The sequence below is a fragment of the Paenibacillus sp. FSL R5-0475 genome (genome assembly GCF_038004585.1).
Classification (GTDB): domain Bacteria; phylum Bacillota; class Bacilli; order Paenibacillales; family Paenibacillaceae; genus Paenibacillus_AQ.
In genome coordinates this window covers 4,323,501-4,381,171 of the sequence record NZ_JBBORK010000001.1, presented here as the reverse complement: position 1 = coordinate 4,381,171, position 57,671 = coordinate 4,323,501, and the positions used below count along the sequence as shown (strand labels likewise).

The following is a 57,671-nucleotide window of genomic DNA, read 5'->3' as shown; positions in this document are numbered from 1 at the left end:
TTTATCTTTATAGTCTGGCATTTGTTCCAAACCCGGGTTCAGGTGGCAGTTGGTAGTGTAGAGCATGAAGAGCTGGGCGGTCTGATGCATGATATCGTGACTCAACCACTGATGTTGACACTGTACATTATCGGTATCGTTGCAGCATGCTTTCACTTCTCAAACGGCCTATGGTCTTTCTTGATCAGCTGGGGAATCACGGTAGGACCTCGTTCACAGCGGGTATCCTCTTACCTTTGTCTCGGTATATTTGTTCTTGTAACGTTTATGTTCCTCATTTCGCTAGTCACTTTCCGCGATGCTGAATTTCAAACCGCAGCTTCCGTAGCTCAGTCCATAAAGACTTTCATCTAAGTAATTATCCTCTCAGGACTAGATTCCAGAATCCTTTCTGATATTTTCAATAAAGGGAGTGAACTATCATGGCAACAGCAAATATCATTATCGTGGGTGGCGGTCTGGCCGGCCTGATGGCTACCATCAAGGCGGCGGAGTCCGGTGCGCATGTTCAATTATTCTCATTAGTGCCTGTAAAAAGATCACACTCCGTTTGTGCGCAAGGCGGCATTAACGGCGCGGTAAATACGAAAGGGGAGGGCGACTCCCCTTGGGAGCACTTCGACGATACCGTTTACGGCGGTGACTTCCTGGCGAATCAGCCACCGGTCAAGGCGATGTGTGAAGCAGCACCGGGTATCATCCACCTTATGGACCGGATGGGCGTAATGTTCAACCGCACACCTGAGGGATTACTCGACTTCCGTCGTTTCGGCGGAACGAAGCGTCACCGCACTGCATTTGCTGGCGCAACGACAGGCCAACAGCTTTTGTATGCGCTGGATGAGCAGGTGCGCCGCTGGGAGTCCGAAGGTCTTGTAACGAAACGTGAGAACTGGGAGTTCCTCTCGGCCATCATCGACGACGAAGGCGTATGCCGCGGCATAAGTGCCCAGAATCTCAAGACGATGGAGATTGAGACTTTTCCTGCAGACGCTGTTATTTTGGCTAGCGGCGGGCCGGGTATTATTTTTGGTAAAACAACGAACTCCGTAATTAATACGGGTACAGCAGCAAGTGCAGTGTACCAACAGGGCGTACATTATGCCAACGGAGAATTTATCCAGATTCACCCAACGGCTATTCCGGGAGATGACAAGCTCCGCTTAATGTCGGAATCAGCACGTGGTGAAGGCGGCCGCATCTGGACTTATAAAGATGGAAAGCCGTGGTATTTCCTTGAAGAGAAATATCCAGCCTACGGTAACTTGGTGCCGCGCGATATTGCTACACGTGAGATTTTTAATGTGTGTGTGGATCAAGGGCTGGGCATTAACGGTGAGAACATGGTGTATTTGGATCTCTCTCACAAGGACCCGAAAGAGCTGGACGTGAAGCTTGGCGGGATTATTGAAATTTACGAAAAATTCATGGGGGATGACCCTCGTAAAATACCGATGAAAATCTTCCCGGCTGTGCACTATTCCATGGGCGGTATGTGGGTTGATTACAACCAAATGACAAACATTCCTGGTCTGTTTGCGGCAGGCGAATGTGAATACCAATATCATGGAGCGAATCGTCTAGGCGCTAACTCTCTGGTATCTGCCATTTACGGTGGTATGGTTGCTGGACCAAAGGCTGTTGAATACATCAAAGGTCTGAAGAAATCGTCACAAGATATCTCTTCTTCTGTCTATGATAGCTTCCACAAAAAGCAGACGGACAAATATGAGTCTCTGCTAGCGATGTCAGGTACAGAGAATGCTTATGTGATTCACAAGGAACTGGGCGAATGGATGACCGCCAATATGACGGTTGTACGGCACAATCCGAAGCTGGAAGCGACCATTGGCAAAATCAAAGAGCTTAAAGAACGCTATCGCAATATCAATATGAACGATACGTCACGCTGGAATAACCAAGGTGTAGCTTTCACCCGTCAGCTATGGAACATGCTGGAGCTGTCCGAAGCGATGACACTGGGAGCGCTTATGCGCAATGAGAGCCGCGGCGCTCATTACAAGCCGGAATTCCCGGATCGTAATGATGAGGAATTCTTGAAGACCACGAAAGCAGCTTGGACTGCAGACGGTCCGCAAATCTCTTACGACGAAGTCGATGTCTCACTGATCCCTCCACGGGTCCGTGATTATTCGAAGGATTAATCTTTCCCAGCAGTGAAACAGCTTGCGAGGCAAGCTTAATGAAATAAAATTAGGCAATTTGAGGAGGGAACCATTATGGCGGAAACTGCTACAGCTCCCAAAAACGTAAAGTTTATCATCACCCGCCAGGACGATCCACAAAGCTCATCTTATGTTGAGGAATTTGAGCTCCCTTATCGTCCGGGTATGAATGTAATCAGTGCTTTGATGGAAATTCAGCGTAACCCTGTGAATGCCAAAGGTGACAGCACCGTTCCGGTATGCTGGGATTCCAACTGTCTAGAAGAAGTATGCGGAGCTTGCTCGATGGTGATCAACGGCAAACCTCGCCAAGCCTGCGCAGCGCTTATAGACAATCTGGAACAACCTGTACGCATTGAGCCAATGAAGACATTTCCGGTGGTGCGTGACTTAGTGATTGACCGTACCCGGATGTTCAACGCACTTAAACGAGTAAAGGCCTGGATTCCAATCGATGGTACGTATGACCTTGGGCCGGGACCACGTATGCCGGAGAAGAAACGGCAGTGGGCTTATGAATTATCTAAGTGTATGACTTGCGGCGTATGCTTGGAAGCTTGTCCGAATGTCAACGAGAAGACGGATTTCATCGGACCCGCAGCCATCTCTCAAGTACGCCTGTTCAATGCTCATCCTACGGGTGAAATGAATGCGGATGAAAGATTGGACGCATTGATGGAAGATGGCGGTATTGACGGTTGTGGTAACTCACAGAACTGTGTGCGCGCTTGTCCAAAAGGTATTCCTCTTACCACCTCCATTGCAGAAATTAATAAGCAGACGACAAAACATATGTTCAAACGCTGGTTAGGTGTGTAATAAGTAGTACCGCCGGATCTTTAATATTGAGCTATCCTCAATGGTGGATTTATATTCGCTGAGGATAGCTTTTTTGTTTATAATTGGTAGGGAATAGGAAATTCGTCTAGCTCAGAAGAATGAATAGCATATGCTATAATATCCATTGTTAACGTACGTTAGGTGTGGAACAACAGGGAGGAATAATCGTGATTTGTCGGGAGCATGATGGAGCAATTGTAATGGTTAAACAGCATGATCACGGGAAGTTAGCTGGAGAGCTTGCCATTTGGTTTAAGGAAGAGCATGTGCCAGAAGAAGGACGCCGGGATGAGGTGCTTTGGGCGGTAGCTGAACATGACCGGGGCTGGATTGATCTGGATGAGACGCCCTTTTGGAACGATGCGGAACACGCGCCTTACAGCTTTATTGATTTTCCTGTAGTGCCGAAGCTGACCTTTTATAAGCGAGGACTTGATGAGATCGAGGCGCGGACACCTTACGGAGCGCTTTTGTGCAGCTTGCATTTTGAACGACTCATTAAGATTTCGGGACTGGATTATCCAGAACTGACTTTATATCAAGAGCATGAAGAGGAACGTAGATCCCGTATTCACCGAGAACTGGAAGTATCTAAACCGATTGGTGAGGATGAGCTGTATTATGATGCCCGTCTTTTGGAATTCTGCGATGACTTATCTCTATATTTGGCTTTAAATGAACCGGGTAGCCCGAAATCTGAGGAGCATCCATGGTGGCGTGAAGGATTCTCTGGCAGTGAAGATTTCAGTTTTACGTCAGGTCGTACGATAACCGTGGAGTGGAAAGATAAGTCAACGTTAGTGCTGGATCCTTTTCCCTTTCAGAAGACGGTGGAAGTAGCCTTTATGCTGAAACGAGTCCAACAATCAGAAATTGCTAAGAGAGGCATCGCACCCGCATACCGTGATACGCCAGAGGAAGAATGTCGAATTGTACTGACGGCTCTAAACGAAAGCTGAAGGGAAGGAGAAACTCCGTATGAAGATACAATCGTCTGGGGCTTCTCCCAATAAGAAAAATAATCATTCAGGTAAAGACATCCACTCTAGCGCCTCTGGACGTCAATCTAAGGGCAAGACAACAATGACCCGCCGGCAATTCCTGGTTCGAGGTGCGGCTACTGTAATCGGCGCAGGCTTGCTCACAAGTGGTTACGCTTGGCAAGGGGAGCCCAACTGGATTCAGGTTACTAAGCTGAAGTTGTCCTTTAAAGATATTCCCTCTGCTTTTTCAGGCATGAAGGTTGTCCATTTCAGTGATACTCACCTTGGGTTTAATAAGGATGCCCGTGATCTGGCTCGACTTGCAGAGCGTATCGCTAAGGAGGAACCGGATCTTATATGCTTTACAGGCGACATCGTGGACAGCAACCCTGAGGATCTTGTAGATGCCATACCTGTATTGGCAGAGCTGAATGCTCCACTAGGAAAATATGCGGTGCTAGGCAACCATGATTTCAAGAATACGAAGCGGATTATCGAGTTGTTTACATCTGCTGGGTTCCGGGTGCTAAGGAATGAATCTTATCTTCTAAAAAGAGGCGGGACAGTTATGGCTGTGACCGGACTGGATGATCTGCTGCATGGCGAGCCTGACCCTGTGAAGGCACTCAAGGGTGTGCCTGCAGGAACCTTTACCGTTCTGATGATGCATGAACCGGATTATGCTGATATAGCAGAGGCTCATTCATTTCACCTACAGCTATCCGGGCACAGCCATGGAGGACAGATTCGCCTGCCGTTTGTAGGTGCGCCATTCACCCCTTATGGGTCTCAAAAGTACATAAATGGATTGTATTATACAGATACCAAGCGCATGCCAGTGTATGTGAATAGAGGTTTTGGCGAAACAGTCATGCCTTTTCGTTTTCTATGTAGGCCTGAATTAACGGTGCTGACATTGCACCATTCATCGGATGAATAGGCTGATATTTTAGCTGCATGGAGGAGAGAGTATGAGCACTTATGAGGCAGTATCGTTCCAGACGCAACAAGGTATGGCGGTTGACCTTAGGATGATTCCGCCCGAGGATGCTTGTCATTTGCAGCAACTGCTCTCCCACCCAGAAGTGCAGGCTCATATTCAAATACGCACCGGAGCTGGATCAGACCTTGCTCAGGTGGATAAGCTGGTGAACCGGATGTTATTCGCATTCGATCCTTGCGCGTTACATGCGGGTATCTATTTGAAGGAGCAGCAGAAGTTGATCGGTATTGTTGCTTTACAGCATTGGAACCGCCGTGAGGGCAAGGCCACTTTAGGATATATGCTAGACCCGGTGTACTGGGGAGGCGGATTGGCGACAGAGGCGGTTGGCTTATTTTTAAATTACAGTGTTCATACGCTTGGAATCACGCGGATCGAAGGGCGCTGCCGAGGAGATAATATTAGATCCGAACGTGTGATGCTTAAGAACGGCATGATGCTGGAGCGAGTGATGCCCAGAGTAGGCTCCTTGGACGATGTAATGAAAGTATTCACATTGTTACACAAATGAAATAATGCCGTTATGAAACTCTAACAGTGTCCGGTTAAACTAAGTACATGACCCCCTTTTAAAAATATACTGCTTTGGGACCCGATGATTCGGGTCCATTTTTTTTGTCAGACCTAATCCGATCGTTTATGATTAACAAACAGTCGAATGAATTGAGAAGGAGGCGTAATATTTTGAATGATGTAATACAGACGTTAATGAATCACCGTTCTTTCCGGCAGTATTCTGATCTACAAGTGGAGCCGGATAAGCTAAAGATAATGATCGAATCGGCCCAAGCAGCGCCCTCATGGGTTCATGGACAGCAGGTCTCCATTATAGCTATCAAGGATCCTGCACGTAAGCAGCAGCTTTCGGTCTTGTGCGGCAATCAGAAGCATGTAGCAGCAGCCCCCATCTTTCTGGTGTTCTGCATGGACTTCTATAGAGCGAAATTAGCAAGTAAAATGGAAGGCAAGTCTTTTGAAGCGGTAAAAGATGTAGATGCTCTGCTCGTTGGAGCTACAGATGTTGGTATCTCAGTGGCTAACGCGATTGCAGCGGCAGAATCCATGGGACTTGGGATCATCCCTATTGGGGGTGTCCGGCGCAATACAGCACGCGTTATTGATCTGTTGAAGCTGCCGGAGTACGTATTTCCTATCGTCGGGCTCTGTGTTGGATATCCAGCCGAAGAGACCGCACAGAAGCCGCGGCTGCCGCTGGAAGCGGTGTTTCATGAGGAACAATACAATCCGGATGTGGAAGGCCTCCTGGAGGCGTATAATCAAACCCACCATGAATATTTGCAGCAGCAGGGATTAACGGAGAGAGATTGGACGAGCACGATTGCTCATTTTTACGATATCAACCCGGAATATGGGGATGCGAAGCGCACACTGAAGCAGCAAGGGTTTACCTGCGACAACCTATAAATAAACGACAATGCACCAAGCGGAGATTGGTTTAACGGAGGGTAACCCTACCCCTAAACCAATAACGCTTGGTGCATTTGTTCGAAATATAAGAAATCTTTACAGTGAAACTTTAATTTTCTCGCGCTGCTTGTAATAAACCCAATGTGTAAAACCTATCGCTTTTAGCTGTGCAGCTACCGCATCTAGGTCTTCTGCGACTCGGGACGGCTTATGCGCATCCGAACCGAAAGTAACCTCAACGCCAAAATGATGTGCACGCTCCAGTATATCTTCTGAGGGATACCAACCGCCAACCAGCTTGGTTCCGCCTGAGGTATTAATTTCGATCGCCACGCCGCATTCACTAATTACTTGCAGACAGTCATCAATTGGCTTTGGAGCAGGGATTTCTGAAAAAGCAGGATAATTTCCCTTCATCGCATCAATGTGTCCGAGAATTTGAAACATGCCACTGCGGGCGGAATCAGCAATCAATCGATAATAATCAGACTTCACACGAATCTGTTCATTTTTGCTAAGCCCTTTCCAGCGACCCTTGTTAAAGATACTGACGCCACCAACACTATGTACCGATCCAATCACATAATCAAAAGGGTAGGCGGATAATGTTTTGCGGTAAAGCTCGGCATGCTCAGGGAAGTAGTCTGATTCAATACCTAGCAGAACGTCGATTACACCTTCGTATTCTTTTTTGAGGGAGAGGACTTCCTCAACATAGTTTGAGAATTCGGACTTACCCATAGCAATTAGAGGAAAAGCTTGCTCGGAAGGGCTTCCGAAATATGGGGTGTGATCAGAAATGCCTATTACCCCTAAACCTGCTGAAATTCCGGCTTCGATATAATCTCTAATCGTTCCATTAGCATGGCCACAGCGAAAATGATGTGTATGCAGGTCAAATTTCATCAAGATCAACTCCTTTAAACAAGGTTATGCAATTAGCTCAGAAGTATCGATTCCACTATTGGGTGTTTTTTATTCAGACCCAATAAATTGTGTCTCCGGCATACCTTTGAGATCACTGAGAAACTGTCTCATGGCTGAGTTCACGTATTTTCCAGACTTCGTTATGACGCCAACAGGATGTGTGACTTCCAATTCAATAATAGGCACAATTTTGAGGGAACCGGCTCGCACCTCAGCGGTCACTGACTGCTTGGAAATAATGGCTGCACCTAAATCGAGTTCTACCATCCGTTTCACTTCCTCGCTGCTGGTCAGTTCCATAATTACCTGTGGCTCTATGCCATGCTTGGAGAATACCTCGTCGGCAAATTTACGGCCCACTGTATCCGGTGAGAGCAGAATTAGCGGGGTTTTGTTTAGGGCTTCTATTCCTGCAGTCTTAACTTGAGCTAGGGGGTGTCTAGGTGAGACCACCAACTCGAATGTATCATAATAAAGAATGGAAGTAGTCATACTAGGACTTCGTCCGATCAAATAGCCAATGCCGACATCGACAATGCCATTCTCGACATGTTGATAAATTTGAGACGAGGACATAGAGGAAATAGATGTTTTGATATGAGGGAACTGGTCTTTAAAATAGGACAAAATACGCGGCAAAATTTGAATGGCGATAGAGGTAGTAGTGCCGAGAATAATATGTCCTTGGGGATTATCTTCAAGGTCCGCAAGTCTCTGTTTAAGCTCCTCGACAATCGTCACAATTTGTTCCGCATGCTCCAGAAATACAGTTCCTCGATCGGTTAACGTAACAGGCTGGTTCCGGTCAACCAGCTGTGTTTTGAACTCTTCTTCAAGGCTCTTGATTTGTGCTGAAACCGCTGGTTGGGTCAAGTTAAGCAGTTCTCCGGCCTTGCGAAAGCTCATCGTTTTGGAGATCGTTATTAGTGTCTCCAGCTGGCTGATGTTCATGGAATACCTCCTTTGGACAAGCAAATATGAAAGTGATGGGGTGTAAAATTACGTTCCATGTTGGCATTTGATTTAAATTATAGGAGATAATACCCGACAGAGCAATGTTGCGACATAAACAAACTTGGGTTCGAATTCGACATGTACATTAATTTTTGCTGAATTGTGCCGATATATAAAGTATAATAAATTCATATTACTTGGGACTTTTGGTATATGACTAAAGCACGATAAAGGGGGAGACAGGACTTTCATGAAAGCAGAAGTAATTAATCCGTTTTTAGAATCTGCACGGACAGTTATAGAACAAGTGATTCAGGTCTCGCCTTCCACTGGGAATTTAGGCATCAAAGAAATTGAACTGATCGATAATCATATATGGATTCAAGTGGGAATGACAGGCCAGCTGAGCGGAAATATTATATTTGGTATCGCAGAGCAGGTAGCCTTGCGAATGGTATCGATTATGATGGGCGGCTATGTGATTACGGAGATGGATGAGATGGGTCAGAGTGCAATTTCAGAGCTGGGCAATATGATCAGTGGAAATGCTAGTACGATTCTATATAATCAGGGGGTTTCAGTGGATATAAGTCCTCCCCAAATTATGAAGCTTGAGAGCATGTCCTTTTTGCCTCGCAGAGCACTTAGTATTCCATTGTTGATGGATGGGGTTGGAGAGATGGATATTCAGGTGATGATCTCTTAGGCAAGAGTTAGGAGCTGAAATACTTTTTATGGTACTTAAAGATAAGGTTGTTGTGATTACAGGAGCATCCAGCGGTATTGGTGCATTAACCGCACAAATGCTTAGTAAGCAAGGTGCGATTCCGATCCTTTTGGCACGTTCCGAAGCGAAGTTGAAAGAAACGGCGGCCGGTATTCCGGGCGTTTTTGGACTGTATACATGCGATGTAACAGATGCCGACGGTGTACAAGAGACCTTTGCTCAAATTTTGGCGACTTACGGCAGAATTGATATTTTGCTAAATAATGCTGGGTACGGTAAATTCGCCGCTTTTACAGAGATGGAGCCTCATGAGTTTGATGATATGATGGATGTTAACTATATGGGGATTGTTCGCTGTACGAAGGCTGTTGTTCCACATATGTTAGAGCGGGGAAGTGGCCAGATCGTAAATGTGGCTTCTATGGCAGGGAAGATCGGTACAGCCAAATCGGTAGCCTATACAGCCACCAAGCATGCTGTTCTCGGATTCACGAATGCACTTCGTCAAGAGCTGCGGAAGAGCGGAATCATCGTCTCGGCTGTGAACCCTGGTCCCATTGCCACTGATTTTTTCAAAACGGCTGACCCTTCCGGCAATTATGAAAAGAGCGTAGCTCGGATGATGATGACACCGGAACATGTCTCTTCCAAGATCGTAAAGGTCATGGAAACTGGCAAAGAAGAGATTGATCTTCCGGGTCTGGCAGGGTTTGGTATTCGGCTTTATGGTCTGTTTCCTCGCCTGGCGGACAAGCTTACTTATAATGCGATGAACAGAAAATAGAGCCTGCCGTCAGCATTATTGGCCTTCCATTTGGTGGAGAGGCCTTTTTGGCATATAATGAAGATATTATCTCAAGCGAAAAGGATGAATTACACTTATGAATAAAGCTTCTTTTGCGGCTATCGGCATTCAGGAAGACCTAGTTGCCCGATTGTCGGAATTCGGTATTAACGCTCCATCCCCTGTACAAGAGCAGACGATTCCACTTCTGCTGGAGGGAAGAGATGTTATTGCTGCTTCCCAGACTGGAACGGGTAAGACCTTGGCCTATCTGTTGCCTCTGCTTCAAACGATCAATCCGGAGCAGAAGGTGGTCCAAAAGCTGGTGCTCGCCCCTACACAGGAGCTGGCGATGCAAATCTTACGTGAGGCGGAACGTTATGGCGAACACCGTGGGATTCGAGTAATGGGTCTTATTGGCGGGGCAGCCATCAAACGCCAGATTGACAAACTGCGTGAGCATCCACAGCTTGTTGTGGGAACCCCTGGCCGGATTCGCGAATTGATTGGTCTTCGCAAGTTAAAGATGCATGAAGTCAGCACGATTGTTCTAGATGAAGCGGACCAAATGTTTCAGCTAAGCGGGGCCGGAGAGGTAACGAAAATTGTTAGCAGCGCACTGCGTTCACGCCAGCTCGTTATGCTGTCTGCAACCATTGGTCCAGAGACGAAAGCCTTGGCAAATCGTGAAATGAAGGACCCGGCAGAGGTTGGAATTGCTCCTGGTGTCATGACAGCAGAGAGTTTAGAGCATCACTACGTTGTTACTGAAGAACGCAACAAAATAGACATGCTGCGTCGGGTCATCCGTCATTACAATCCAGATAAGGCGATTGTGTTCGTGAATGCGACTGATGATATTGCAGAGGTAGAGGCTAAGCTAAACCATCTTGGACTGACCGCAGCCGCACTTTACGGTGATGCTGATAAAGTAACGCGCAGTAATGTATTGTCACGTTTCCGCGAAGGGAAATTCCGTGTGCTTGTTGCCAGTGATGTAGCTGCCAGAGGATTGGATATTGAGAATTTGTCACTGGTAGTTAGCTTTGATCCTGCCTTTGATTCCGAGCATTATGTACACCGTGCGGGTCGTACGGGTCGGATGGGAAAACGCGGATTATCCGTAACGATTGTGACAGAGCAGCAGACCTTTATTATGCGTAAATTTGCTCGTGAACTGGATATTGCCCTTGAAGAGCGGGAAATGGTCGGTGGCAAGGTGCTAGCAGCAGATGAAGCGCGCAACGCTTTGAATAGTGGACGGGGACGAAATGAGAGCAGCGGACAACGCCGCGATGCTTCTTCTCCGCGCAGCAGTAAGCCACAGGCGCGAACATCTGGGAATGCAGGAACTCAGCCGTCTACAACCAGCACAGAGCAGCAACCTGTTAAAAGACTGGCTACGATCCAGACAAGTGAGGCTAGCGTAGAACCACAGCGCGATTCTCAGCGCAGTGTGAATCCTTCTGCAGGCGCGCGTGGAGGTGCTACTCCTGCTCGAAGCAAACGCAGCAGCAATGCGGAACGTGAGAAGAACCGTAAGAATAAAGGAGCACCAAAGTGGTTGAAAGACAAAACTCCGAGAGGTGACGGTCAATGAATAATTCTCCCGTATTGCAAATTACGGGCCTCAGTGGTGGATACAGCCTGAATAAGCCGGTGCTGCATGATATTGCACTTCAGGTGCAGCCTGGCGAGATGGTTGGTTTAATTGGTTTAAATGGAGCAGGAAAAAGTACGACCATGAAGCATATTCTAGGATTGATGTCGCCCCATAAGGGCGATATCACAGTAAAGGGCAAGGCTCGTGCTGAAGATCCCATCGGATATCACAATGCTTTGAGTTTTGTACCTGAATCGCCTCTTCTGTATGATGAAATGACAGTACGTGAGCATGTTGAATTTACAGCAAGAGCGTATGGGGTAGAACAAAGTGACTACGAAACTCGCACCTTACATCTAGCCAAGCTGTTCCATATGGAAGATAAGATGGACACGTTGTCGACTCATCTATCCAAAGGGATGAAGCAGAAGGTCATGATCATGTGCGCTTTCGTGGCACGCCCTGCGTTATATGTGATCGATGAGCCCTTTTTAGGACTGGATCCGCTCGGGATTCGCTCTCTGCTTGATTTCATGATGGATCTGAAAAAATCAGGCTCCTCTATTCTGCTTAGCTCTCATATTCTTTCTACTATTGAGAATTATTGCGACCGCTTTATTGTGCTGCATAGAGGTAAGGTGATTGCTCAGGGAACGCTGGCAGAAATTGCGGCAACCACTGGACTACAGGGGCTGACTTTGGAGCAGCTGTTCTACGAGCTGGTTCAGGGAGGGAAATAATATGGATTTGAAAGAGCTGCGGCGCACGCGGCGAGGTCGATTCATGGGAAGTATGCTTCCTTATGTGGGATATATCATTCAAAGCGGCGTAGCTATGGTCTTCCTCTTTGTGTTGATTGTCTTCTCTGCTTGGTATACATCGTTGTTACAGAATGTGCCTGAAGGCATTCCCATCCGCTGGATTATGCTTGCAATACTGCTGCCTGCAGCAGTAAATAGCAGCTTCCGCACTTATTTGCAGACTCCGGATACGATCTTTCTATTGCCTCAAGGACATCGAATGAAGGAATATTTCGCACCTTCGTGGGTGAGTGGGAACGTATGGAAGATTGTTCGATTATTATTTGTACTCATTACCCTTTGGCCGTTGTACATACGTACAGATGACTCGCCTAAGCGGCTGTTATTTACAATATTGATTCTGATTGCTGTGAAGCTAATCGCGAGTTACGGCTTATGGAAAGAGATAGCTATGCTGTCGCGTCCGATGGCAGGCATATTCACTTTCTTACGCTGGGCAGTAGGAGGATTAATTATTGCTGCTTGGTTGTGGCAGCCTGCCGGTAGAAGCCTGATATTTATGGCGCTATTAGCAGCAGCCTATCTGGTTGCACTATCCGTACCTGGACGCCACGCCGTCCCTTGGGAAAGACTAATCGCCATGGAAAAAAATCAAGGTGGACGCGCCCTGATGGTTCTGGGCTGGTTCGTGGATGTGCCAGGCCGTGAGCAGCGGGTGTATCCTCGTCGCTATCTTTCCAAATGGGGGGCTCGGCTGCCTTGGCGTAAGGATACGGCTTACCGTTATCTGTTGACCAAAAGCTTCGCCCGGGGAGATATCTTCGGAATCATTATGCGGATTTCGGTGCTGGCTTTGCTGCTGAATTGGTTAAACCGTGACAGTTATTTTGGCACCGCGATCTATTTGTTCTTCCTATTCATTATTGGCGTACAGTTGTCGGCACTTCGCAAATTGCACAGTGAATCTTTTTGGTTGACAGTGTATCCCTTTCCTGAAGGCAGTAAGGCGGATAACACAACGCAATTCGTATTCCGCGCGCATCTGGTAGTGGCACTGATTCTTGGTTTACCTTTCTTAGCCTCTATAGGCGACCGCCTACTACCAGTGATTGGTACCTTTGCAGCAGGGATTCTGGTATCCTTTCTGTTTAAGGGATACTTGTCCCGCAAAGCAGCACGGATGGTTGACGAGGATTTGTAAGAGATTATTTCAAAATAAAAAAGGCTTTCTCAAAAGTAGAGGATTCTACGGATGAGGGAGCCTTTTTTTGTGTGGGGAATGAGGTGTACCACTGGAAAAGGGAAAGAGCTCAAGGCTCTCTCCCGAGACTGTCATCTTTAGTTAGACAAAGAGTGAACGGCTGATGATTACCAGCAGGATAAAGAGAACCAGAATCGCGCCAGTGCTTGTGAATCCACCGCCACAACAACCGTTAAATCCGCCTCTTACTTCTTCGCTCATGTTCATTCCCCTTTCGGTGTGTGTTGTACTTGAGTACATCGTATTGTATGTGCGGAGAGAGAAGCATGTATAGGCCAATGCCGGAGGAGTCCAGAAAAAAATCAGCCCCGTAGAAACGGAGCTGATTGGAAGGAATATGAAAGATTTTTTAAGCTTTTTCCAGATCACGAACGCCTGCGTATACAAGATCAAACAGATCTTCGAGCTGTTCTTCTTCGATACAAGAGAAAGCAATCCGCAGATCTGTTTCACCGAGAGCGATAGTGCCCAGTCCGTAATTATGAATCAGGTGAAGCCGAAGAGCTTCAGCCGAAACAGTATGCAGCTTCAGACACATGAAGTAGCCGGAGTTAAAAGGATAATACGTCCATACATCATCGCCGTATTTGCCGCTATCGAGCAGCGCTTTTACTTTATTCGCACGGCCCTTCATGATTTGGAACTTCTCTTCCTTCTGTTCTTCGAATTGTGGAGATTTCAATGCATCCAATACGAAGGTCTGTGATGGGTGTGCACCGCTGGAAATAGTGGCGCGAATGATGCCTAATGTTTTTTGCTCCAATGCAGCCAGCAAATCCTTGTCTTCCGAGGCATAAGTGATGAAGCCAACACGGAAGCCCCAGACGAATTCTTCTTTAGTTGCACCGTCAATTTTGATTGGAAGCACACGTGGGTGCAGATGAGCAAGCTTACCGAATAATGATTCCTTTAGTGAGTCTTCAAAGAACAGTCCGAAGTAGGCATCATCACTTACGACAACCACGTTAATGCCTTCCTCAGCCGCACGAAGGATAGCTGCGACGATTTCATCGCCTTCCTTAATCCCTGGAGTATATCCTGTAGGATTGTTAGGGAAGTTCAGCAGAACGATCGCTTTTCCGCGTTCTTTTTGAGCCAGTAGCGCTTCTTCAAGACCCGTACTGTTAAAGGTCATTTCTTCTGTAAAAAGCGGATAGTTAACGGTCTCCCCATGGCGGCGAATTCCGAAGGTTAGTTCATAGTTTTCCCAATTCTTATCTGGGTAGATGATAGCGTCACCTGGCTCAGCGAAGAGGTCAGCGACAATGCTAAGCCCATGAGTCAGGGCGTTGGTTACAACAGGATTGCTGATGGTTTTACCTTCTAGCGATGGATTTTCGCGCAGCATCTTTTCACGCCATACAGTACGCAGTTCTGGTTTACCTGCTGGAGGAGCGTAACTATACAGATCCTTAGGGCTGTAAGCGGAAAGCTTATCCTGAATGACACCGAGGTGCATAGGTACACCGCCTTCGGTAGCAATACCGATGGTTGCGTTGTATTTCTTGGCGTGAGCTCCTGCTTCAGCAGATTGACTCAGGATACCCTCCTTAGGGAAGTAAATTTCTTTGCCAAGCGTAGAGAGCATATCATATACATGTTCATTTCCTGCTTTGATACTTTCGTTTAATTGTCCAGCTAGTGGATTCATCAGTTTCATCCTTCCAGGGTTCTTTGGGGATACATACTGTTAACATTGCCTAACATTATATCACCGCCACTTGCAACCGTCACTTGGAAAGATACGTTTTTTTAAAATTTAAGGAAGTTTAAGTTTTACACTATACGTAGCGCTTATTTTGAACGAGAAACTGGTTTATCCGTATCTATTATTCGGAGTGATAGGGGCAGTATTTTTTCATCATTTCAATGGTTTCTTCATCACGTGGATGATTTCTTTCAGATAGGCCGGAAATGACCCCAGAACGTCCTTCTTCTTTTAGATTTTGCCCAAACTTAAACTTCGCCGTGATCTCATCTGGGGTAATGCGCACTACCGCGACGCCCTTTAGACGGGGACGGTATTTAGGGTCCTCTGCATCTATCTGATTATAGCCGCCCTCGGGCTGGAGTTTTTTCATAAATAAGGAGAGTACGATGGCTTTTTCGCTAATGTCTTCGACGGGCTCGGCTATGCCGTAGGCGGTAACACTTTTAAAATATGCGGTTGCTGGGCAGGCCATCTCTGGATCGCTAAAATAAGACGGAATCAGTGCATACTCATCCGCTACGGTAAAGCAGACCTTCTGCTGATTGCGGATCGCCTTCATTTTGCCGCCAGCATGACTACCGTGGAAATAGAAACAACCATCTGTATATACAAAATTCAGCGGTGTCACCCGCGGTAGCCCCTGTTCATCGCTTGTACCGAGAAAACCGAAGCTCATTCCGTCTAGAAAAGAGATCAATTCTTCCTCCTGATCTACTTGAAATTCTTTTCTGCGCATAGGGTTCACGTCCTTATTCTTAATAGTGTAGAGCATTTGCTCCGATGTAGATGTTCTTTCAAGAATAGTAGAGTAGTTGACAATTAAAAAGGACCAATTAAGATAGTTTTTAATGGACCACTTGCTGGCCAAGGAGGGAAACAATGAATATTACGCTGGCATTCGATCAATATCTGGCGATACACCGCTACAAATATTTAGCGTTATATCATGCACTTCGCGCTGGAATATTGGAGGGAACTCTCCCGGGTGGCACTCAGCTGCCGTCTACACGAAGTCTGGCTTTGCACTATGACTTGTCGCGCGGATCGGTCTCGCAGGTGTATGAAATGTTGCTCGCTGATGGTTATGTAAGGACGGTGACTGGACGGGGGACATTCGTATCAAAAGATAGCTTTGTTTCAGCTTCTGGAGATAATAAGCGTGAAAATGTGACTTTGGGTGAGGTGGCAGATGCTGCTGGGGGAGGCTCTGCATCTGAGAGAACGATCCCACTTTCGGCATGGGGAGAACGACTGCTCACGCGCCCGACACCCTTGTATGAGCAGCGTAGCAAGAATGTTGTAAGCTTCCTTAGCGGCGGTATGCGGATGGAGCACTTTCCTTACGCCGAATGGCGCAGTGCGCTAACGTATGCTGGAGGGAAAGAAGGCGGTATGCTGCAAAGCACTTGTCCTCCCGAAGGAGATGAAGGGCTTCGCAAAGCTATCGCTGCGCATCTGCGGATTACCCGCGGGATTCGTGCGGATGTAGAGCATATCGTATTGTTTAGCGGTTCGATGCAAGGCATCGTTATTTTGACCCAGCTGCTGCTGGATGCAGGGGGCGAAGCGGTTGTCGAGGATCCGGGTTTCCATGGGATTCGCCGAGCGGTAGAGATCAATGGGGGACGATTGCTGGTAGGAAAGCTGGATGATAGCGGTCTAATTCCGGAGGAGTGGGATGCGCGTCTGTTGTTTGTTACACCAAGTCGCCAATTTCCTACAGGTGTGGTGCTCCCTTTGGAACGGAGGCGTATCTTGCTGGAATGGGCGCAGCGACATGAAGCGGTAATCATTGAAGATGATTATGACAGTGAGTTTCGGTGGTCGGGACGTCCAATCGAGCCATTAAAAGCGCTAGATCGCGGAGAACGGGTCGTGTATATTGGCTCCTTCTCAAACACGATGTTCTCTGGCCTTCGGCTTGGCTTTGCAGTGCTTCCACCTTCTCTGGTAAAGCCGACGATCGCCGCTAAGGCGTTATATGAGCCTTTACCAGTCGGACTGCTGGAACAGCGGGCATTGGCTCGTTTTATGAATACCGGCGGCTATGGCCGTCATCTGCGTCGGATGACCCGCATTTATGGTGAACGCGGTCGCATCCTTAGGACGATGCTGTCGGAACAGCTTAATGAGCTGTTTGAGCTGCTGCCTGGCGATGCGGGGCTGCAAGTATATGCGCGGTGGCTACGCAGTAGAGAAGAGTTCGTGGCATTCCGGGCGGCAGCGCACAGGCGCGGCACGGATTTCAGAGATGTGGCGTTATATCAAGTTTCGCCGGGGGAGCCAGCCGCATGTTTTGCTTTTGCTCATCTGAATGCTGTGGAGCTGGAGGAAGGAATAAAGCGCCTGCTTTTGGCGTGGGAAGATGTACAAACTGCAACATGACAAGGTATGATGGTGGGGATGGGAAGCAAAACGAAGTGAATGCTAACGATGCAAGTTTTGCGGAGTAACTCAAGCAGATTATGCTAACAAAACAATGTGAATGCTTACGAATCGAGTTTTGCGGAGTAACTCAAGTAGATTATGCTAACAAAACAATGTGAATGCTTACGAAGTGAGTTTTGCGGAGTAACTCAAGCAGATTATGCTAACAAAACAATGTGAATGCTTACGAAGCGAGTTTTGCGGAGTAACTCAAGTAGATTATGCTAACAAAACTTTTAGGAGGGAACGTTATGCTGCACGCATCGCCATCCTCTTTTGTTATATTACCTGCCTTGGCGAAGATTGTGTGCGAACCAAGCTGGAAATGGCAAAAAAGAGAGAAGTCGCTGCAAAATTATGATTTATTCTATGTATGGAGCGGGGAAGGGACGGTTATTCGTAACGGGGAACCCTTCCAAGTGGGCAAGGGGAGCTGCTTCTTGTTCCGTCCGGGTGACCATACTAGCGCTACTCATAATCCGCAAAGACCACTTGTCCTTACATATATTCATTTTGATGTCACCGGAGAGGTGACGGATGTTCCGCTGCCCTATCGCGTACTTGCAGAAACCGTTGAATTTGAGCATCTGCTTGCTCGTTACGTCCGGCTGTTCCTAGTGGATACGTACGCGGCTGAGGAAGAAGGGCAGCTTGTTCTAAAGCAACTAATGATTCATCTGCTTAGGGAGGACCGAGTGAAGCCTGTAGAACGTTATGCTAGCAACCATTTAACAGAGATTATTCACGAAATAGCGAATTATGTGAGCCAACATCCCGGGATTTCGCATCGCGTAGAGGATCTTGCTGCACGTGCAGGGCTGTCGCCTCGGTATTTCTCAATTAAGTTTAAGGAGCTTACTGGCTCTTCCGTTCAATCTTATGTCATTCGAGCTCGGATTGAGCGTGCTCAGCATTTGCTGCTCTACGCTGGGATGAATGTTACTGAGGTAGCGGATGCACTTGGATACCGTGACATTTTCTTTTTCAGCCGCCAGTTCAAGCAGTATACCGGAAAAAGTCCATCTGAGATCCGCTGATTTAAATTCGTTGTTTCAGTTATTTCATCCAAGGGTAAATACTTTGCAGTTTAGTTTACAGAGAATTTACATAACTTCTTGGAAGGGGAGACGCATGGGATGATGATCAGACGCCGAATCTGCAACACCGATTGTAAAAGTGGAGGCGCAGGGCTTTTTAGAAACCGTTTGAGAAGATTAAAACAATCGAGTGCTTTTGCCATAGATAGCTGGTTCTAAACTGAGCAGGTATACAATCGCTGGATATGACCAAAGACTTTAAATAACCGGAGCCAACAGGCTTCCGGTTTTTTTGAAATATAAGAATGTATATTTGATACAATAGAATAAATCTCCTGTGAGGGTAATTTTGCATTCTGTTGCATATCTTACATTCAATTGCCAAAAAAAACGCCCATACTAGAGATTATCACGGTGATCTATTGCATGATGTAACAGAGTTCGAGAGCATATAGGTGGGAGGAGAGATAAAATGTACGAAATCGTACTGATACGTCATGGTGAAAGCCAGTACAATGTGCAGAATTTGTTTACGGGTTGGAGTGATCCGGATTTAACCGAAAAGGGTATTCAAGAGGCTAAGGCTGCTGGCAAGCTTTTGAAGGATGAAGGGTATACATTTGATCTAGCTTTTGCATCGGTACTCAAACGATCGATCAAAACACTCAACTATGTTCTCGATGAAATGGATCTGCTATGGATTCCTGTGCAAAAGTCCTGGAAGCTGAATGAACGGCATTATGGTGCACTTCAGGGACTTAGTAAAAGTGAAACGGCGATAAAATACGGTGAAGAACAATTGCATCTCTGGCGACGGAGTTTATCGGTTCGGCCTCCACTGCTTGAGCTTAATGATCCTCGGTATGCCAGAAATGATATTCGTTATAGCAGTATTCGTCCGGAGGATATTCCGCGAGGCGAGAGTCTGGAAGATACTGTTCATCGTGTGGGTGATTTCTGGAGAAACCGCATCGTTCCCCTTGTACGTAAAAAGGAACGGGTGCTCATTTCAGCCCATGGCAATACACTGCGAGCGTTGATCAAATTTATGGAAGATATTGATGAGGCAGCACTGCTGGAGCTCAATATTCCTACAGGAGTACCACTCGTGTACAAACTGGATGAGGACATTAATCCAATCAGCCGCTTTTATTTAGGAGATCCGGAACAGGTTGCGGCCAAGGCGCGTGATGTTGCTAAGCAAGGACATGTGTAATAGGCGTAACAGATGTAAAGAGCATATAATGACTTGAAAAGATTAAGGGACAGCCATGGGGCTGTCCTTTTATTTTTAGTGTGTAGTAGGTGTCCAAAAGGTACATGCAGTAGATGTTAACGCATTCTCCATTGCCAAGAATAGAATAATATTATATAGTTACATTGATAATGATTATCAATATCAATATCAATATATAATATGTCGATTGGAGTGAATTTATTTTGTTTAAATCTCCAAAAACTTATCTATTGCTTGTGTTTACTTTGGTTATAACGTTACTGCTAGCAGCTTGCGGACAAGCAGTTGAGCATACTACCTCCTCAGTAGACGGGACAGAGAGTGCCGTATCTTCATCAAACAGCAATGACTCATCCAGCGAAGTGGACATGGTTACATATCAAGCAAGTAACGGAGATATTCAAGTACCCAGACATCCGAAGCGGATTGTCGATTTAACCTCCTTCGACACTGGATACTTCTTGGCGTTAGGAATCAAACCGGTTGGTGTTATGAATGGTGTCTTAAACAGTCCCTACTTTGAAGGAATGCTGGAAGGCGTTCAAGGCCTTGGAGATGAACCATCTCTTGAACACATTTTAGAGCTGAACCCTGATCTTATTGTTGTATTCTCCGGAATGGAAGGACTCGACAAGCTGGCCGAAATAGCGCCAGTAGTAGCCATTCAATACGGTGCAAAAACTATCAGAGAACAAATGCTTGATTTCGGTACATTAACGGGGAAAGAAGCCGAAGCTAAAGCTTGGGTGGAACAATGGAACAAAAAAATCAAAGAATTGAAGCCTCAGGTGTTAGCAGCTGTAGGTGACAAAACCGTTTCTATCCTAAATCCGTTTTCCGGTGGTCTATTCGTATTCGGTCACAGCTACGGGCGCGGTGGAGAAATTATTTATAATGAATTTGGTCTGAAAGCACCTCCTGAAGCGCAGAAAGAAGCTATAGACAGCGGCACTGGTTGGGCAACAATCTCCCTTGAGAAGCTGCCTCAATTTGCTGGAGATATTGTATTCACATGCCCATGGGCTGGCGATACGAGTGATCCGAAAATCGTCTATGACAACCCCTTATGGAAGCATCTTCCTGCCGTAAAAACAGGCAACGTATTCCAACTAGACCCAACCGCTGATACATATAGTGATCCCGTTACGCTTGAAGCGCAGTTAAATTACATTACTGAGAGTCTTTTATCTGCAAAATAATTCTACTTCAACGAAAGTCCACGAGCTTGCATTTGGTTTTTATAGCAGGGAGAATCGGCATTGAGCGATGCTGATTCTCCCTGCTATTATTAATGTAGCTGTTTTATAATGGCTCCATCTTAACTTCAGTTTATAAGTTTAGCTATCGGCCGAGTGAGTCTTTTTAGTTATTTTGAAAAACTTGAATTCTGTGATACATGAGTATATTCAATAAATCTATGAGGATTTTCTATGTTAGGATGATATTTCTGATGATAGTATTCAATGTAAGTTTAAAAAGTAAAGGAGGAATTAATGAACATTTTCGCACGTTTTAATTTGTAAGTATGAGTTAGGAGAATTATGCGAAAAATCTAAACCGGTTTAGATTTAATCAGTAACACACTTGATGCTTGAATAAGCCTTACTCCACAGCGGCTAGCGCTCTTAGAGAATAACTCCTTCCTGAAAGTAAAATCATCCTATCGGTTTATGAAGCGAACGTTTATGCATTAGAAATTTTTAATTGAAAACTCGCTCTTTACGATGACCCATTATCCTAAGCTGTACCTTAATCGAAAGGAATGGTGATAAGTATGAGGAAAAATTGTAATCGCTTACTTAAAATATTGTTCTGCTGCATTCTGATAACCTCAATCATAACGCCTAGTACCAGTTCTCCCGTTTTGGCTAAGGTTCTCCCGGGATTAGCGGATGTGTCCAGAGAAGTGGCCGCTGAAGGTATTGTGCTGCTGCAAAATCCGGAGTATAAACCAGCAGGATCACAAGTAAATGAGAATGAACAAGTGCTCCCTATCAAGATGAGTGAAAATGTATCGGTATTTGGCCGCATACAAGCGCATTATTACAAGTCAGGCACAGGATCTGGCGGTGCGGTAAGAGTAAATTATGTGAATGGGATTCTGGAAGGCCTTCGGAACAATCCCAGTCTCAAGTTAAATGAAGATCTGGCGAAGGTTTATGCCGACTGGATCAAAAAGAATCCTTTCAACAATGGCGGTGGTGGCTGGGCAGCAGAGCCATGGTCACAGGCAGAAATGCCTTTAACCGATGAAATTGTGGATGCAGCAAAAGCAAAAACGGATACAGCTGTGGTCATCATCGGCAGAACAGCCGGTGAAGATAAGGATAATACGGACGTCAAGGGTGCCTATAAGCTGACAGACCTTGAAGTAGACATGCTCAACCGGGTCTATGCCAAATTCGACCGAGTGGCCATCGTATTGAACGTAGCCAACGTTATCGATATGTCATGGGCTAAAAACTATCCCAAAGCTGCTATTTTGTACACATGGCAAGGGGGGATGGAAGGCGGTAGCGCAGTAGCCGATGTACTGACCGGAGATGTTACGCCAAGCGGAAAATTGAGCGATACGATTGCAGCTACACTTGCTGACTATCCTTCTACTGCACATTTTGGCAGCAAAACTGAGAATTCTTATAGTGAGGATATTTATGTAGGCTACCGCTATTTTGAGACCTTTGCTCTGGATAAGGTGCTCTATCCATTTGGGTACGGACTGTCCTATACCAATTTCAAGATCACGACTGATAATGTCAACGCTGGTGAGAATGAGGTTGCAGTGACTGTAACTGTTCAGAATACAGGTAAGGTGGAAGGCAAAGAAGTTGTACAGATTTATTACGGTGCACCACAAGGTAAACTTGGCAAGCCAGCCAAGGAGCTTGCTGCTTTTGCTAAAACCCGGCTGTTACAGCCTGGGGAATCACAGTCGATCACCATCACATATGACACCAAAGATATGGCCTCATATGATGATAGTGGAATTACAGGTCATGATTCATCTTATGTTCTAGAAGCTGGTGACTATAATATTTACGTAGGCAACAGTGTAAGTGACAGCGAAAAGCAAGGAGTATACAGCCTTAATGCTTTGAAGGTTGTAGAAACCTTGCAGGAAGCGCTCGCGCCAACTAAGGAATTTGATCGTATCAAACCAGGACAACCGAATGAAAATGGTACTTTTACCACTGTCACTGAAAAGGTACCGACACGGACTACCGACTTGGATGAAAGAATCAAGCAAAATCTCCCTGCGTCCATTCCACAAACTGGGGACAAGGGTTATACCTTATTGGATGTATACAATCAGAAAGTGACTATGGATCAGTTCATTGCACAATTGTCCAACAACGATCTGGGGGCCATTATTTTAGGGGAAGGGATGTCTAGCCCTAAAGTTACTGCCGGAACCGCTGCGGCTTTTGGTGGTGTCACTAAAAATCTGCTGAAATTCGGACTCCCTATCGACAGTGCTGCCGACGGTCCTTCAGGAATCCGGATGGAGACCAATGCAGAGAAGGCAACCAGTATCCCGAACGGGACGATGCTTGCCTGTACGTGGAACACCGAGCTAAATGAAAGATTGTTCAATCTTCTCGGTAAAGAAATGCTGATTAACAATATCGATACGCTGCTTGGACCGGGAATCAATATCCACAGAAGTCCCCTGAACGGAAGAAACTTTGAGTATTTTTCAGAGGATCCGTTACTGACAGGCATCATGGCTGCTGCGCAGACAAGAGGTCTTCAGAAGAACGGTACATCGCCTACTATTAAGCATTTCGCAGCGAACAATCAGGAAACGGATAGACATCTTGTGAATGCACTTGTCTCTGAAAGAGCGCTTCGCGAGATTTATTTGAAAGGTTATGAAATGGCAGTGAAGAGTGGAAAGGCGCGTTCAGTGATGACGTCCTATGGTCCGGTAAACGGAACTTGGGCTTCCAGTAACTATGATCTGAATACGACCATCCTCCGCGGAGAATGGGGCTTTGACGGGATTGTCATGACAGACTGGTGGGCGAAGATGAGTGAGGATCAGGGCTTCTATGCCACTACCAATCGTTATGATGAAACCAACGGCAAAGCCATGGTCCGTGCCCAAAATGACCTTTACATGGTAATTCCGAACGATTATGCAGAAACGCATAAGAATCGGAATAACAGTACCTTTAATACGATGACATCGCTTGCTAACGGCAGTCTGACCCTGGGAGAATTGCAGCGTTCTGCCAAGAATATCACGAGCTTTTTGATGAAATCTCCAGCCTTTGCAAGAATGGCAAAGATTGATTATGTAGTCAATTATACGCCGGGAAGAGATTGGTTCCGGGTGAATACGGACAAATCAGGAGATCCACAGCTCTCTGATATTACGGTTGGCGGCAAAAAGATCAAAATATTTAATCCATTGAAACTCGACTATAAAGCCTTTGGTGAAACGACTGAAACTAGCAGCTATCCTGAAGTCAAAGCTACGGCGATAGCTGGTGTAGACGTAAGTATACGACAAGCCGATAAAGATAGACCGGCTGCTGTAATTACTGCTTCGGCCGGAGGAGAGAAACGGATCTACAAGGTTATTTTCTCTTCGGAGGAAGGCTTGGAACCGATTTTTGAGAATCCGACCTATGCTTATTTAAAGAATATCTCGATTGATGGTAAGCCGCTTGAGGGGTTTGCACAGACTAGGTTCAGTTATGATGTAGGTCTCAGTAACGGGGCTACTTTACCTGAAGTTACGTTTGAAACGAATGATGGTGTAAAAGCAACGGCCAACGTAGATCTCATCAATAAAAGAGTGACGATCAAATGTATCAGCTCCGATCAGGCGAATTCCTATGTGATACAGTTTGGTACGACACCACAGAGCGATGAGTTCGATAGTACAAATCTAAGCAACTTTTGGACGATTAATAAAGAGACTGCTACCAATACAGAAAACAACAAAAACTGGTCTTTGAGCACTGCTCTCGGCAATTTGAGAATCATCGCTGAAAGAGGCGACTTCTGGAGTGATCATGCAGATTTGAAGAACTATTTCCAGCAGGAGGCCTTCGGCAACTGGGAAGCAACAGTGAAAATTAATATGAGCAAAGCGCCAAATCAAAATTATAACGGCGTCGGCATCACGGCTTCACAGGATAACAATAACTATATCTGGGTGAAGTATGAATACAGTAGCGGCAAGATCATCGGTATGACCAAAGAAACCGGAGGTACGGAGCCTGTTACCATCGGACAACTGCCTGCCAGTCAGCTCACCAGTATTTTTGGAGAAAAGAAAGAGCTGTATTTACGTTTGAAAAAAATAGGCAACAGCTATTCCGGTTATGTCAGCGCTGACGGCAAGGAATATATTTCACTTGGCAGTACAACTGCGAATTATGCCAATCCGAAGTTTGGATTACTTGCATCTAATGGAAGTCAGAATCTTACAGATCCATTTGTTGTTGATTTTGATTATGTCAGAATCAACAGTGATGTAGCTTTGGCAGTAAAGAGGATTGGGAAAAATACTAAATTGAAGGTAGCTGAGACGGAATTTGCCTCCATTACTCCGATAATCACGCCAGTAAGCAGTAATGACGTAGACGGTGGATTATGCTACACCAACACAAGTAAGGGAGAAGCCATCTCCTATAAGGTAAATGTAGAGAAAGAAGGCATGTACAAAGTCACATCACGAATTCGCTCTAGCCAATCGGATGTCGCCCAAATGTCCTTTGGCATCTATGATGGCGATAAGCTACTGGGTACCTTCGACCTCACCACGACTAAAGGGGTATGGAAAACCTTTAGAATTCCTGATATTCAGCTGTCGGCGGGCGAGCATACCCTTAGAATTGTATTTGAGAGTGCTGGTATTGACCTGAACTGGCTAACCTTCCAGCTGAAGCAGGACAATGTAGACACATCGGTGTTAGATGCGGATATCAAGGCTGCTCAAAATATCGATATGAATGCATACACAGCTTACAAAAAGCTCAAATTCAACGCTGTGCTGGATGAGGTTAAGGCTGTTCTTGCTGAGCCGATTAACGACGAGGTTGTTGCAGAAGCCATAGCTTCCTTGAAAGCGGCTATAACAGATTTGAGCATATCGTCTATGCCAATCAATATTGCTCCGAGAGAAACGCTGAAAGTAGAGAACGGTATTAGAATCTATCCTTATAATGCACCATGGATTTATGCAACGAATACCCAGTTCAGATTCGAAAGTGGTACGGACGCCATGAGTTATGTCAATTCTAATGACCTTGTTTATTTCGGTCAGGTTGACTTAACTAATCTTGTGGAAGTAAGAGTGCAGTATGCCCGTGAAGGCGGATCGTCTCCATCTTTTAAATTCTATACAGAGGCTGACAATACGGGTAAACCAGTTAAAAGAGCTACTACACAAGGAAGAGCATACGCTGATGCTTACAGCGGCGGAGGTTCTTTTGAACTTGGTAATGAATTTGCAAGCATTAGTTTTGCTCAGAAAGCAGGCGCTGCTTGGGGGAATTATGGAATGGCAAGCACTAAACAAACGCCTGGAAATTCTTACATTGATCATTATTTGACAGCGGAAACCTTCCTAGACAGAACCAAAGTGACTGGAAAACAAAATGTGTATATGATTTTTAACGGATTAAATGCAAATTTACAATATGTTGAACTCATTTATGCTGATCCGATTGAAGTCACCTTCGATCAGAATTATCTGGACTCACCGACTCCTACCAAAGTAACCGCATTTAAAGGTGAAGCATTAAGCACCTTACCTCGGGTACCGGAACGTGAAGGCTACATTTTTGCTGGCTGGTTTGATAATAAAGAAGGGACTGGTAATGCATTAACCGTAGAAACGGTAATGAACATAAGCACGGTGTATTATGCCAAATGGACAGAAGATACCCATGCTAAAGAAATTATATCGATTGTTCAGCCGCAACTGCTGAGTGTGCCGTTCGGAACCGCTGCAGGAGAATTGAATTTACCAGCTACAGTGGAAGCTACATTGGGCAACAAAAGGGTAATTCACTTGCCTGTACAATGGGATAGTAAAGATTTCAACGGTGGAAAAGCGGGGAGTTATACGCTGGCAGGTAGCTTTGAGCTTCCTGAGGGGGTATTGAATAGTACCCATCAAACTGTTTCTATTACAGTGGTTGTATTGCCAGAAGGCACTAAACCTATCCAGATTACTAAAGTTGAGAAGCTGGAGGGCAAAAATGTTGAATTTGGCACCGCTTTTGATAAGTTGGAATTGCCGTCTTCAGCTACAGTAACGCTTGATACGTATGAGCAGAAGGAACTTGTTGTTAAATGGAGCCCTGCTGGTTATAACGGCAATGTGGAAGGATCATACGTGCTGAGCAGTACTATGGTATTAGAAGAAGGAATGATCAACCCTAATGATCTGAAAGCTTCCATCACCATTCAGGTAATGCCCGAAGTGATTCGTGTCGCTGAGATTGTCATAGTGCAGGATTTGGAAAGTAAGAGCGTTCCATTCGGCACTCCATTTAATGGATTGAAGCTACCATCATCGGTCATAGCTACTTTGAACAACGGTGAGACAAAGGCGATATCCATCGATTGGAATAGTGAAGGTTACAATAGCGATAAGCAAGGAGCTTATATCCTGAAAGGAGCGCTAGTACCTCTGGAAGGTGTCAGCAATCCCAAAGACCTGAAGGCATCCATTACGATCGAAGTACTACCGGAGGTCATTACGATACCAGAAATCACGGCAGTGCAAGCACTAGCAAGTAAAAGCGTTGCTTATGGTACCAGTTTTGACGCACTGGAGCTACCAGCTTCAGTATCAGTAACCCTGAATACCGGGATGAATAAGGTCGTTTCTGTTCAGTGGAACAAGGAAGGCTATAACGGTAATACGGAAGGAACGTACACCATCAAGGGGGATCTTGTCTTCCCTGAGGGTATAGCTAATCCACTTGGCCTGAAGGTACAGATCTCTGTGATCGTTAAACCTTACAGCGGTGGAGCTGGTGGTCAACCAAGTACACCAACACCGACTACCCCAGCGGTACCTTCAGTACCATCGATTCCTGGAGAAGTCGTAAAACCTGGAGAACAGCAGCCTCAGTCTCCGATAACAGATGGAAAAACGAAGACACCGGAGCTAATCAGACAAGAGCTTAAGAATAAGTTTAAAGATGCTACTCTAATTCCTAGCTGGGCAGAATCTGCGATTGCAGCGCTGGTGGAGAGAAATATTATCGGCGGACGCACAGACGGAAGCTTTGATCCAAGTGGGAAGGTAAACCGTGCCGAGTTTGTTGCCATGGTAGTAAAAAGCTTCAACTTCAGCATGGGCGAGAATCAAAAGCAGTTTACTGACATTCTGAAAGATGCTTGGTATCAAAACTATGTTGAGATTGGGACTTCTAATCAACTGATCAATGGTATCGGTAATGGTATGTTTGCTCCTAATAGCAGCATTAGTCGTCAGGACCTGTGTGTAATTCTATTTAATGCATTGAAGAAACTGAATGTTGAATTGCCGCAAGCGACTAACCATGACTTCCCAGATGATGCTTCTATTGCGGGTTATGCTAAAGAAGCGGTCTATGCCTTCAAAGATCTTGGTTTAGTAAATGGAGGCAGCGGTGGAAAAATGGATCCGACAGCTTCGGCCTCAAGAGCTGAAGCGGCTGTGATCATCAACAATGTACTGGATTACTATGCTAGCGTAACAAGCTCTAAAGTGAAATAAACAAAACAAGGGTATCCCGGCGCCGATTTTTAATCGGTTAGGGATACCCTTATTTTGTTATATCGTAGCTTTACTAAAGCGGCCGATGTAGCGTCCCCAGCATTTCCCCCATCTTTACCTTCGTGTTGACCTCAAGCTTGGGTCTCGGGGTAAAAGTACCGCTCTCCATAAGCAGTACTACAGTGGAGCCGAACTCGAAATAGGCTAGATCATCGCCGATTTGCCACTCGGTAGCGTTAGCATCCGTATACCCGATGCTGCTGACGTTCATCGCGCCTACCTTTACTACTGCGGTTTCTCCGTAGTCTCCGGCGATATACGTGATAAGACGTTCATTGCGATTCAGTACGCCCTTCATATGTCGCATGCCGAAATCGTTGACAGGATAGGCTCGTCCACGAATATGATCACTCTCAACCTTATGTCCAGTAAGGGGAGAGTGAATCCGGTGATAATCCGTAGGACTTAGATAAAGGACGAAGAAAAAACCTCTCTTGTATAGCTCCAGATGCGGAGAATGATTTAGTAGATCCTCGATCTTATAATCCTGCCCTTTTACATTCATAATCGTACCAGAGGAAATGTCACCCATAGCAGTAATCATTGCATCTACGGGACTAACTAAAGCGTCAGCATCGGTTGCAATAGGCCGCATGCCAGGCTTCAGCCGGCGGCTGAAAAACTCATTAAGAGTGAGATATTCTCCAGGATTCTTCTCCGCTTGGGCGGAGGGGATTTGATAAGTCTTAATAAATACCGGGATTAGAAAACGGCTGAGTCTACTATGAGAAAAAGACCCCATTAACCGTGAAAGCCATCGGTGCGAGGATAGCTCGGTCATTAGCCGCAGCAATTGTTTTACCATGCCCATCTCCCTTCCATAATACAGCAGTACGGTCGTATGTGGCCGCCTTCTGCTCTGCATTATATTGACATAGAATAGGAGACAAATCAATAACTGTTATATATGAGGCTGTTCTTTTCTAGTAAAAAACGTGCGTATCCCATAGGTCTTCGGTAACTCTCCTTCCAAATCTCCGTAAGGCCGGCTTTGTGAAATCCATAGCGTTGGTCGCGGCCATTGCATTCTATGAAAAAGATGCGACCATCCTTTGTAATGCCTATATCCAGTCCGATATCGGCCAGCCCTGGAAGGTCTTGTTCGAGACAACGAGCTATAACAAGGCTAAGTGTTTCGACAGCCATACGGATATGGGCCGATATTCCTCTAGAGAAGGATTTTTCCAGCGCAAAGGAAGAGCTTAACGCTTCTCCTCCACGGGCTATATTAGAGACAAACCCCCCAGGGGGTGCTAGTTTAGCAAAGAGACCGGTAACCTGCCAATCGCCTCCCCAGCCGCGTTGAACGGTGACGCGTAAATCAAAGGGACGTCCTCCAATCTCAGCAAGGGGAATACGCTCCTGCACGAGATAAGGGACAGAGGCAAGGCGTGCCCGGAGCATTTTTGGCAGCGCCCCCTGATATACGGGAGTGCTTATCCAGCGCCGCATGGAGGGGGAGAGATAATTTAAGCTCCAGCGCTGAGGCCCTTTACGAACCAGTCGCATGACCCCATTCCCAATGCTTCCACGGCAAGGTTTAAGAATAAGATCGGGGTAACGATTCATCATTTGTTTGAGTCCAGATACGCCAGTTGTTGCTGGCAAAACCTCACGCAGCTCTTCATGCTGCTCAAGCAGTTCATGGATCTCATCCTTGCCGTATCGATTGCAAGTATTGTACACCAAAGGATGGTGCCGCAGCAGACGTTGCATTCCTGGGCTATTCTGGCTGTATATGGCCCGGTTATGGATGACAGTTGGCGTAGGAACTACTACGCTTTTATATCCATGAGATCCCTTTATATAGGCGGCGCTGAAGCCTGAGTCTGTATTGATGTCCGCGAGCTTCAGAAAGCAGGGGACTAAGCCGTATGCAGCGGCCGCCTCTTCATAATTGGATAGAGACTCCTGTCCTGTTTTTAGCCGGGGAACGCCCCGGTGCATATCGGCATTTAGTAGTATTCCAACGAGCTTATGCCCCATGTTTGTTCCTCCTGTTTCTTCGGTCACGTGATTCCCGTTTTACTACTCTAGTCATTGTATGTTTGTACCCGCATGTCAGGGTGGACGAATGCGCGGCGGCAGAAGCCTTTTTTTTAATATAAGAAATTAAAAATTTCATCAGAATCTTATAAAGGGCTTATCGCAAAAAGGTGTCATCAGCCCATACCGCTGCATATGATGCCTAGGAGAAACAATAGATGGAAGGAGGAGACTGCTTGTGAGGGGTTCCAAAAAAAAGCAGCCGCGCAGTCCACAAAAACGACTCTATTTTGTAGATAATCCCAATACAGAGGAACTGAGTATGCTGGATACCAAAAGCAGCTCTAAGGATTCAGGGAGTATCAGTGACGGAGTCAGCAATTCAGAGATTGCGGAAGTTCAGGTAAGTGGAGGAGGAGTAGCTGAAGTCGTTCAAGAGGAATCAATTTCCGTACCAGTTCTGCAACCAGAGCCAGAGCCTATAGTGGAAGAGCAGCTTCAGAAACAGGCGGATAATCTTCCTGAAACGATTTGGTTCGCTCCCGAGAAAGAACGGTTTCAGCCTGTTTATACAGATGATCTATCAGATGCAGCGGTTACTGGAGCCAAAATTGCTCCACGCACCATTGACGGTTCTAAGCTGAAGTTCGGCATTATTGGTACACCATGGCTGCAAGATTACGCTGTGCAGAGTATCAATATCGCGGACAAGGCAGTTACTTCTTCGAAAATCGCGCCTGAATCTATAGTGGGTGAGCATTTAGCAGAAGGAAGCGTTAGTGGTGGAAAGCTGCTGGATCATTCCATCAGTGGAGAGAAGCTGAAGAACGGTAGTATTAGTCCAGAGAAGCTGGCTGATCGGATTATAGGCGGCGGTCAAATTGCGGATAAATCAATTGAGAGCCGTCATTTGAGCGATCTGATTATTACGGCGGATCTACTGGAAGATGGCGCGGTTACTGGTGAAAAAATAGGAAGTAGCAGTATCACAGGCCGCCACGTGGCAAACGGGAGTATTGACCGTTCCAAGCTGGCTGAGGCAGCGGTATCTGGCGATATTATAGCCGATGGAGAAATAAGCAGCTCCAAGCTGGCTGATGCTGTTATTGAGGGGCGCCATCTTAGCGATGCTCTGATCACCGCCAGACATTTGGCTCCGGGAGCGATCGGTCCAGAGCAGCTTGCCAGCAAGCTGATTGGCAAGGGACAGCTCCAGCCGGGTGTGATCGAAGGTGCACATGTAGCGGATGGTGCTATTGGTTCCAAGCAGCTAGGTGCAGAAGTAGTGAGAAGCATCCACCTAAGTGCAGAAAGCGTACACGGTTCCCATATCAGCGACGGGGAAATAACGAGTCGCCACCTAGCTGACCGAAGTATCTCCTTTTTAAAGCTAACAGAGGGTGCGGTAGGTACTGCACAGCTAGTTGAACAAGCGGTCACCTCATCGAAAATCGCTGATCAAAGCATACTCGCACATAAGCTAGCAGATGAAGCTGTAACCACCAGACATATTGCCAAATCCGCCATACGCGGACCGCAAATCGCTATGCAAGCTGTTTCCTCTAATCATCTGGAACGTGAGGCTGTGAACCACTCCCATTTAGCTTCGGAAGCGGTAGGCTCGGAGCAGCTTATGGATGAAGCTGTGCATACGGATCATCTATCCTCTGGTGCTGTTACTGGAGAAAAGCTGGCTTCAGAGTCTGTGGGTGCAGAGCATCTGCGTCCACAGAGTGTTACATCCGCCAAGTTAGCGGACGGAGTGGTAAGTTCAGCTAAACTAGCAGCAGGATCGGTGATTGGAAGCACGATTGCTCGGGAAGTGGTGAGTGGGGAGCATATTGCTTTTTGTGCTGTGGAGGAGAAACATCTAGCAGATGCCAGCGTGAGCGGTCGTGCCTTGCAGGATGCTGTAGTGGATAAAGATCATCTTGCCACTGGAGCTGTGGAACGGAGACATCTCGGTGAAAATAGTGTGACTACCGCTGCGATTCAGTCCGGCTCGGTTTCGGGAGATAAGCTGGCTTCTGCTGCGGTAAGAGAGATTCATTTGGCCGCTGGAGCAGTGCAGCCACATCATCTGGCTGATCATGCGGTGACATCGTTAAAGCTGTCCCCCGAAAGTGTATCGACGGATAAAATTAGTGATTTGTCGGTCACTTCGGCTAAGCTTGCTGATGGAAGCGTAGATTCCAGTAAATTAGCAGTGTCGGCAGTTCAGGCAGAGCATTTATCTGTGAATGCAGTTCATTCAAAATCCATTAGCGATAGTGCGGTTCAGAGCAGACATATGAATCCGGGAAGTATCGGCGGGGCGCATATCCGGCCGTTGTCCATCGGAAATGGTCATATCATTCCTAATTCCATCTCTTCGATTCAAATACAGGAGGGCAGCATTAGCGGGTCTAAGCTGGCCAAAGGGGCTGTGGATTCCCAGCATCTTTCACCGGGCAGTGTAGACGGCAGCCATCTATGTATGGATACGATTGAAGGACGTCATATCGGGCATGGTGAGATCAAGCTGGCTCATCTAGCCGAAGATGCACGTAGTTCCGACTTGCTGCCAGAAGGCAGTGTTACCGGAGAGAAGCTCGCAGAAGAATCCGTAGATTCTATTCATCTAGTACCTGCAAGTGTAGACGGAAGTCATCTGAGGCTGGGTGCAGTAGAAGGTCGTCACATTCAGCATGGTGAAATCACACTGGCTCATTTGGCAGAAGAAACGTTTAGCTCTGAGCTACTGCCTAACGGTAGTATTACCGGCGAGAAGCTCGCTGAGGAATCCGTAGGTTCTATTCATCTCATGGCCGGAAGCGTAGATGGCAGTCATCTGAGCTCGGATACAGTGAAGGGACGTCATATTGGGCACAGTGAAATCACCTTAGCTCATCTAGCCAAAGATGCACGTAGCGCAGACTTGCTCCCAGATGGCAGTATTACCAGAGAAAAGCTGGCGGAAGAATCTGTGAACTCAAATCATCTTATACCTGGAAGTGTGAATGGCAGCCATCTGAGCCCGGATACAGTAGAAGGCCGCCATATCGGGTACGGTGAAATCACCTTAGCTCATCTAGCCAAAGATGCACGTAGCGCAGACTTGCTTCCAGACGGCAGTATTACCAGAGAAAAGCTGGCGAGAGAATCTGTAAATTCAAATCATCTAATACCAGGAAGTGTGGATGGTAGTCATCTGAGTCCGGACGCAGTGGAAGGCCGTCATATCCGAAATGGTGAAATCACATTAGCTCATTTGGCAAAAGAAACGCGCAGCTCTGAATTGTTACCCGACGGTAGTATCACCAGTGAGAAGCTGGCAGTAGAATCCGTAGATTCAAATCATCTAGTACCAGGAAGTGTAGATGGCAGTCATTTGAGTCCATACGCAGTGGAAGGTCGTCATATTCGAAATGGCGAGATTACGTTAGCTCATTTGGCAAAAGAAACGCGCAGCTCTGAATTGTTACCCGACGGTAGTATCACCAGTGAGAAGCTGGCAGAAGAATCCGTTAGTTCTATTCATCTTGAACCTGGAAGTGTAGGGAGTAGTCATCTGAGTTCGGGTGCAGTAGAAGGCCATCATATCGGGTATGGTGAGATTACAATGGCTCATCTAGCACCAGAGACACGCAGCTCAGAATTACTGCCGGACGGCAGCATTACCGGTGAGAAGCTGGCAGAAGAATCCGTTAGTTCTATTCATCTTGAACCTGGAAGTGTAGGGAGTAGTCATCTGAGTTCGGGTGCAGTAGAAGGCCATCATATCGGGTATGGTGAGATTACAATGGCTCATCTAGCACCAGAGACACGCAGCTCAGAATTACTGCCGGACGGCAGCATCACTGGTGAGAAGCTGGCAGAAGAATCCGTAGATTCAAACCATCTGGCACCAGGAAGTGTAGATGGCAGTCATTTGAGCTCAGGTGCAGTAGAACGACGTCATATCGGGTACGGTGAGATTACCCTGGCTCATCTAGCACCAGAAACACGCAGCTCCGATTTCCTGCCAGATGGTAGCATTACGGGTGAGAAGCTAGCAGAAGAATCCGTTAGTTCTATTCATCTTGAACCTGGAAGTGTAGGGAGTAGTCATCTGAGTTCGGGTGCAGTAGAAGGCCATCATATCGGGTATGGTGAAATTACAATGGCTCATCTAGCACCAGAGACACGCAGCTCAGAATTACTGCCGGACGGCAGCATTACCGGTGAGAAGCTGGCAGAAGAATCCGTAGATTCAAACCATCTGGCACCAGGAAGTGTAGAGGGCAGTCATTTGAGCTCAGGTGCAGTAGAACGACGTCATATCGGGTACGGTGAGATTACCCTGGCTCATCTAGCACCAGAAACACGCAGCTCAGAATTACTGCCGGACGGCAGCATTACCGGTGAGAAGCTGGCAGAAGAATCCGTAGATTCAAACCATCTGGCACCAGGAAGTGTAGAGGGCAGTCATTTGAGCTCAGGTGCAGTAGAACGACGTCATATCGGGTACGGTGAGATTACCCTGGCTCATCTAGCACCAGAAACACGCAGCTCCGATTTCCTGCCAGATGGTAGCATTACGGGTGAGAAGCTGGCAGAAGAATCCGTAGATTCAGTTCATCTTGTACCAGAAAGTGTGGATGGTAGTCATCTGAGCCCGGGTACAGTAGAAGGACGTCATATCGCATACGGTGAAATTACCCTAGCTCATCTGTCAGAAGAGGTTCGTAGTTCTGATCTGCTGCCGGACGGCAGCCTTACCGGAGAGAAGTTGGCAAAAGCATCCGTAGATTCAAATCATCTTGTGCCTGGAAGTGTAAATGGAAGTCACCTGAGTCCAAGTACAGTAAAAGGCCGTCATATCCGGCACGGAGAGATTACTCTGGCTCATCTGTCAGAAGAGGTTCGTAGTTCTGATCTGCTGCCAGATGGTAGCATTCCTGGTAAGAAGCTGGAGGGTGGATCCATTCATGCTTTCCATCTGGCCCCAGGCAGCGTGTATGGGGGGCATTTAGCGGGGGATACGATAGATAGCCGTCATCTGCGATCTGGGTGTATCACCTTGAAGCATCTGTCAGAAGAGGTGCACAGCTCCGATCTGTTGCCGGATGGCAGCATAACAGGTGGAAAGATTGAAGGCGGAACTATCCAATCATTCCATTTGGCCCCAGGTAGCGTCTTTGGTGGGCATTTGGTAGAGGAAGCGGTGGATGGTCATCACATTCGATCAGACAGCATCACCTTGAAGCATTTGTCAGAAGAGGTCCGCAGTTCCGATCTATTGCCGCAAGGCAGTATTACTGAAGAAAAGTTAGCCGAAGGCTCAGTGAATGCTTTACATTTGCAGTCGTGGAGTGTGTACGGAGAGCATCTGGCTGACAAAATCGTAGAGGATCGGCACTTGCAGCCTGGTATCATCAAATTGGAGCATCTCGCAGATGAAACTCGCACCTCAGCGCTGCTTCCGGATGCAAGCATCGATGGAGCCAAGCTGAAGGCAGACAGTATTGATTCCGTTCATCTGATTGAGGGTAGTGTAGGCACGAAAGAGCTTCAGGACGAAGCGGTGGTTGCTTCGAAGATCTCTTCATTTTCTATTCAAGCGCGTCATCTAGAGGAAGAGAGCGTTCAAGATTATCATATTGCCCCCGGCGCAGTAAATGGGTTCCATTTGGCACCGAGTTCTGTAAATGCTGAGCATCTATCCTTCAGTCCGATTCAGACTGCAGGTAAGCGAGAAGCGCTTCAGCAGTTTGGAATGACAGCATTCATGTTCAATGGGGATGCTGAGAGTGTGGAAGTGACCGTATCGTTCGATGAGAACTTTGGTCATACCGGTTATGTGCTCGTCGCCATGACGAATCAACCTTACTTCTATGCTTCCTTAAAGAGCAGAGCCAATGGAGATGCAGTGATACAAGTGGTGCGACTGCGCGAAACTCCGCATTTCTATGGGGTCATCTCTTGGATTGCTATCGGCGCTCCATTAGCCAGACCGGCAGTGGATGATCGTGTGTTTGATTAATTCGCAATGATGATGTACAAAATGCTAAGCGCAGCCGATGGCTGCGCTTTTTGTTGTGTTGTCCTCCTAGCAATTAAGAGGGTGAGTACATTTGTCCTGTTTTCCACATGACAGGAGACAAAGGCCGTTACCCTGTTCGGCGTAGTACATAAACTGTGATGTAACCCTCAGCCTGACGAATAGGCTCTGTAAGGAAGGTGGATGAGCATGAAGCCCAAACGTACTTCTGCCCGCCGCACGGGACGGCGGGTCTCTCGGATCAAACGGCGGACTTCACGCCCAGTGCGGCAAGTCGCCGCAATCCCTATCGTTAACCATCCAAATCCCTATGTTTCTGTTATTATTCCTGCCATGAACGAAGCGAAGACCATTGCGGGAGTGATATCCGGAGCTAGAAGGGTCCATCCGCGCTGCGAGGTTATTGTAATCGTCAACGGATCAGCCGATCAAACGGCAGAAATTGCCCTTTCGCTTGGTGCGCATGTTATTTCCTATGAGTTGCCGCTGGGACACGACGCTGGTCGCAGTGTCGGAGCAGAGGTAGCTAAGGGAGAGGTTCTCTTGTTTACCGATGGAGATTTAGTGATTCCTGCCTCGGGGCTACGTCCTTTCGTCACCGCCATTAGTGGTGGCGCAGACATAGCGCTTAATGATTATTCCGGACCGGTAAGGAGACTTTCGCCCCATCCGGTGGTGCTGTCCAAACATGCACTTAATATTTTACTTGGCCGTCCAGATCTAAAAGGATGTTCGATGACGGCGGTTCCGCACGCAATCAGCCGAAGAGCGCTTGAAATCTTAGGGAGTCAATCATTATCTCGTCCCCCTCTGGCACATGCTCAGGCAGTTCTGAGTGGTTTACGTGTGGTAGCTGCTCACAAAGTGCATGTAGGGAAACTGAATGCAGTCAGACGTAAGGAAGATGGCACAGATCCTTTGCAACAGTTGATTACAGCAGATCATATGGAGGCTGTCACCCTCTTGCTTGAACACCGGGGAAACAGGGCGGGGTTCACCGACGGAACCCGGCGCAGAGAGATGGTGAGATGATGGTTGCTCTGTTACAAGTGTCTGGTAGCTCTGCCGTTCGACGAGGAACAGCAACTCGTACGGTAAAGAAACGTTCAGCATCTAGTCAGGCCAAAACAACACTGGCACCCCGCCAAAGGGTAGCGAATCGTTCGGTAAAAAGAGGCATCCCTACCGCTCGGCCACCGATTCTGTCTCGGCAATCCAAGGTAGGTCGCGAGGTGTTGAATTTACCGAGCTTACGTGGGACCTTGTCAGTTATTATCTCCGCGCGTAACGAGGAGCAGACCTTGGGACGTCTGCTGCAACAGGTATCGCGGCTGGGACCTACTGAAATTATCGTCGTGCTTAACGGTTGCAGCGATAGCAGCTTTCCCATTTCCAGACAACATCGTCAAGCAATAGTTGTGCATTGTCCGGAGTCAGTTGGACATGATGTAGGGCGGGCTATTGGTGCGAAACTGAGTCGAGGAGATATTCTGCTCTTCCTGGACGGAGATATGGTTATCCCTGCATCTCAGCTCGGATTATTCACAGCTGCTGTAGATGGTGGAATTGACGTGGCTCTTAATGATTTGGATCCACTGATGCCTTCTTTTGGATTATGCGATGATGTTACTCGCAGCAAGCTGTTTCTGAATTATGCTCTTGGACGGTACGATCTCGGAGTTAGCTCTATGACGGCTGTCCCTCACGCGCTTTCCCGGAGAGCACTTGAGACTATAGGCTACCGTGAATTAATAGTTCCTCCTAAAGCCCAAGCTCGTTCTGTATTAGAGAAGCTAAGGGTGGAGAAAGTTGGAACGGTGAATGTGATTAAGCATAATCGGCTGCGTCAAGCGAACATAGGCGCTGGAAATGCTGTGGAGAAACTGATCATAGGGGATCACGCAGAGGCTCTCCTTGAGGTGCTTTCCCGTCGAGATGATGGGGGCCTACTTAATAGCGAAACGCAGCGTGAATACCGCAGACAAGTAGCCGCTTGGAGGAACCGGATATGACGATGACTAGTATTATTATTCCGACCTACAACGCGTTGCCACTGCTGCGGTCCTGTGTGGAATCGATACGTGCCTATACTCCACTGCCTTACGAGATCATCGTTGTAGATAATGCTTCATCAGATGGAACGGATGCCTATTGCCGCGCGAATCGTATAACGTTTATTTCGTTGCCTGAGAATCGAGGCTTTCCATCCGCCTGCAATTTGGGTCTACTGCTAGCATCAGGGGATGAATTGTTACTGCTGAATAATGATGTGGTGGTTTCCCATAGATGGTTAACTAATCTGAAGAGATCGCTATATAGTGCTCCTGAAGTTGGTATTGTTGGGCCAGTGACAAACTATGCGAGTGGACGTCAACAGGTGAAGACTGATTATGAAAGTCTGTTAGATTTTCATAAGGCTGCAGAGATAACTAACCGTTCCAATCCTCAAAAATGGTTGGAGACTAAACGTTTGGTAGGATTATGTTTTTTATTCAAAAGAGAGCTACTTACTTCCGTAGGTCTGTTGGATGAGAGATACTCACCTGGACATTACGAGGATGATGACTATTGTTATCGCGCCAGGCTAAAGGGATACCGATTGCTCATCGCAGGGGATTGCCTTGTACACCATGAAGGAAGTGCGAGCTTCAAGCAGGTATACCACACCGGGCTACAGGAGCTGGTGGAACGAAATCGTAAGCTCTTTATGAACAAATGGAATGTGGATCCAACGAGTTTCATATAAAGTGCAGATCCGAAGGCAAAGGACTTAGATAAAGAGGAGGAAAGTAAGTGAAAGGAGTCATACTGGCGGGCGGAACAGGATCCAGACTTCAACCGCTGACCCGGCTTATGAACAAACATTTGCTTCCGGTCGGCAAATATCCTATGGTCTGTTACGGCATAGATCGGCTTCGCCGGGGAGGAATTACCGACATTCTTCTGGTCATCAGCAAGCAGTCTGCTGGTCTGTATACGGATTTTTTAGGCAGCGGTGCAGCATTTGGTGTATCTCTGACTTATAAGATTCAGGAAGCTGCTGGAGGCATTGCAGAGGCTCTCGATTTAGCAGAAGGATTCATTTTCCCTGGGGAACGGTTTGTCGTATTGCTTGGTGATAATCTGTTTATGGATGATCTGACGCCTTACGTGGAGAGCTATCTTCGGCAGCCTGAAGGTACAGCAAAGGTATTGCTGAAGCCGGTGGACGACGCACGTAGATACGGTGTTCCCGTGTTCGATAGTCAAGATTCTGCATGGATTGCTTATATCGAAGAGAAACCCGAGCATCCCAAGACCAAATTTTGCGTAACAGGTATTTATATGTACGATGAAGCTGTGTTTGACATCATCCGCCAAGTATCCCCTTCCAAGAGGGGGGAGCTGGAGATTACCGATGTAAATAATATATATGCTGCTAACCGCAGGCTCAGCTATGATGTTCTCAAGGATTGGTGGAGCGATGCGGGGACGTTCCAGTCTCTGCGGGAGGCGGGAGAGAAGCTGAAGGATGCACTGCCATAAGTGGCAGCGGTAACGTGGAGTGGCCGGCCTTGGGTCGGGCACTCCTTCTTTATAAACTATAAGAAAGTATATCTTTCACCATACTTTGCTTATATTTCTACGAGAAACGGGGGTCGTCCTTATGGACGGCTCCCGTTTTTTCTTGATTGGCGCAGCAGTCCGGACGAAGGACCTGATCTCAAGCTTGCGTAGAGATATTATCTTCATCAACCCGGTTCTGTTTGCGGTATTTGAGCGGTGAGGTTCCGGTCATGGTTTTAAATACTCTTCCGAAATGGGTCAGGTTACCAAATCCTGCACGCTCAGCGATTTCCGAAACGGTTAATTTGGAGTCCTGCAGCAGAGAGCGGGCTTCTTTCAGGCGGGTGTTATTTACATATTCGCTGAAAGTAAAACCGGTTGTGTCCTTGAACGTTCGGCTTAAATGGGAGGTGCTTATGGAGAACCTGTCCGATATGTATTCCAGAGACAGAGGCTCAGCGAAGTTACCGTTGATGAAATGGATGATTTGGGAAATTTTCTTATGGGTCCGGTTCGTTTCTACAAAATGCTCGTTTTGATCCGGAAGCTTTTTTCGTTGGATGAAGATCAGCAGCTCCATCAACAGGATTTTCCGATAGTAGTCGAAATTTGGAGGTCTCTTGGTGTCTTCATGAATCAATTTGCTAAAAAGATTCTCGACAAAGATCTGGTCGTTGCCGCTTAACTTGATCGCATTTGATCTGGAGTGAAAGCAGGAGAAGAGGTCGCATGGAAGAGGGCTGTCCGCAAAAAAGTCGCGAAGGAACTCCCTTTTAAACAATAAAGTAACTCTTTCGTACATCGTACCATTTACATTAATCAGTCTGTGCAGGTCATTAGCGTTAATGAACAATAAAACCCCGCTGACGATTTGAAAGGTTCGGTCTTCTATAAAATAGTACAGCTCTCCAGACACTAAGTAGAGAATTTCATAAGCATCGTGATAATGATTTGAAGGCATACTTGAGACATTTTTTTTCTCTCGGCTAATGTGAAAGGGATCAGACTTATAGAAGTTGATTTCCAGGGGTGTCATCTCCAATCCGGCGGGAATGATCCTCGCAGAAACATGATCCATACCTGAATCAATCGTATCACGTTCATTGACCTGTTGAACAGGATAGAAATTAAATAGCGGTAAAAGTAGAAAATCATTAACAATAACAAAATATGCAGAGATTGAATAGAAATGAATGCGCTATATTTACATATAAATCGTATTTAAGGAGGGGAAAAGAAAATCAGGGTCCGCTGCAAGTGAAAGTTAAAGCGCTTAAACTATTATCTGCGAAAAGAGGGAACGAGAGTGCAAAAGAAGGGTCATTTGAAAAGAAGGCTACACCAATCCATTTCTTTGTTGCTCGTGCTTATACTGCTGCCATTCCAGATTGCAAATGCTGCACCTGCACCAGATGCTGTCGGTTCAGATTCAATAACCGGTGTAAAGACGATTGCCGAATGGGTGTTTGATGAGGCCGCTGAAAATGTGGGGGTAATCTCGGCTACATACGGCATCTATGAGACAGCTTCTACTTTTCGCAATGTAGGCGGTGTGTTCGAGGATGTGGATGTAAGCAAGAAAGCGATCAGCTATCAGGGCTGGGACAATGGAAACGGGAAAAAGTATTGGCTTGCTACCGTGTCTACAACCGGGTTTGAGAAGATCACCTTATCCTCTGAGCAAAATTCATCCGGGTCAGGTCCGCGTGATTTTAAAGTGCAGACGAGTGTAGACCGACAAACGTGGGAGGATGTGCCGAATACGAATCTTAAAATGGCCGTCTCCAGTTTTGATTGCCCGGGAGATACCTGCAGATTGGTGAATACTCCCCTTCCGAACAGCAATGATCGGGAAATATTATATATTCGCTGGATCGTCAGCTCCGATACCAACACCAGGGGGAATGATGAGGGCATAGGGGGTTCAGGTTCCAGTAGAATCCGAAATATCAAGGTGTCCGGCGAGCCGATCCCGGGGAAAGAACCTGTCATTCCTACCGTAGATCTTGTCCAGCAGCCTTCAGACGGTTCTGGAAATGTGTCTCCCGAAGCTCCCGTTGAAATCAAATTCAACAAGGCCATTGCCCTTGATCCGGGTTATGCTGTCCGATTTGCCGATGAGAACGATCAACCGGTTGATCGGGTTACACTTGAAGTCTTAAACAGAGATACTTTGCGGATAAACCATCCTCCGTTGACTTATGGGAAGTCTTACACAGTAACTATACCCAAGGAGCTTATCAAGGGGGCAGATCTTGTGCCGCTAGTTCGGGAAGTTTCCTGGAGTTTTGGCGTTCAGGATTCGCCTCTTGCTCCAAAATCCATCAATATGACATTTAACGGAGATCCAAAGACGAGCATTGCTTTGGCCTGGTACACGGATGCAATGACGGATACCGTGGTACAGGTTATAGAAGCCTCAAAGGTTATGGGGAACATTTTCCCGGAGAACGGGGCTTTGACTTATCAGGGAGAGGCCGAAGAAATTGAGACCTTTATGAGTAAAAGCGACAGAAGTACGAACCATAAAACGAAATTTATTAGTCATAAAGTCATTGCAGATCAGCTTCAACCGGGAACAGCTTACAAATTTCGGGCAGGTAACGGCAAATCAGGTGATTGGAGCTCTATCGGCTCGTTCACTACCGATGCTGCCGGCCACCAGCCTTTCCGTTTTATCGCCGGTTCCGATTCACAGGCTTCCAGCAAGTCTGACTTTGAGCCTTGGGGTGATACCTTCCGGAAAGCAGTTGATTATATAGGCGACCCTAAATTCCTGATCAGCGCCGGAGATCTGGTGGATAACGGTGATTTGGAGGAGCAGTGGCAATGGATGCTCGGAGCAGCCCAGAATCAATTGCTGCAAGTGCCATATGTGCCTGTACTTGGCGGTCATGAGGTCATGGATTATGACGGAGACGAGACGACGCCGAATAACAACTTCTACAACCATTTCAACTTGCCGAAACAGGTTGTTGCGGATACTCATGAAGGCTCTGTGTATTCTTTTGAATACGGTGATGCACTCTATCTTGTCTTCAATTCGCAGTATTCGGGGGCACTTGCAGAGAATGGGAAAGAAGTGGAATGGGCAGATGACCAATTCTGGGACCAAGTGGCCTGGATGAAGAGTACGGTCGCCCGCAGCGACAAGAAGTGGAAGTTTGTTACTTTTCACAAAAGCCCTTATGCAGCAGGCGACAATTCTGCACAATGGGAAGACGATCGCGTCCAGTTTTACAAGAAATATCTGATTCCTGCCTTTGACGAGATGGGCATCGATATGGTGTTCGAGGCCCATGATCATATGTATATGAGATCCTTCCAAATGTACAATGATGAAGTTATTCCCAAGGAGAAGCTGACATTTGATGGAGAGGGCAATGCGCTCAACCCCAAAGGCACGGTCTATCTCATGTCTAATGCATTCGGAAATAAATTCTATTATAAGAACAATCAATATGAACTGGATGAGAATGGAGAACCCCGCGAGATTCAGGACGAAAACGGGAATCCGGTTCCTTATGATGATTACTTTGCAGCCATCGACGAACAGCCGGAGAAGAAGATGTTTACGGATGTTTCCATCACAGACCGGGTGCTTTCCTTTACAGCATATACCGCAGCCGTAGCGGATGAGAATCAGCCGGACACCGTTGGCGACGGCCTAAAAGCATATGACAAGTATGGGATCAAGCGAACGGACACCAAGCCGGACCCGGTTGAAGCGGTGAAGGTGAAATTGAACGGCAGCAAGGCGGTTCTGACCTGGAGTGCACCTTCCGCAAGTACAGAACCTGTAAGAGGATTCCGGATTTATGAGAAGAATGACAAGTTGAAGACACACTGGAGTATATATGTGCCAGCAGCGGAAGGTCAAACGGAATACACCTACACGGTAGATGATATCAATCCTGCGAAAAAATATGAATTTATTGTCAAAGCGGTCGGCACAAGAATCAATTCAGATCCGGTCGAAGTCAGCACAATCGAAGGTCCAAGCGAGTCGGAGCCGCCTTCAGCACCTTCAGATTTAAAAGGAACTGCGGTTTCTCCTTACCAAATCAACTTGAAATGGACGGCATCGGCCGGCAATATTCAGGCAGCGGGCTACAACGTATACCGCAACGGCAGCAAGGTCGGCACGACGAAGGAAATATCCTACGGCGATACCGGGTTAACTCCGGATACGGCCTATAGTTATACTGTGAAGGCCTATAATGCACAAGAGAAGGAATCGCTGGCGAGCAATACCGTTCAAGTAAAGACCAAACCTTCATCCACTGGAGAGGGTGTCCATAAGGCATTTCCGCAGCATACGTCTTATGTGGCCGGCTCCATTAAGCCGAATCACTTGACTCAGGCCCAACTGGACGCTACGGTGGGCAGATTATATAACGAGTGGAAAACAAAATATCTGAAACAAAATCCATATCAGTCAGACCAGTATTACGTGTGGTATAGCGACGGAGATTGGTTTGAGAATAACGAGATTACAGTTTCAGAAGCGCATGGCTACGGAATGCTGATTACCGCTTTGCTCGCGGGTCATGATCCGGAGGCTAAGAAGTATTTTGACGGGATGTATCGCTATTTCAGAGCACATCCAAGTGAAATCAATCCCGATTTAATGGCATGGCAGCAAGCGGATACCGGCACCGAAATTATTGATATCAATGGTGTGGATTCGGCAACCGACGGCGATATGGATATTGCTTACGCTCTTCTGCTTGCCGACAGCCAATGGGGCAGCAGCGGGGAAATTAACTACTTGTCCCAGGCCAAAAAGGTAATCAACGCTATTATGAAAAGCGATGTCAACCATTCCGAGTGGACATTGAAATTGGCGGATTGGGTCAGTGACAATGATTCCATGTTCGGCAATGCTACACGTCCTTCCGATTTTATGCTGCAGCATCTGAAAGATTTTAAAAATGTATCCGGAGACCTCAATTGGGATCGTGTTACCGATAAGACTTACAACATCATTAATAGTCTGTATGAAAATTACAGTCCCAAAGCCGGTTTGTTGCCGGATTTTGTATTCAAGGATGATACGGATGGGCAATACAAACCGGTAAGCCAGAAAATATGGGATACCCCGGATGGATACTTCCTGGAATCGGAAAATGACGGGGATTACAACTACAACTCTTCCCGTATTCCCTGGCGGATCAGTACGGATTATCTCCTGACAGGTGATAACCGGGCTAAAGAGCAGCTCAGCACGCTGAACCGCTGGATTCGGGCCAAGGCGGATAATGATCCGGCCAAGATACTTGCGGGATATAAGCTGGACGGCACGGAAGCAATCAATGATTATGCAGACACATCCTTCTCCGCACCGATGATGGTCAGCGCCATGATCGATTCATCCAATCAGGAGTGGCTGAATAAATTATGGGATTATAATGCGGCTGTTTCCACCGAAGACGATTTATATTTTGGCAATAATCTGCGTCTGCTCAGCATGATTGTGGCATCCGGCAACTGGTGGACACCAACCATCGTTGATACTGAGGCTCCCATGGAACCAACAATAGAGAGAGCGGAAGCGGTATCCAGCTCTGCCATTGATCTAAAATGGACACCTTCCACGGATAATTTGGGAGTAACGGGATACAGGATTTACCGCAATGACGTTGAAATCAAGACCCTGGAGGCAACAGAATACAGAGATAGCGGTTTATCTGCGGATACCCAGTACAAATACTATATTATAGCTGTTGATGCAGCAGGAAATACGTCCAAGATAAGCAATGTGAGAATCGTATCTACATTAAAGGCCAGCGGGGACGGTAGCTCGGGCAACGGCGGAGGTGGTAACCCGACTCCAACGCTAACGCCGGCAGCTCCGAAGCCAAGTGAAGGTCCGTCGACAACACCGGCACCAACACCGGAACTGCAGCCCAAGAAACCTGTTTTCAGTGATATCGGCAGCCATTTGTGGGCCAAAGAGGCTATTGAAGCTCTGGCGGCTAAAGGAATCGTTCAGGGAACGTCGAGTACTTTCTTTGAACCGGGCGCCAAGATGAAAAGAGCGGATTTTATATTGCTTCTGGTCAGAGCGTTTGATTTAAAGGCTGGTTTTGAAGTGAGCTTCGCGGATGCCGATCAGGACGCATACTATTATGAAGCGCTGGGAATCGCCAAACAATTGGGCATTGCCAGCGGAGTCGGCGGCAACAGGTTCAATCCGGGAGCAGAGATTTCCCGGCAGGATATGATGGTATTCATCGTAAGAGCATTGCAGAAGTCAGGAAAATTAGCAGAGGCCGGTTCTATCTCCGACCTTGGCAAATTTGCGGATGCTTCCAAAGTGGCTGATTATGCCGTGAAGGCAGCAGCCGTACTGGTCAGGGAGGGCATTGTCCTTGGTGACGGGAAATTGCTCCATCCAACGGGAGCTGCAACCCGCGCCGAAACGGCGGTTCTCTTTTACAGAATCATCAATAAATATTATTAATCCAAAAGGCCAACAGCCGTTCCAATGGACCGGGCTGTTGGCCTTTTATTTTCCATTTACACGGCCTGTTGCAATTTTCTAAAGTATCCTGAGTCCGCCAATCGGCTTGATTAGAGACGTAACTTGCCTTTATATCCTCGGCACCGTCCCGGCTTCTGCCGCATATGCTGTAGCAGGGCGTTTGAGCAAAGGAGACATGAAGGTGCAGAATAAAATAACAAAAGTCCTGCAGCACATGGCCCATACGCACGAACAGATGGCGCGGATACTAGATGCCGAGCGCCACGTGGCTGTCCGTATGTCGCAAATTGTCCACGATCTGCCAGATGCAGATCCCGGTTTTGACGGTATCAGCGGGATGATCGAAAGCTCAACTCAAGTAAACAAGAATATTATTGCTTACTTGAATGCACTTGCAGATCTGGAAGAAGCGATGGCTGAAGGGGTAGGCAGAGTAATTAAGGAATTGAACGGCCAAGAAGAAGAGTAACGCTATAGGAGCAGGAGGCGGATGATGAGCAGAGAAAAGGCTTATCTGCAAATGCTGGAGTCGACCGCCACTATCCAGTGGAACATTGCAATGATTCTGGAAGCTAAGGCGGTTGAAGCTGAAAAGGTAAAACAGTGGGCACAACATCATATCCACGCTAGAGCTTTCGAATCTCATGAAGAGCAGCTGAAGGAATCCCTCTCCATTCACGAAGTTATCGTGGAAATGGTCGAAGGACTGACTAAACTGGAGAATGGACTCTACAGCAATTTAAAAGCAGTGCTGGGCAGTGGTGAAGATGATGGTGGCGGGGAAGGTTTTGGAGACATGTCAGGTGATGGGTTCAGTTTTGGAGAAGACAGCAAATGAGCGGGGGCCGTCTCTCTGAACATGCCGTCAAGCTGGAGATGATCCGCTCCATTTCGCGCAGTCAGGCTGCTTTGGCGGCCATCTTGGAGAGCATCGCCGAATTGACGGGGCAATCTGAGCTGACGGCCCGCAAATTGAGCGACAATATTAGAATCTTAAGTGGGTATCAGAGCGCGATGTGCCGGATGATGTCCGGGATTTCACTACATCAACCGAAACGGGGAATTCCTGCTGCGCCATGGCTGAGCAAGGCATACGCCGTAGGAACCTCCAGAGATCATGGAGCACAGGAGGAATAGAAGCATGAAGAAAAAGAGCCTTAGAACATTACGTTCAGGCAGAACCCGCAGACGCACACTGTTGCTCTCGCGGAAAACGAAAGTGCGTAGAGGTCTAGCCCGTAAACCCCGCAGAGGACTTGCTCGGAAAATCGTTCGTTATGGAAAGACGAAGAAAGGTCTTTTGGTACGTAAGAAAAGAAGGCTCCGCCGTAAGCTTGTTCGAAAGGTAAGGGTTATACAAGCACCAGTTCATGTAGTGCCGGTTATCGAGGCTCCACCTGCCCCACAGGTCATTCCGCTCCCCCCGGACCTTGGCGTTTCGCCGGAAACGCCACCGGCAGACGCCTTTCAGCAGGGCTACACCGAAGCATACAACGTGGGGTTCGACGCCGGTTTCGCCAAGGGTTTCGAGGACGGGCATAAGCTGGAGTTTAATTGAGCAGCGGCAGGTAAGTTAAGAGGAAGGGACCCGGAGATCTAATCTATGACGCGTTATTCTGATCTTTCGTGTCCCTCAGCTTAGAGGGACTGCATCCTCTCTGGAATCATCCTACTATCGGAATTTGTCTTCGAATATGATAGACTTCTAAAACGAGAATCTATTCAGAGGTTTTCAGATGTCGATAAGAAAGAGGGGATAGCAGGATGCAAGAAGGAAATGGGATCAGAAAAGCTAGACAGGATGAGATCGAAGAGATCATGGAATTGATCTCAAAATGTGTACAAGTTATGCAGGCCGCTGGAAGCGACCAGTGGGATGAGAGCTATCCGAATAAAGAGATTATCGAACTGGATATCGCACAGGGTACCTTATATGTATGTGAAGAAGATCAAGCTATCGCGGGTATTCTTGTACTGGATGAGAATGCTTCTGAGGAATATAAGAAGATCGAGTGGAAGCAAAATCAAGGGCCGCATCTGATTATGCATCGTTTAGCAGTTCATCCACATATTCAGGGAAAAGGGATTGCGACCAGACTAATTGCTTTCGCGGAGGATTACGCAGCGCGTAATGGTTACACAAGTATTCGGCTGGATACTTATGCGAAGAATACTAGAGCATTGGAAATCTATCCTCGCCTTGGTTATGACCATAGAGGTGAAGTGGGTTTTCCGAACCGCACGGCGAACTTTCCAGTATTCGAGAAGGTGCTGAAACCGGAACGTAGTTAGGAATCTTTAACATAAAAAAGGTTCAGAGGGTTAACCCTCTGGACCTTTTTTCTTTATTCCTTTAACGGCATGTCTGGTATCGAGTATCGGTATTTTTTTGATCCCGGTTAAGGATAAGAAGCCTTTTACCGGATACGCCGATCAGGTAACGAACGTTAACGATATCTTCATCGCTCATATCATCAATGGACAGAACTGCTGTAAGGCGTATTCTTGTTGATGTGCGACCCGTAACGGTGAGTCTTCTTGGGATAAAAGCAATGGTTCCTGTATCTCCCGATATTACATAAAGCCTGTTGTTTCTAGAAACGGTTTTTAAATTACAGAACATGGTGTTGCTCATTGTAATGCCCCAGTACTTTCGAAAATACGAAATAACCTTAGCTCTGGTACTGAATCTAACCGGCAGACGATAATAATCGGCGCCATCAACGCGGATCACTCTACGAGAATCGGCAGAATCGTAGACCTCGAACCATACTTTTTCAGCAGCGGCGATGAATGCTTGCAACTCATTTGGGGTTTGAGAAATTGTTGGCATTTGATCTCCTCCTCGCTATTACTTTATTAAAAGCGAAGCTATCGGTTCGGGTGATAGGACGAGTATAAAAGCGGAACTTAAGAAACATTGATAAGTAGTGTGGAAAATCATAATTTAAGTTAGGTTTTTTTACATACGAATAGAGAAAATCATTGTTTTTAATTGTGAATAGATCTAATCAAGAAATTTGTGTTAGTTTAAATAACTTTTGTTGACATTAAACCTGTCTTTGTCTTATGATTGATTTATTCGAATTTGGAATAGAATAGCTTCTCTTTTCGTATATCCTTAATAATTGGTTTAAGGGTCTCTACCGGAAACCGTAAATTTCTGGCTACGAAAATATGCTACGGCATATTTTTGTGGCCTTTTTGTGTTACACCGTGAAACGGCAAACGAATGAACAATGAGGGGGATAAGGACAATGGGGAGCATTCTGATCAAAGATGCTGAGATCATTACAATGAACAAACAGGAGGAAATTATTGTCGGGGATGTTCGAATTAAGGATGATATCATCGTAGAAATCGGCATTGGTCTGATCCCGCAGGGAGACGAAAAGGTCATCGATGCCACGAACCGTACGTTAATTCCCGGTTTTGTTCAGACGCATATTCATTTATGCCAGACGTTATTCCGTGGGAAGGGAGATGATCTGGAGCTTATGGACTGGCTGCGTAAACGGATTTGGCCGTTAGAGGCAGCGCATGATGAGGAATCCCTTTATTATTCGGCGATGCTCGGTATTGGAGAACTGATTTCCAGCGGAACCACTACGATTGTTGATATGGAGACTGTTCACCATACGGACTATGCTTTTCAGGCCATTGCTAAAAGTGGAATACGTGCTTTGTCCGGTAAGGTGATGATGGATCAAAAAGGAGGAGATGTGCCTGAAGCACTGCAGGAGGATACCGCTTCTTCTTTACAGGAAAGTGTGGATTTGCTTGAAAAATGGAATGGCTATGGCAATGGAAGGATTCAATATGCGTTCTCTCCGCGTTTTGTAATATCCTGCACCGAACCCTTGTTAACCGAGGTACGAGATCTCTCCGTAAGGTATGATGTGAAGGTGCACACCCATGCTTCTGAGAATTTAGGGGAGATTGAGATTGTACAGGCGATGACCGGGATGCGTAACATCGTCTATCTGGACCATCTAGAATTAGCTAATGAGCGCTTAATACTGGCGCATTGTGTATGGCTGGATGTTGAGGAGCGGCGCATATTGCGGGATCGTGGAGTTCATGTAAGTCATTGCCCTGGCTCAAATCTGAAACTAGCGTCTGGAATTGCTGATACACCGGGGATGCTCCATGATCATGTGTCACTAAGTCTGGGTGCTGACGGTGCACCGTGCAATAACAATCTGGATATGTTTAATGAAATGCGGCTCGCGGCAATTATTCAGAAGCCTCAACATGGACCTACGACGATGGATGCCCGCAGTGTATTTCGTATGGCAACTATAGGTGGGGCAAAAGCGGTAGGGATGGAAGATAAGATCGGTAGTATCGAGGTGGGTAAAAAAGCAGACCTAGTGCTCCTGAATCTCTTCAATTTCCATACCTTCCCCTCCTATGACGTAGATCCCATCTCTAGAATTGTATATTCAGCTACCCGGGCAGATGTGGAAACTACGATTATCGACGGGGAGATTGTGATGGAAAGAGGTCTGCTGAAGACTGTAGATAAGGAAGTTGTGTTAAATGAAGCGAACCGTTCTATTAAAAGATTGCTTAAGTATACTTCAATCGTCTGAAGATTGATCAACTCATAGTTAACAGGGATGTTCCAATGCCGAAAGAGCAGCGGGGCATCTCTTTTTTTGAGTAAAAGATAATTCTACCATTTTGATAAAAAAAGTAAGTATTGTTATACTAGAACAACCTGATATTTTACAAATTACTAGAATAGATTTGATATTTCGAACAAATGAACATGTAAGAGGGGATTATAAGTGAAAAAGCAAGGGCCGGATCGCGCCCATTTTTTTATCGTTGTTATATTGTTATGGTTAAAGCTGTTGCTTCTGAGAGTGTTGTTCTTTGATAGAATTGCTTGGGAATGGATTGCAGCGGATGTAGCGCCAGTCCTTTTTATTATGGGGATTTTAACGGTGATTACGCCATCTAGGGTGAGAACAACCGTCTATTGGATATTTAACGGCTTTTTATCGCTGTTGCTGTTCGCAGCCGCTGTATATTTTAATCACTTTGGTTCTGTTCCAACCTACCTGGCCTTATCTGAAATCAATCAGGTATTTCAAGTGAAGGCAAGCGTAGAATCTACCATAAAGAGTATTGATTACTTATTCTTCGTGGATTTTGTCATCTTCGCTATCTATGGTTTGATTCGCAGATGGAAACAAGGAAAGACCTACCCGCGTGAACGCTTTAGTTCCCGGAAGACAGGATTCGTGCATGTGGTGGTGATTCTGGTATCCATTATTGGAGGCTTTTCTTTATCGGCATATTCTGTCCACTCTGCACGGGGGATTACAAATGAGCTTGTACAGGCGGAAACTGCCGGATTTCTAAATTATGAAGTCGTTGCTGCGATTAAGATTAATGAAGATAACAATCTCATTGGAACGGGTGATATTAAGGATACGATTGCGAAGGTTGACGCGCTGCAATCTTCCTATCCATATAGTGACAAGCCGGCGGGTACGACTCCTGATTATTTTGGCTCACAAAAGGGTAAAAATGTAATTGTGCTACAATTAGAAGCTTTTCAGAATTTCCCACTACATCAATCCCTGGATGGTCAAGAATTGACGCCAGTCATGAATAAGTTAGCGGATGAGGGCTTTTATTTTCCTCATGTTTACCAGCAGATTGGTCCAGGGAATACATCTGACGCTGAATTCATGAGCAATACGTCTATTTATCCGATTGGTACTTTGGCCATGTCTACCGGATTCGGGGACAGAGAATTGCCAAGCTTACCACGACTGCTAAGAGATAAAGGGTATGAGGCATACACCTTTCATGTGAATAAAGTAGGGTTTTGGAATCGGAATGAGCTATATCCGGCGCTTGGGTTTAATGGTTATTATGACAAAGATTATTTTACGAATGATCATTTTAATGCGTTTGGTGCTTCCGATGAACAACTGTATATTACGGGTGTCGAGAAATTGACAGAGCTGAAGAAGAAGGGAACTCCCTTCTACGCACAGATGGTGACAGCATCCAGTCATCATCCTTTCAAAATCCCAGATTCCTTTAAGAAAATCACTGTGCCTGATAATTTGAAGGATACGATGCTTGGTGATTATTTGACTGCTATAAACTATACTGATTATGCCATAGGTACTTTAATAGAAGGTTTGAAAGAAAATGGATTGTGGGATAACACTGTTCTGGTCATGTATGGCGACCACTTTGGCCTGCAGCCTCAGGACGTTCCGCCAGAGCAAGTGGAAAGTGCACTTGGTGTTCCATATGATTCCCGGATCAGCCGCTTTAATATTCCACTCATTGTGCGTGTGCCGGGAATGGAGCAAGGAAAGGTAGTAGAGCGTACGGGAGGACAACTAGATATCCTTCCTACGATAGCTAATTTAATGGGTGTTTCACTACAACAAGAAGGTTATACAGCCTTTGGTCATGACCTGCTCAACATTGATCGTAATGTGTTAGGGATGAGATATTATTTGCCTTCCGGCTCCTTCTTTAATGATGACATTCTCTATGTCCCTGGAAAAGGATTTGCAGATGGTGAAGCTGTGTCGCTGGATACGCTCAAGCCGGTAACGGACTTCTCGAAATATCAGAGCGATTATGAGTATGTATTGAAGCTAATGAATTTGTCCGACGAATATGTGAAGCTGTTACCACAGAGATAGGGGGAATCATGAAAAAGTTCTGGAAACCGGAGTATCTCGTAAGCCTTGCCGGCTGCGGTCTCATTATTTATCTGCTATTCGTAGGACCTTTTATTGGGGTTGCTGATAATGGAGATTTCCTGCGTATGATGAATACCATCGGTCTGAACTACTATGATACTGCAGCATCGTATACCGACCAGTTTTTTAATTTTAGCCATTCTCGTTTTGCGTATGAGAATTTGTTTAGGGGCTTCTATCCTTCTTCACAGATTTTGATTGTGCTTGTACCGAGGTTGATCGGCGGGCTCATCCATGGCAGCTTTTTTGATGTTAGATTGCTCGGTGCAGTTTACGGTCTTCTTTTACTGGTGGCGACCTGGCTGCTGGTGAAGTACAATGCTCGCGGCTCTTATGTTACGGGGCTGCTGCTAGGTGCAGCTCTTTTGTTTGTATTCTATGATATTGGGTATTTGGCATACTTTAACTCCTTGTTTGGAGAACCGGTATCGATGGTGTTTATGCTGTTGACCTTTGCACTGGGGTTAAGACTCACTAGCCAAGAAAAGCCTACGACTAAGGGGTTAACCTTATTTTTTATTGCGATACTGTTTCTGGTCACCTCCAAAATTCAGAATGCGCCGATTGGGATTGCCTTTGCATTGATCTTCCTGCGGTTTATGACGCTTGATGGTGAGCGAAAATGGAGAAAGCTGGCCTTACGCTTTTCGATTGCGATATTTCTGGTATCCATCGTTATGTACGTGACGGCGCCAAAAGAGCTGAAGCATATTAACCTGTATCAGACTGTGTTTTTTGGGATATTAAACGAATCACCAGATGTGAAGGGAGATTTGCAGGATCTCGGATTGCCGGAGCGGTTGGAGGTACTTGCGGGCACGAATTATTTTCAGACCGATACAGTGATCAAACAGGATGATCCTTCGCTGGTACCGGATTTCTACGACCGGGTATCCCATAAGGATGTATTGTTCTTCTACTTAAAACATCCAGGACGGTTAATAGATAATATGGAATATGCTGCTAGTAACAGTATGGCGATTCGTCCTTATTATCTAGGGAACTATGAGAAGAGTGAAAATAAGCCAGCAGGTGCATTATCGTACACTTACAGCGGGTGGAGCGAATTCAAGAACAAGCATATTCCGCATACGCTCGGATTTCTCACTATATTCTATCTGGTGTATTTTGCCGTGGCGGTGTTCCAATATTTCCGTAGTCGGGATGTTCGGGGAAGAGTTGCTGGTGAACTGCTGATGTTATTAGGACTGATAGGGATTTTCTCCTTCCTGGTTCCGATTCTTGGGGACGGAAGGGCTGACATTGGTAAGCATTTATTCTTGTTTAATGTGTGCTTCGATATGATGGTTGTAGTCATGTTCGGATGGGTTGTACACAAGGTAGTGGGAATTGTAAGACGTTAATTTATGGAACAAATCAAACAGCAAGTTTCCGATTATGGAGACTTGCTGTTTTTATTAAAATATAAGAATTTATATGTTCCATGTTGTAAATTATCCTTATACTTCTCGCTTAAACGCTTACCGTCCTTATAGGGACGTCGAAGGTGTTTATGCTTGTTCATCCTCTAATAGCTCACGCAGCATACCCTGGCGGTCATTCATAAATGCTTTGGTCACGGTGTAGTGCTCTGTTTCCTCCAAGGCGACAGACCTTATGCCCTCACCTTCTAGAAGAAAAATCTCAGCTCCCGGATAGGACATTAGAATGGGAGAATGGGTCGCGATAATAAACTGTGAATCCTGTTGCACTAGCTCATGCATACGCACCAGCAGAGACATTTGCCGTAGAGGAGATAGAGCGGCTTCAGGTTCATCGAGAATATAAAGACCACGCCCTCCAAAACGATGAACGAACGCTGCGAAAAAAGACTCTCCGTGAGACTGCTCGTGCAGGGATTTACCACCGTAGGAGTTCTTGATCGGTGGGCTGAAACCCGGTTGTTCATCTAATTCATCAATGTAAGAAGCCACATTATAATAGCTCTCCGCGCGTAGAAAAAAGCCGTCCTTTGGACGTCTAACCCCTCTAGCAATTCTAAAATACTCATAGAGACTCGAATGTGAGGAACGAGTGTTAAAAGAGAAGTTAAGTGTTCCACCTTCAGGGTTAAAGCCCCACGCAGCAGCAATTCCCTCTAGCAATGTAGATTTCCCTGTGCCATTCTCCCCGACAAGAAAGGTTACTGGCTTTTGAAAAATAAGCCGATCCAGTGTTCTTACGGCTGGCAGATGAAATGGATAGGCTTGGAATGATGGAACCTGATCACGAAGCAGTTCTGCATGGCGCAAGTACAACGTGGTGTTATTCATAGTGCCCCCCTTGTGAATGCCATAAATAATCATTTCCGCTCAGATATGACGAGATGTAAGTCTCAAGCTAGACCTTTATAGTGCGTGTTCTAAAAGTACGGTTTTCAGCACCGAGAAGATTGAAAGAAGGTAGAAACAGAGGAGCGGAGCGTAGTGGAAGCTACGTGAGCACCGGAAGTTTCGCCTGAATTCAATATTCGATGTCGAGTAAGCTTCTTGGGCTACTTCGTGATCAAAAGCGGACTTTTTGAACAACCTCTTATAGTATACCAGCATCCTGTGAGTGGATGAAATCATCTAAGGTTCGGGCAAGCCGGGCAAAAGACAGGGGACATCTGCCAATTTAGTTCTAGTAAAGACAGATGTCCATGAGGCGAGTGCTGACTCCGCATATAGTTATACTGTCTTGAGAATACGACGGGGCAGGGTGAAGGCCGTGAAAGCGAGAAAGAGAAAAAAACACAAGCATCCGCGAGAATATCGCGACGGTTATCACGAAGGATATCGTCTTGGCATGTGTGAGGCTGTGCAGCGTCTGAATACTCCAGGGGTCGAAGCTTGCCGACCATTTAAGTTAATGTATGTTCCTCAAGGATTTCAGGCGATCGACACTGGCGTAACGGAGGCGCTGCAGCAGCTTGTAAGTGAGCTTGTAATAAGTACTCCTGAAACGATGCTGGAAACCGCGGCACGGGAAATGCCTGGGGCAGTGCTAGTGATGAATGGGCTTCATGTATTCCCGGAAAATCATTTAGAACAGATTTCGGAGATAAGAAAGCTAGGCATCCCAACCGCCATTTGGTTTGTGGATGATCCTTATTTTACAGAGGACACTTCAGTCATTTGCAAGCATTATGATCACGTATTTACACATGAGCTGGGTTGTGTAGAGTTTTATCAATCCCTTGGGGTGTCATCGGTTCATTATTTGCCACTATGTGTCAATCCAAAGATGTTCTACCCACGGCGTACCGGCCCGCAATATCAGTATGACATTGTATTTATTGGTAATGCATTTCGTAATCGGACAGAGCTGTTTGACGAACTGGCACCTTATCTTAAGGGAAAAAAAGTGCTTATCGCTGGGGGGTTCTGGGAACGCCTCGCAACCTATGATCAACTTACACCTTTTATCAGCAATGGCTTTATCCCGCCTGAGGAGACAGCCAACTACTACAGTGGCGCAAAAATAGTCATTAATATTCACCGCCCGTGGGAAGAGGGTCAGGATAACCGGAATAGCTACCGCCTTCCTTCACGCTCCATTAATCCGCGCACCTATGAGATCAGCGCCTGCGGTACTATGCAGCTTACGGATGTTCGTGAGGATTTGGGAAATTATTATCGGCCTGGTTATGATCTGGATACTTTTGGCTCGGCTAAGGAACTGCAGCAGAAGATTGAGTACTATTTGAAGCATGAAAAAGAGCGGCGAATCTATGCTTTACGGGGATTACGGACTACCATGCGAAACCATACATTCACTGCGCGTTTGCCTCATTTGCTGAATGTAATTGCTTCACGTGTATGAAATCTATAACGGGATAAAGGAGCGAGGATTATGAACAATAATGAATTTATTATGCCTACCCCCCCATTACCTCTTACACCTCCGGAGGAAGAAAAGCTGCGTGGTCGTCTGAGTGGTTTTAAGGGGGGGTATGATGAGGGCTATTTACGGGGGCGCCTTGCGATCCTGAATGGTCGATCTGAAGAAGTATTTCCTGTGCGGAATATTCATGTCATGTATGTCGCTTCTGGCAAAGGCTACCCTTACTCTCCTTTAGATGATGCGGTTCTTTGCGCACTACAAAAATTAACAGCTCAAGTCACAATTACGGATGTGCGTCAAAATCTAGTAGAGCTGGCTGCAGCGCAAAGACCGGATCTGGTATTGGTGCTAGACGGTATGGATTTACCTCTTGAGCAGATCGATGCTCTACGCACTAGT

General features: G+C 46.4%; 43 protein-coding genes and 1 riboswitch (2 of these 44 cut by a window edge). Of the genes, 33 read left to right on the top strand and 10 right to left on the bottom strand.

The window, feature by feature from the left end:
• From MKX41_RS19600 to MKX41_RS19570, 7 genes are all read left to right on the top strand, one after another.
• Window positions 1-354, top strand: the 3' portion of a protein-coding gene (locus MKX41_RS19600; RefSeq protein ID WP_340972735.1) for a succinate dehydrogenase cytochrome b558 subunit. 312 nt of this gene lie to the left of the window's left edge; 354 of the gene's 666 nt are visible here — the last part of the coding sequence; its start codon lies off the left edge, out of view; the stop codon is at window positions 352-354.
• A 68-nt stretch (window positions 355-422) separates the two neighbouring features.
• Window positions 423-2,165, top strand: coding sequence for a succinate dehydrogenase flavoprotein subunit (gene sdhA, locus MKX41_RS19595; RefSeq protein ID WP_339243418.1), 1,743 nt, complete (start codon window positions 423-425; stop codon window positions 2,163-2,165).
• A gap of 75 nt (window positions 2,166-2,240) precedes the next feature.
• The gene (gene sdhB / locus MKX41_RS19590; protein ID WP_042130877.1) at window positions 2,241-3,005 is read left to right on the top strand and encodes a succinate dehydrogenase iron-sulfur subunit; all 765 of its coding nucleotides are present in this window, start codon (window positions 2,241-2,243) and stop codon (window positions 3,003-3,005) included.
• Between the two features lie 188 nt (window positions 3,006-3,193).
• Window positions 3,194-3,985, top strand: a complete 792-nt coding sequence (locus tag MKX41_RS19585; RefSeq protein ID WP_076300337.1) for a DUF3891 family protein — start codon at window positions 3,194-3,196, stop codon at window positions 3,983-3,985.
• A gap of 19 nt (window positions 3,986-4,004) precedes the next feature.
• A complete protein-coding gene (locus MKX41_RS19580; RefSeq protein ID WP_340972734.1) occupies window positions 4,005-4,949 on the top strand; it encodes a metallophosphoesterase in 945 nt (314 codons plus the stop codon).
• A gap of 31 nt (window positions 4,950-4,980) precedes the next feature.
• Window positions 4,981-5,523 carry a GNAT family N-acetyltransferase gene (locus tag MKX41_RS19575; RefSeq protein ID WP_340972733.1) on the top strand — a complete coding sequence of 181 codons (543 nt, stop codon included), beginning with the start codon at window positions 4,981-4,983 and terminating at the stop codon, window positions 5,521-5,523.
• A gap of 173 nt (window positions 5,524-5,696) precedes the next feature.
• On the top strand, window positions 5,697-6,437 hold the full coding sequence (locus tag MKX41_RS19570; RefSeq protein WP_340972731.1) for an NADPH-dependent oxidoreductase: 741 nt from the start codon (window positions 5,697-5,699) through the stop codon (window positions 6,435-6,437).
• Window positions 6,438-6,536: 99 nt separating this feature from the next.
• Here MKX41_RS19570 and MKX41_RS19565 read toward each other — a convergent pair whose 3' ends face one another.
• Together MKX41_RS19565 and MKX41_RS19560 are read right to left on the bottom strand one after the other, a co-directional pair.
• Entirely contained in the window at window positions 6,537-7,346 is an 810-nt protein-coding gene (locus MKX41_RS19565) for a histidinol-phosphatase (protein ID WP_076300334.1), read from the bottom strand.
• A 69-nt stretch (window positions 7,347-7,415) separates the two neighbouring features.
• Window positions 7,416-8,318, bottom strand: a complete 903-nt coding sequence (locus MKX41_RS19560; protein ID WP_042191539.1) for a LysR family transcriptional regulator — start codon at window positions 8,316-8,318, stop codon at window positions 7,416-7,418.
• A 253-nt stretch (window positions 8,319-8,571) separates the two neighbouring features.
• On the opposite strand from MKX41_RS19560, the gene MKX41_RS19555 reads away from it, so the two are divergent.
• The 5 genes from MKX41_RS19555 to MKX41_RS19535 all read left to right on the top strand — a co-directional run bounded on the left by MKX41_RS19555 (window position 8,572) and on the right by MKX41_RS19535 (window position 13,397).
• Window positions 8,572-9,027 carry a chemotaxis protein CheX gene (locus tag MKX41_RS19555; protein ID WP_042130872.1) on the top strand — a complete coding sequence of 152 codons (456 nt, stop codon included), beginning with the start codon at window positions 8,572-8,574 and terminating at the stop codon, window positions 9,025-9,027.
• 28 nt (window positions 9,028-9,055) lie between these two features.
• On the top strand, window positions 9,056-9,832 hold the full coding sequence (locus MKX41_RS19550; RefSeq protein ID WP_076300333.1) for an SDR family NAD(P)-dependent oxidoreductase: 777 nt from the start codon (window positions 9,056-9,058) through the stop codon (window positions 9,830-9,832).
• A gap of 97 nt (window positions 9,833-9,929) precedes the next feature.
• The gene (locus MKX41_RS19545) at window positions 9,930-11,432 is read left to right on the top strand and encodes a DEAD/DEAH box helicase (RefSeq protein WP_340972730.1); all 1,503 of its coding nucleotides are present in this window, start codon (window positions 9,930-9,932) and stop codon (window positions 11,430-11,432) included.
• Window positions 11,429-12,175: an ABC transporter ATP-binding protein gene (locus MKX41_RS19540; RefSeq protein WP_340972729.1), complete on the top strand. Its 747-nt coding sequence runs from the start codon at window positions 11,429-11,431 to the stop codon at window positions 12,173-12,175. The genes MKX41_RS19545 and MKX41_RS19540 overlap by 4 nt, the downstream gene beginning before the upstream one ends.
• Window position 12,176: 1 nt before the next feature.
• Window positions 12,177-13,397, top strand: coding sequence for an ABC transporter permease (locus tag MKX41_RS19535; protein WP_340972728.1), 1,221 nt, complete (start codon window positions 12,177-12,179; stop codon window positions 13,395-13,397).
• 141 nt (window positions 13,398-13,538) lie between these two features.
• Here the strand turns inward: MKX41_RS19535 and MKX41_RS19530 are convergent, their stop codons facing one another.
• The 3 genes from MKX41_RS19530 to MKX41_RS19520 form a co-directional block, all read right to left on the bottom strand.
• Entirely contained in the window at window positions 13,539-13,658 is a 120-nt protein-coding gene (locus tag MKX41_RS19530; RefSeq protein WP_212567871.1) for a YjcZ family sporulation protein, read from the bottom strand.
• Between the two features lie 148 nt (window positions 13,659-13,806).
• Window positions 13,807-15,108, bottom strand: coding sequence for an aminotransferase class I/II-fold pyridoxal phosphate-dependent enzyme (locus MKX41_RS19525; RefSeq protein WP_339798465.1), 1,302 nt, complete (start codon window positions 15,106-15,108; stop codon window positions 13,807-13,809).
• Window positions 15,109-15,286: 178 nt separating this feature from the next.
• The gene (locus tag MKX41_RS19520) at window positions 15,287-15,904 is read right to left on the bottom strand and encodes a pyridoxamine 5'-phosphate oxidase family protein (RefSeq protein WP_042191524.1); all 618 of its coding nucleotides are present in this window, start codon (window positions 15,902-15,904) and stop codon (window positions 15,287-15,289) included.
• 143 nt (window positions 15,905-16,047) lie between these two features.
• Between MKX41_RS19520 and pdxR the strand changes: the two genes are divergently transcribed.
• From pdxR to MKX41_RS19495, 5 genes are all read left to right on the top strand, one after another.
• On the top strand, window positions 16,048-17,553 hold the full coding sequence (pdxR, locus tag MKX41_RS19515; protein ID WP_340972725.1) for a MocR-like pyridoxine biosynthesis transcription factor PdxR: 1,506 nt from the start codon (window positions 16,048-16,050) through the stop codon (window positions 17,551-17,553).
• Window positions 17,554-17,846: 293 nt separating this feature from the next.
• Window positions 17,847-18,632: a helix-turn-helix domain-containing protein gene (locus MKX41_RS19510; RefSeq protein WP_042191520.1), complete on the top strand. Its 786-nt coding sequence runs from the start codon at window positions 17,847-17,849 to the stop codon at window positions 18,630-18,632.
• Between the two features lie 472 nt (window positions 18,633-19,104).
• A complete protein-coding gene (gene gpmA / locus MKX41_RS19505) occupies window positions 19,105-19,848 on the top strand; it encodes a 2,3-diphosphoglycerate-dependent phosphoglycerate mutase (RefSeq protein ID WP_042191518.1) in 744 nt (247 codons plus the stop codon).
• Window positions 19,849-20,072: 224 nt separating this feature from the next.
• The gene (locus MKX41_RS19500; RefSeq protein WP_340972722.1) at window positions 20,073-21,068 is read left to right on the top strand and encodes an ABC transporter substrate-binding protein; all 996 of its coding nucleotides are present in this window, start codon (window positions 20,073-20,075) and stop codon (window positions 21,066-21,068) included.
• A 695-nt stretch (window positions 21,069-21,763) separates the two neighbouring features.
• Complete coding sequence (locus MKX41_RS19495) at window positions 21,764-28,600, top strand: glycoside hydrolase family 3 N-terminal domain-containing protein (protein ID WP_340972721.1); 6,837 nt, start codon at window positions 21,764-21,766, stop codon at window positions 28,598-28,600.
• Between the two features lie 73 nt (window positions 28,601-28,673).
• On the opposite strand, the gene asd is transcribed toward MKX41_RS19495, so the two are convergent.
• Both asd and MKX41_RS19485 read right to left on the bottom strand, forming a co-directional pair.
• On the bottom strand, window positions 28,674-29,465 hold the full coding sequence (gene asd / locus MKX41_RS19490; protein WP_340972719.1) for an archaetidylserine decarboxylase: 792 nt from the start codon (window positions 29,463-29,465) through the stop codon (window positions 28,674-28,676).
• An 86-nt stretch (window positions 29,466-29,551) separates the two neighbouring features.
• A complete protein-coding gene (locus MKX41_RS19485; RefSeq protein ID WP_340972718.1) occupies window positions 29,552-30,646 on the bottom strand; it encodes a YheC/YheD family endospore coat-associated protein in 1,095 nt (364 codons plus the stop codon).
• A gap of 238 nt (window positions 30,647-30,884) precedes the next feature.
• On the opposite strand from MKX41_RS19485, the gene MKX41_RS19480 reads away from it, so the two are divergent.
• The 5 genes from MKX41_RS19480 (at window position 30,885) to MKX41_RS19460 (ending at window position 40,193) form a co-directional block, all read left to right on the top strand.
• Window positions 30,885-36,650, top strand: a complete 5,766-nt coding sequence (locus tag MKX41_RS19480) for a WIAG-tail domain (protein WP_340972717.1) — start codon at window positions 30,885-30,887, stop codon at window positions 36,648-36,650.
• Window positions 36,651-36,857: 207 nt separating this feature from the next.
• Entirely contained in the window at window positions 36,858-37,700 is an 843-nt protein-coding gene (locus tag MKX41_RS19475) for a glycosyltransferase family 2 protein (protein WP_340972716.1), read from the top strand.
• Window positions 37,697-38,680: a glycosyltransferase family 2 protein gene (locus MKX41_RS19470; protein ID WP_143764120.1), complete on the top strand. Its 984-nt coding sequence runs from the start codon at window positions 37,697-37,699 to the stop codon at window positions 38,678-38,680. Before MKX41_RS19475 ends, MKX41_RS19470 begins: the two co-directional genes overlap by 4 nt.
• Window positions 38,677-39,414, top strand: a complete 738-nt coding sequence (locus MKX41_RS19465; RefSeq protein WP_042191509.1) for a glycosyltransferase family 2 protein — start codon at window positions 38,677-38,679, stop codon at window positions 39,412-39,414. The genes MKX41_RS19470 and MKX41_RS19465 overlap by 4 nt, the downstream gene beginning before the upstream one ends.
• Before the next feature lie 47 nt (window positions 39,415-39,461).
• Window positions 39,462-40,193 (top strand): sugar phosphate nucleotidyltransferase, encoded by a 732-nt coding sequence (locus tag MKX41_RS19460; protein ID WP_042191506.1) that lies wholly within the window; start codon window positions 39,462-39,464, stop codon window positions 40,191-40,193.
• Window positions 40,194-40,371: 178 nt separating this feature from the next.
• Here the strand turns inward: MKX41_RS19460 and MKX41_RS19455 are convergent, their stop codons facing one another.
• Window positions 40,372-41,250, bottom strand: coding sequence for an AraC family transcriptional regulator (locus tag MKX41_RS19455; RefSeq protein WP_042194468.1), 879 nt, complete (start codon window positions 41,248-41,250; stop codon window positions 40,372-40,374).
• A 270-nt stretch (window positions 41,251-41,520) separates the two neighbouring features.
• Between MKX41_RS19455 and MKX41_RS19450 the strand changes: the two genes are divergently transcribed.
• From MKX41_RS19450 to MKX41_RS19425, 6 genes are all read left to right on the top strand, one after another.
• A complete protein-coding gene (locus MKX41_RS19450) occupies window positions 41,521-46,680 on the top strand; it encodes a glycosyl hydrolase family 8 (protein ID WP_340972714.1) in 5,160 nt (1,719 codons plus the stop codon).
• A 202-nt stretch (window positions 46,681-46,882) separates the two neighbouring features.
• A complete protein-coding gene (locus MKX41_RS19445; protein WP_042191504.1) occupies window positions 46,883-47,170 on the top strand; it encodes a hypothetical protein in 288 nt (95 codons plus the stop codon).
• 24 nt (window positions 47,171-47,194) lie between these two features.
• The gene (locus MKX41_RS19440) at window positions 47,195-47,539 is read left to right on the top strand and encodes a hypothetical protein (RefSeq protein ID WP_042191502.1); all 345 of its coding nucleotides are present in this window, start codon (window positions 47,195-47,197) and stop codon (window positions 47,537-47,539) included.
• A complete protein-coding gene (locus tag MKX41_RS19435; RefSeq protein WP_339243398.1) occupies window positions 47,536-47,838 on the top strand; it encodes a hypothetical protein in 303 nt (100 codons plus the stop codon). The genes MKX41_RS19440 and MKX41_RS19435 overlap by 4 nt, the downstream gene beginning before the upstream one ends.
• Before the next feature lie 4 nt (window positions 47,839-47,842).
• Window positions 47,843-48,259 (top strand): hypothetical protein, encoded by a 417-nt coding sequence (locus MKX41_RS19430; RefSeq protein ID WP_339243397.1) that lies wholly within the window; start codon window positions 47,843-47,845, stop codon window positions 48,257-48,259.
• 206 nt (window positions 48,260-48,465) lie between these two features.
• Window positions 48,466-48,993 (top strand): GNAT family N-acetyltransferase, encoded by a 528-nt coding sequence (locus MKX41_RS19425; protein ID WP_339243395.1) that lies wholly within the window; start codon window positions 48,466-48,468, stop codon window positions 48,991-48,993.
• A 61-nt stretch (window positions 48,994-49,054) separates the two neighbouring features.
• On the opposite strand, the gene MKX41_RS19420 is transcribed toward MKX41_RS19425, so the two are convergent.
• On the bottom strand, window positions 49,055-49,534 hold the full coding sequence (locus MKX41_RS19420) for a DL-endopeptidase inhibitor IseA family protein (RefSeq protein WP_340972711.1): 480 nt from the start codon (window positions 49,532-49,534) through the stop codon (window positions 49,055-49,057).
• Between the two features lie 258 nt (window positions 49,535-49,792).
• A riboswitch (purine riboswitch) is annotated at window positions 49,793-49,891 on the top strand.
• A 67-nt stretch (window positions 49,892-49,958) separates the two neighbouring features.
• Here MKX41_RS19420 and MKX41_RS19415 point away from each other — a divergent pair.
• The 3 genes from MKX41_RS19415 (at window position 49,959) to wsfD (ending at window position 54,811) form a co-directional block, all read left to right on the top strand.
• A complete protein-coding gene (locus MKX41_RS19415) occupies window positions 49,959-51,296 on the top strand; it encodes a 5'-deoxyadenosine deaminase (RefSeq protein ID WP_340972709.1) in 1,338 nt (445 codons plus the stop codon).
• 198 nt (window positions 51,297-51,494) lie between these two features.
• Window positions 51,495-53,387 carry an LTA synthase family protein gene (locus tag MKX41_RS19410; RefSeq protein WP_042191491.1) on the top strand — a complete coding sequence of 631 codons (1,893 nt, stop codon included), beginning with the start codon at window positions 51,495-51,497 and terminating at the stop codon, window positions 53,385-53,387.
• 8 nt (window positions 53,388-53,395) lie between these two features.
• Entirely contained in the window at window positions 53,396-54,811 is a 1,416-nt protein-coding gene (wsfD, locus tag MKX41_RS19405; RefSeq protein WP_340972708.1) for a glycan biosynthesis hexose transferase WsfD, read from the top strand.
• Between the two features lie 147 nt (window positions 54,812-54,958).
• Here the strand turns inward: wsfD and MKX41_RS19400 are convergent, their stop codons facing one another.
• Window positions 54,959-55,720: an AAA family ATPase gene (locus MKX41_RS19400; RefSeq protein WP_076300408.1), complete on the bottom strand. Its 762-nt coding sequence runs from the start codon at window positions 55,718-55,720 to the stop codon at window positions 54,959-54,961.
• Between the two features lie 514 nt (window positions 55,721-56,234).
• On the opposite strand from MKX41_RS19400, the gene MKX41_RS19395 reads away from it, so the two are divergent.
• Both MKX41_RS19395 and MKX41_RS19390 read left to right on the top strand, forming a co-directional pair.
• On the top strand, window positions 56,235-57,251 hold the full coding sequence (locus tag MKX41_RS19395) for a CgeB family protein (RefSeq protein ID WP_081383023.1): 1,017 nt from the start codon (window positions 56,235-56,237) through the stop codon (window positions 57,249-57,251).
• Window positions 57,252-57,302: 51 nt separating this feature from the next.
• On the top strand, window positions 57,303-57,671 hold the 5' portion of the coding sequence (locus tag MKX41_RS19390) for a CgeB family protein (protein WP_340974987.1). It continues 747 nt past the right edge of the window; only the first 369 of its 1,116 coding nucleotides appear in the window; the start codon lies at window positions 57,303-57,305; the stop codon falls past the right edge of the window.

Excerpts from the sequence above, each read along its gene's own strand:
- sdhA (WP_339243418.1), top strand. The coding sequence starts at position 423 with ATGGCAACAGCAAATATCATTATCGTGGGTGGCGGTCTGGCCGGCCTG.
- sdhB (WP_042130877.1), top strand. The coding sequence starts at position 2,241 with ATGGCGGAAACTGCTACAGCTCCCAAAAACGTAAAGTTTATCATCACC.
- MKX41_RS19580 (WP_340972734.1), top strand. The coding sequence starts at position 4,005 with ATGAAGATACAATCGTCTGGGGCTTCTCCCAATAAGAAAAATAATCAT.
- MKX41_RS19575 (WP_340972733.1), top strand. The coding sequence starts at position 4,981 with ATGAGCACTTATGAGGCAGTATCGTTCCAGACGCAACAAGGTATGGCG.
- MKX41_RS19565 (WP_076300334.1), bottom strand. The coding sequence starts at position 7,346 with ATGAAATTTGACCTGCATACACATCATTTTCGCTGTGGCCATGCTAAT.
- MKX41_RS19560 (WP_042191539.1), bottom strand. The coding sequence starts at position 8,318 with ATGAACATCAGCCAGCTGGAGACACTAATAACGATCTCCAAAACGATG.
- MKX41_RS19555 (WP_042130872.1), top strand. The coding sequence starts at position 8,572 with ATGAAAGCAGAAGTAATTAATCCGTTTTTAGAATCTGCACGGACAGTT.
- MKX41_RS19550 (WP_076300333.1), top strand. The coding sequence starts at position 9,056 with ATGGTACTTAAAGATAAGGTTGTTGTGATTACAGGAGCATCCAGCGGT.
- MKX41_RS19545 (WP_340972730.1), top strand. The coding sequence starts at position 9,930 with ATGAATAAAGCTTCTTTTGCGGCTATCGGCATTCAGGAAGACCTAGTT.
- MKX41_RS19540 (WP_340972729.1), top strand. The coding sequence starts at position 11,429 with ATGAATAATTCTCCCGTATTGCAAATTACGGGCCTCAGTGGTGGATAC.
- MKX41_RS19535 (WP_340972728.1), top strand. The coding sequence starts at position 12,177 with ATGGATTTGAAAGAGCTGCGGCGCACGCGGCGAGGTCGATTCATGGGA.
- MKX41_RS19530 (WP_212567871.1), bottom strand. The coding sequence starts at position 13,658 with ATGAGCGAAGAAGTAAGAGGCGGATTTAACGGTTGTTGTGGCGGTGGA.
- MKX41_RS19525 (WP_339798465.1), bottom strand. The coding sequence starts at position 15,108 with ATGAATCCACTAGCTGGACAATTAAACGAAAGTATCAAAGCAGGAAAT.
- MKX41_RS19520 (WP_042191524.1), bottom strand. The coding sequence starts at position 15,904 with ATGCGCAGAAAAGAATTTCAAGTAGATCAGGAGGAAGAATTGATCTCT.
- pdxR (WP_340972725.1), top strand. The coding sequence starts at position 16,048 with ATGAATATTACGCTGGCATTCGATCAATATCTGGCGATACACCGCTAC.
- MKX41_RS19510 (WP_042191520.1), top strand. The coding sequence starts at position 17,847 with ATGCTGCACGCATCGCCATCCTCTTTTGTTATATTACCTGCCTTGGCG.
- gpmA (WP_042191518.1), top strand. The coding sequence starts at position 19,105 with ATGTACGAAATCGTACTGATACGTCATGGTGAAAGCCAGTACAATGTG.
- asd (WP_340972719.1), bottom strand. The coding sequence starts at position 29,465 with ATGGTAAAACAATTGCTGCGGCTAATGACCGAGCTATCCTCGCACCGA.
- MKX41_RS19485 (WP_340972718.1), bottom strand. The coding sequence starts at position 30,646 with ATGGGGCATAAGCTCGTTGGAATACTACTAAATGCCGATATGCACCGG.
- MKX41_RS19475 (WP_340972716.1), top strand. The coding sequence starts at position 36,858 with ATGAAGCCCAAACGTACTTCTGCCCGCCGCACGGGACGGCGGGTCTCT.
- MKX41_RS19470 (WP_143764120.1), top strand. The coding sequence starts at position 37,697 with ATGATGGTTGCTCTGTTACAAGTGTCTGGTAGCTCTGCCGTTCGACGA.
- MKX41_RS19465 (WP_042191509.1), top strand. The coding sequence starts at position 38,677 with ATGACGATGACTAGTATTATTATTCCGACCTACAACGCGTTGCCACTG.
- MKX41_RS19455 (WP_042194468.1), bottom strand. The coding sequence starts at position 41,250 with ATGACACCCCTGGAAATCAACTTCTATAAGTCTGATCCCTTTCACATT.
- MKX41_RS19440 (WP_042191502.1), top strand. The coding sequence starts at position 47,195 with ATGAGCAGAGAAAAGGCTTATCTGCAAATGCTGGAGTCGACCGCCACT.
- MKX41_RS19435 (WP_339243398.1), top strand. The coding sequence starts at position 47,536 with ATGAGCGGGGGCCGTCTCTCTGAACATGCCGTCAAGCTGGAGATGATC.
- MKX41_RS19430 (WP_339243397.1), top strand. The coding sequence starts at position 47,843 with ATGAAGAAAAAGAGCCTTAGAACATTACGTTCAGGCAGAACCCGCAGA.
- MKX41_RS19425 (WP_339243395.1), top strand. The coding sequence starts at position 48,466 with ATGCAAGAAGGAAATGGGATCAGAAAAGCTAGACAGGATGAGATCGAA.
- MKX41_RS19420 (WP_340972711.1), bottom strand. The coding sequence starts at position 49,534 with ATGCCAACAATTTCTCAAACCCCAAATGAGTTGCAAGCATTCATCGCC.
- MKX41_RS19415 (WP_340972709.1), top strand. The coding sequence starts at position 49,959 with ATGGGGAGCATTCTGATCAAAGATGCTGAGATCATTACAATGAACAAA.
- wsfD (WP_340972708.1), top strand. The coding sequence starts at position 53,396 with ATGAAAAAGTTCTGGAAACCGGAGTATCTCGTAAGCCTTGCCGGCTGC.
- MKX41_RS19400 (WP_076300408.1), bottom strand. The coding sequence starts at position 55,720 with ATGAATAACACCACGTTGTACTTGCGCCATGCAGAACTGCTTCGTGAT.
- MKX41_RS19395 (WP_081383023.1), top strand. The coding sequence starts at position 56,235 with ATGTGTGAGGCTGTGCAGCGTCTGAATACTCCAGGGGTCGAAGCTTGC.